This is a genomic window from Variovorax paradoxus B4 (assembly GCF_000463015.1).
Classification (GTDB): domain Bacteria; phylum Pseudomonadota; class Gammaproteobacteria; order Burkholderiales; family Burkholderiaceae_C; genus Variovorax; species Variovorax paradoxus_E.
Genome location: NC_022247.1, coordinates 3,136,710 through 3,191,466, shown reverse-complemented (window position 1 = coordinate 3,191,466; position 54,757 = coordinate 3,136,710). Strand labels below are relative to the sequence as shown.

55 protein-coding genes and 1 riboswitch (2 of these 56 only partly in view) are annotated in these 54,757 nt (G+C 68.2%); of the genes, 38 read left to right on the top strand and 17 right to left on the bottom strand.

Features of this window, described 5'->3' with window-relative positions; genetic code table 11:
• Both acs and VAPA_RS14900 read left to right on the top strand, forming a co-directional pair.
• Positions 1–142, top strand: the final stretch of a protein-coding gene (gene acs, locus VAPA_RS14905) for an acetate--CoA ligase (protein WP_021007603.1). It extends 1,856 nt beyond the left edge of the window; only the last 142 of its 1,998 coding nucleotides appear in the window; its start codon lies off the left edge, out of view; it ends in the stop codon at positions 140–142.
• A gap of 140 nt (positions 143–282) precedes the next feature.
• Complete coding sequence (locus VAPA_RS14900) at positions 283–783, top strand: hypothetical protein (protein ID WP_021007602.1); 501 nt, start codon at positions 283–285, stop codon at positions 781–783.
• Between the two features lie 11 nt (positions 784–794).
• Here VAPA_RS14900 and VAPA_RS14895 read toward each other — a convergent pair whose 3' ends face one another.
• A complete protein-coding gene (locus VAPA_RS14895; protein ID WP_021007601.1) occupies positions 795–1,100 on the bottom strand; it encodes a c-type cytochrome in 306 nt (101 codons plus the stop codon).
• Between the two features lie 107 nt (positions 1,101–1,207).
• Between VAPA_RS14895 and VAPA_RS14890 the strand changes: the two genes are divergently transcribed.
• Complete coding sequence (locus tag VAPA_RS14890; RefSeq protein ID WP_021007600.1) at positions 1,208–1,462, top strand: TIGR04438 family Trp-rich protein; 255 nt, start codon at positions 1,208–1,210, stop codon at positions 1,460–1,462.
• 36 nt (positions 1,463–1,498) lie between these two features.
• On the opposite strand, the gene ilvD is transcribed toward VAPA_RS14890, so the two are convergent.
• Positions 1,499–3,193: a dihydroxy-acid dehydratase gene (gene ilvD / locus VAPA_RS14885; RefSeq protein WP_021007599.1), complete on the bottom strand. Its 1,695-nt coding sequence runs from the start codon at positions 3,191–3,193 to the stop codon at positions 1,499–1,501.
• Positions 3,194–3,297: 104 nt separating this feature from the next.
• Between ilvD and VAPA_RS14880 the strand changes: the two genes are divergently transcribed.
• The gene (locus tag VAPA_RS14880) at positions 3,298–4,260 is read left to right on the top strand and encodes a LysR family transcriptional regulator (RefSeq protein ID WP_021007598.1); all 963 of its coding nucleotides are present in this window, start codon (positions 3,298–3,300) and stop codon (positions 4,258–4,260) included.
• A gap of 6 nt (positions 4,261–4,266) precedes the next feature.
• Here VAPA_RS14880 and VAPA_RS14875 read toward each other — a convergent pair whose 3' ends face one another.
• Entirely contained in the window at positions 4,267–5,211 is a 945-nt protein-coding gene (locus VAPA_RS14875; protein WP_021007597.1) for a LysR family transcriptional regulator, read from the bottom strand.
• Positions 5,212–5,341: 130 nt separating this feature from the next.
• Here VAPA_RS14875 and VAPA_RS14870 point away from each other — a divergent pair, with 130 nt between their 5' ends.
• The 7 genes from VAPA_RS14870 (at position 5,342) to VAPA_RS14840 (ending at position 12,287) form a co-directional block, all read left to right on the top strand.
• Positions 5,342–6,115: an SDR family oxidoreductase gene (locus tag VAPA_RS14870; RefSeq protein WP_021007596.1), complete on the top strand. Its 774-nt coding sequence runs from the start codon at positions 5,342–5,344 to the stop codon at positions 6,113–6,115.
• Between the two features lie 33 nt (positions 6,116–6,148).
• On the top strand, positions 6,149–6,418 hold the full coding sequence (locus tag VAPA_RS14865) for a hypothetical protein (protein WP_021007595.1): 270 nt from the start codon (positions 6,149–6,151) through the stop codon (positions 6,416–6,418).
• Between the two features lie 58 nt (positions 6,419–6,476).
• Positions 6,477–7,298, top strand: coding sequence for a prolipoprotein diacylglyceryl transferase (lgt, locus tag VAPA_RS14860; RefSeq protein ID WP_021007594.1), 822 nt, complete (start codon positions 6,477–6,479; stop codon positions 7,296–7,298).
• A gap of 125 nt (positions 7,299–7,423) precedes the next feature.
• Complete coding sequence (locus tag VAPA_RS14855; protein ID WP_021007593.1) at positions 7,424–8,092, top strand: GntR family transcriptional regulator; 669 nt, start codon at positions 7,424–7,426, stop codon at positions 8,090–8,092.
• Positions 8,093–8,141: 49 nt separating this feature from the next.
• On the top strand, positions 8,142–9,626 hold the full coding sequence (locus tag VAPA_RS14850) for a malonyl-CoA decarboxylase (RefSeq protein ID WP_021007592.1): 1,485 nt from the start codon (positions 8,142–8,144) through the stop codon (positions 9,624–9,626).
• A 78-nt stretch (positions 9,627–9,704) separates the two neighbouring features.
• Entirely contained in the window at positions 9,705–10,694 is a 990-nt protein-coding gene (locus VAPA_RS14845; protein WP_021007591.1) for a Bug family tripartite tricarboxylate transporter substrate binding protein, read from the top strand.
• A gap of 57 nt (positions 10,695–10,751) precedes the next feature.
• Entirely contained in the window at positions 10,752–12,287 is a 1,536-nt protein-coding gene (locus VAPA_RS14840) for a malonate--CoA ligase (RefSeq protein WP_021007590.1), read from the top strand.
• On the opposite strand, the gene VAPA_RS14835 is transcribed toward VAPA_RS14840, so the two are convergent.
• The 3 genes from VAPA_RS14835 to VAPA_RS14825 all read right to left on the bottom strand — a co-directional run bounded on the left by VAPA_RS14835 (position 12,284) and on the right by VAPA_RS14825 (position 16,178).
• Positions 12,284–13,987, bottom strand: a complete 1,704-nt coding sequence (locus VAPA_RS14835; protein WP_021007589.1) for a serine hydrolase — start codon at positions 13,985–13,987, stop codon at positions 12,284–12,286. The two genes, VAPA_RS14840 and VAPA_RS14835, sit on opposite strands and share 4 nt — an antisense overlap.
• A 65-nt stretch (positions 13,988–14,052) precedes the next feature.
• Entirely contained in the window at positions 14,053–15,114 is a 1,062-nt protein-coding gene (locus VAPA_RS14830) for a phenylacetaldoxime dehydratase family protein (protein ID WP_021007588.1), read from the bottom strand.
• A 17-nt stretch (positions 15,115–15,131) separates the two neighbouring features.
• Positions 15,132–16,178 (bottom strand): carbon-nitrogen hydrolase family protein, encoded by a 1,047-nt coding sequence (locus tag VAPA_RS14825; protein ID WP_021007587.1) that lies wholly within the window; start codon positions 16,176–16,178, stop codon positions 15,132–15,134.
• Between the two features lie 174 nt (positions 16,179–16,352).
• Between VAPA_RS14825 and VAPA_RS14820 the strand changes: the two genes are divergently transcribed.
• Positions 16,353–17,315: an AraC-like ligand-binding domain-containing protein gene (locus VAPA_RS14820; RefSeq protein ID WP_021007586.1), complete on the top strand. Its 963-nt coding sequence runs from the start codon at positions 16,353–16,355 to the stop codon at positions 17,313–17,315.
• Between the two features lie 25 nt (positions 17,316–17,340).
• On the opposite strand, the gene VAPA_RS14815 is transcribed toward VAPA_RS14820, so the two are convergent.
• From VAPA_RS14815 to VAPA_RS14800, 4 genes are all read right to left on the bottom strand, one after another.
• A complete protein-coding gene (locus VAPA_RS14815) occupies positions 17,341–17,766 on the bottom strand; it encodes a universal stress protein (RefSeq protein ID WP_021007585.1) in 426 nt (141 codons plus the stop codon).
• A gap of 74 nt (positions 17,767–17,840) precedes the next feature.
• On the bottom strand, positions 17,841–18,662 hold the full coding sequence (locus VAPA_RS14810; RefSeq protein WP_021007584.1) for a sulfite exporter TauE/SafE family protein: 822 nt from the start codon (positions 18,660–18,662) through the stop codon (positions 17,841–17,843).
• A 282-nt stretch (positions 18,663–18,944) separates the two neighbouring features.
• Entirely contained in the window at positions 18,945–19,277 is a 333-nt protein-coding gene (locus tag VAPA_RS14805) for a cell division protein ZapA (protein ID WP_021007583.1), read from the bottom strand.
• A complete protein-coding gene (locus VAPA_RS14800) occupies positions 19,274–19,498 on the bottom strand; it encodes a hypothetical protein (protein ID WP_012747655.1) in 225 nt (74 codons plus the stop codon). Before VAPA_RS14800 ends, VAPA_RS14805 begins: the two co-directional genes overlap by 4 nt.
• A 69-nt stretch (positions 19,499–19,567) precedes the next feature.
• Positions 19,568–19,815: riboswitch (cobalamin riboswitch) on the top strand.
• Between the two features lie 94 nt (positions 19,816–19,909).
• Here VAPA_RS14800 and VAPA_RS14795 point away from each other — a divergent pair.
• Genes VAPA_RS14795 through VAPA_RS14740 form a run of 12 tightly spaced genes read left to right on the top strand, consistent with a single transcriptional unit; the run spans position 19,910 to position 30,669 of the window.
• Positions 19,910–21,853 carry a TonB-dependent receptor domain-containing protein gene (locus VAPA_RS14795; protein WP_021007582.1) on the top strand — a complete coding sequence of 648 codons (1,944 nt, stop codon included), beginning with the start codon at positions 19,910–19,912 and terminating at the stop codon, positions 21,851–21,853.
• Positions 21,838–23,247, top strand: coding sequence for a cobyrinate a,c-diamide synthase (locus VAPA_RS14790; RefSeq protein WP_021007581.1), 1,410 nt, complete (start codon positions 21,838–21,840; stop codon positions 23,245–23,247). Before VAPA_RS14795 ends, VAPA_RS14790 begins: the two co-directional genes overlap by 16 nt.
• On the top strand, positions 23,237–23,815 hold the full coding sequence (locus VAPA_RS14785; RefSeq protein ID WP_021007580.1) for a bifunctional adenosylcobinamide kinase/adenosylcobinamide-phosphate guanylyltransferase: 579 nt from the start codon (positions 23,237–23,239) through the stop codon (positions 23,813–23,815). The genes VAPA_RS14790 and VAPA_RS14785 overlap by 11 nt, the downstream gene beginning before the upstream one ends.
• Entirely contained in the window at positions 23,812–24,681 is an 870-nt protein-coding gene (locus tag VAPA_RS14780) for an ABC transporter substrate-binding protein (RefSeq protein WP_021007579.1), read from the top strand. Before VAPA_RS14785 ends, VAPA_RS14780 begins: the two co-directional genes overlap by 4 nt.
• 14 nt (positions 24,682–24,695) lie before the next feature.
• Positions 24,696–25,706: a FecCD family ABC transporter permease gene (locus VAPA_RS14775; protein ID WP_021007578.1), complete on the top strand. Its 1,011-nt coding sequence runs from the start codon at positions 24,696–24,698 to the stop codon at positions 25,704–25,706.
• Positions 25,703–26,482: an ABC transporter ATP-binding protein gene (locus tag VAPA_RS14770; RefSeq protein ID WP_021007577.1), complete on the top strand. Its 780-nt coding sequence runs from the start codon at positions 25,703–25,705 to the stop codon at positions 26,480–26,482. Before VAPA_RS14775 ends, VAPA_RS14770 begins: the two co-directional genes overlap by 4 nt.
• Positions 26,483–26,507: 25 nt before the next feature.
• Positions 26,508–27,077, top strand: a complete 570-nt coding sequence (gene cobO, locus VAPA_RS14765; RefSeq protein WP_021007576.1) for a cob(I)yrinic acid a,c-diamide adenosyltransferase — start codon at positions 26,508–26,510, stop codon at positions 27,075–27,077.
• Between the two features lie 4 nt (positions 27,078–27,081).
• Complete coding sequence (gene cbiB / locus VAPA_RS14760) at positions 27,082–28,023, top strand: adenosylcobinamide-phosphate synthase CbiB (RefSeq protein WP_230558874.1); 942 nt, start codon at positions 27,082–27,084, stop codon at positions 28,021–28,023.
• Positions 28,020–29,045 carry an aminotransferase class I/II-fold pyridoxal phosphate-dependent enzyme gene (locus VAPA_RS14755; RefSeq protein WP_021007574.1) on the top strand — a complete coding sequence of 342 codons (1,026 nt, stop codon included), beginning with the start codon at positions 28,020–28,022 and terminating at the stop codon, positions 29,043–29,045. The genes cbiB and VAPA_RS14755 overlap by 4 nt, the downstream gene beginning before the upstream one ends.
• A gap of 24 nt (positions 29,046–29,069) precedes the next feature.
• A complete protein-coding gene (locus VAPA_RS14750) occupies positions 29,070–29,423 on the top strand; it encodes a CidA/LrgA family protein (protein WP_021007573.1) in 354 nt (117 codons plus the stop codon).
• A complete protein-coding gene (locus tag VAPA_RS14745; RefSeq protein WP_021007572.1) occupies positions 29,420–30,151 on the top strand; it encodes an LrgB family protein in 732 nt (243 codons plus the stop codon). The genes VAPA_RS14750 and VAPA_RS14745 overlap by 4 nt, the downstream gene beginning before the upstream one ends.
• A gap of 41 nt (positions 30,152–30,192) precedes the next feature.
• The gene (locus tag VAPA_RS14740) at positions 30,193–30,669 is read left to right on the top strand and encodes an OsmC family protein (RefSeq protein WP_021007571.1); all 477 of its coding nucleotides are present in this window, start codon (positions 30,193–30,195) and stop codon (positions 30,667–30,669) included.
• 17 nt (positions 30,670–30,686) lie between these two features.
• On the opposite strand, the gene VAPA_RS14735 is transcribed toward VAPA_RS14740, so the two are convergent.
• Complete coding sequence (locus VAPA_RS14735; RefSeq protein ID WP_021007570.1) at positions 30,687–31,601, bottom strand: LysR family transcriptional regulator; 915 nt, start codon at positions 31,599–31,601, stop codon at positions 30,687–30,689.
• Positions 31,602–31,784: 183 nt separating this feature from the next.
• Between VAPA_RS14735 and VAPA_RS14730 the strand changes: the two genes are divergently transcribed.
• The 10 genes from VAPA_RS14730 to VAPA_RS14685 all read left to right on the top strand — a co-directional run bounded on the left by VAPA_RS14730 (position 31,785) and on the right by VAPA_RS14685 (position 44,690).
• On the top strand, positions 31,785–32,666 hold the full coding sequence (locus VAPA_RS14730) for an alpha/beta hydrolase (protein WP_021007569.1): 882 nt from the start codon (positions 31,785–31,787) through the stop codon (positions 32,664–32,666).
• 150 nt (positions 32,667–32,816) lie between these two features.
• Positions 32,817–34,067 (top strand): efflux RND transporter periplasmic adaptor subunit, encoded by a 1,251-nt coding sequence (locus tag VAPA_RS14725; RefSeq protein WP_021007568.1) that lies wholly within the window; start codon positions 32,817–32,819, stop codon positions 34,065–34,067.
• A 40-nt stretch (positions 34,068–34,107) separates the two neighbouring features.
• Positions 34,108–37,386: an efflux RND transporter permease subunit gene (locus VAPA_RS14720; protein WP_021007567.1), complete on the top strand. Its 3,279-nt coding sequence runs from the start codon at positions 34,108–34,110 to the stop codon at positions 37,384–37,386.
• Between the two features lie 30 nt (positions 37,387–37,416).
• Positions 37,417–38,901, top strand: coding sequence for an efflux transporter outer membrane subunit (locus tag VAPA_RS14715; RefSeq protein WP_021007566.1), 1,485 nt, complete (start codon positions 37,417–37,419; stop codon positions 38,899–38,901).
• Between the two features lie 87 nt (positions 38,902–38,988).
• On the top strand, positions 38,989–40,428 hold the full coding sequence (locus VAPA_RS14710; protein WP_021007565.1) for a cobyric acid synthase: 1,440 nt from the start codon (positions 38,989–38,991) through the stop codon (positions 40,426–40,428).
• A complete protein-coding gene (cobT, locus tag VAPA_RS14705; RefSeq protein WP_021007564.1) occupies positions 40,425–41,474 on the top strand; it encodes a nicotinate-nucleotide--dimethylbenzimidazole phosphoribosyltransferase in 1,050 nt (349 codons plus the stop codon). The genes VAPA_RS14710 and cobT overlap by 4 nt, the downstream gene beginning before the upstream one ends.
• A gap of 4 nt (positions 41,475–41,478) precedes the next feature.
• Positions 41,479–42,273, top strand: a complete 795-nt coding sequence (locus tag VAPA_RS14700; RefSeq protein WP_021007563.1) for an adenosylcobinamide-GDP ribazoletransferase — start codon at positions 41,479–41,481, stop codon at positions 42,271–42,273.
• Positions 42,270–42,821 (top strand): histidine phosphatase family protein, encoded by a 552-nt coding sequence (locus VAPA_RS14695; protein WP_021007562.1) that lies wholly within the window; start codon positions 42,270–42,272, stop codon positions 42,819–42,821. The genes VAPA_RS14700 and VAPA_RS14695 overlap by 4 nt, the downstream gene beginning before the upstream one ends.
• 42 nt (positions 42,822–42,863) lie before the next feature.
• Positions 42,864–43,748 carry a helix-turn-helix domain-containing protein gene (locus tag VAPA_RS14690; RefSeq protein WP_051255327.1) on the top strand — a complete coding sequence of 295 codons (885 nt, stop codon included), beginning with the start codon at positions 42,864–42,866 and terminating at the stop codon, positions 43,746–43,748.
• 45 nt (positions 43,749–43,793) lie between these two features.
• Complete coding sequence (locus VAPA_RS14685) at positions 43,794–44,690, top strand: SDR family NAD(P)-dependent oxidoreductase (protein ID WP_021007560.1); 897 nt, start codon at positions 43,794–43,796, stop codon at positions 44,688–44,690.
• 10 nt (positions 44,691–44,700) lie between these two features.
• On the opposite strand, the gene nth is transcribed toward VAPA_RS14685, so the two are convergent.
• Positions 44,701–45,348, bottom strand: coding sequence for an endonuclease III (gene nth, locus VAPA_RS14680; protein WP_021007559.1), 648 nt, complete (start codon positions 45,346–45,348; stop codon positions 44,701–44,703).
• 141 nt (positions 45,349–45,489) lie between these two features.
• Here nth and VAPA_RS14675 point away from each other — a divergent pair, with 141 nt between their 5' ends.
• Positions 45,490–46,677, top strand: a complete 1,188-nt coding sequence (locus VAPA_RS14675; RefSeq protein ID WP_021007558.1) for an aminotransferase-like domain-containing protein — start codon at positions 45,490–45,492, stop codon at positions 46,675–46,677.
• 9 nt (positions 46,678–46,686) lie between these two features.
• Here the strand turns inward: VAPA_RS14675 and VAPA_RS14670 are convergent, their stop codons facing one another.
• Positions 46,687–46,914: a hypothetical protein gene (locus VAPA_RS14670; protein WP_012747682.1), complete on the bottom strand. Its 228-nt coding sequence runs from the start codon at positions 46,912–46,914 to the stop codon at positions 46,687–46,689.
• A 63-nt stretch (positions 46,915–46,977) separates the two neighbouring features.
• Here VAPA_RS14670 and VAPA_RS14665 point away from each other — a divergent pair, with 63 nt between their 5' ends.
• Positions 46,978–47,304, top strand: coding sequence for a DUF6172 family protein (locus tag VAPA_RS14665; RefSeq protein ID WP_021007557.1), 327 nt, complete (start codon positions 46,978–46,980; stop codon positions 47,302–47,304).
• Positions 47,305–47,311: 7 nt separating this feature from the next.
• Here the strand turns inward: VAPA_RS14665 and VAPA_RS14660 are convergent, their stop codons facing one another.
• The 3 genes from VAPA_RS14660 to mfd form a co-directional block, all read right to left on the bottom strand.
• Positions 47,312–48,379, bottom strand: coding sequence for an Ldh family oxidoreductase (locus VAPA_RS14660; protein WP_021007556.1), 1,068 nt, complete (start codon positions 48,377–48,379; stop codon positions 47,312–47,314).
• A 356-nt stretch (positions 48,380–48,735) separates the two neighbouring features.
• On the bottom strand, positions 48,736–49,446 hold the full coding sequence (gene serB, locus VAPA_RS14655; RefSeq protein ID WP_021007555.1) for a phosphoserine phosphatase SerB: 711 nt from the start codon (positions 49,444–49,446) through the stop codon (positions 48,736–48,738).
• On the bottom strand, positions 49,443–52,937 hold the full coding sequence (mfd, locus tag VAPA_RS14650) for a transcription-repair coupling factor (RefSeq protein WP_021007554.1): 3,495 nt from the start codon (positions 52,935–52,937) through the stop codon (positions 49,443–49,445). The genes serB and mfd overlap by 4 nt, the downstream gene beginning before the upstream one ends.
• A 119-nt stretch (positions 52,938–53,056) precedes the next feature.
• Here mfd and ispD point away from each other — a divergent pair, with 119 nt between their 5' ends.
• Positions 53,057–53,770, top strand: coding sequence for a 2-C-methyl-D-erythritol 4-phosphate cytidylyltransferase (gene ispD, locus VAPA_RS14645; protein WP_041946462.1), 714 nt, complete (start codon positions 53,057–53,059; stop codon positions 53,768–53,770).
• Positions 53,767–54,261, top strand: a complete 495-nt coding sequence (ispF, locus tag VAPA_RS14640) for a 2-C-methyl-D-erythritol 2,4-cyclodiphosphate synthase (protein ID WP_021007552.1) — start codon at positions 53,767–53,769, stop codon at positions 54,259–54,261. Before ispD ends, ispF begins: the two co-directional genes overlap by 4 nt.
• A gap of 1 nt (position 54,262) precedes the next feature.
• Here the strand turns inward: ispF and VAPA_RS14635 are convergent, their stop codons facing one another.
• Positions 54,263–54,757, bottom strand: the final stretch of a protein-coding gene (locus VAPA_RS14635) for a sensor histidine kinase (protein ID WP_021007551.1). 915 nt of this gene lie beyond the right edge of the window; 495 of the gene's 1,410 nt are visible here — the last part of the coding sequence; its start codon lies beyond the right edge, outside the window — the gene reads right to left on this strand; it ends in the stop codon at positions 54,263–54,265.

Sequence of the window (54,757 nt, the reverse complement as noted above, 5' to 3'; positions counted from 1 at the left end):
CGGCGACAACCTGCCCAAGACGCGCAGCGGCAAGATCATGCGGCGCCTGCTGCGCAGCATCGCCAAGGGCGAGGCCATCACGCAGGACATCTCCACGCTGGAAAATCCGGCCATTCTGGAGCAGTTGTCACAGACCAACTGATTCGATCTGTAGGACATGGCCGTTAGTGGGAAGCAGGGGCCATTGCGGCCCGCGGCCTGAGGTAAAACCGGCGCAGTTGCCATGCACCTCGACGTGCATGGCGCAGTCCACTGTGTTCGATCTTTACGAAGGAGGCCCCCATGGGCGTGAGATCTGCTTTCCTGTTCGTCATCTTGCTGCTGATCGCGGCGCTCGCCGCGCTCAACTGGGGCACGCTGTCGTCACCAGTGCCGGTGTCGCTGGGCTTCATGACCGTGTCCGCGCCGCTGGGCCTCATGATGCTGGGGCTGACGGTTGCCCTCGGCGTGTTCTTCCTGGTCTACGTTCTGTACCTGCACAGCTCGGTGCTGCTCGATGCCAAGCGCCACAACAGGGAAATGCAGGTGCAGCGCGACCTGGCCGACAAGGCCGAGGCCTCGCGTTTCACCGAACTGCGCAACTTCCTCGAAGCGCAGGAAAACAAGCACATGGCGCAGAACGCCGAGCGGCATGCCGCGCTGCTGACGCGGCTGGGGCAGGTCGAGAGCGTGGTCCGCCAGCGTTCGGAGCAGTCCGACAACACCGTGGCCGCGCACATCGGGCAGCTCGAAGACCGCATCGAGCGCCGGCCGCTGCCCACGGACATCGATCCGCGGGTTTGATGAGATGAGCCTCAGCGCGCCAACAGCACCCAGGCTGCGAGCTTCTTGGCGTCGGCTTCGCTGACCTGGGTGTTGGCCGGCATCGGCACCGGCCCCCAGACGCCCGAGCCGCCCTTGATGATCTTCGCCGCCAGCATGTCGGCGGCACCGGCGTTGCCCTTGTACTTGGCTGCCACATCCTTGAAGGCGGGACCGAGCACCTTGCGGTCCACCGCATGGCAGCTCATGCAGTTCTTCGACGTTGCCAGCGCCAGGTCGGCAAAGGCGGGGGCCGCCAGGCCGAGGCCGAGAACTGCAAATGACAGGAGTCTTTTCATGGGGGCTTATTCGTAATGGCTGGGTTACATTCGATGTAACGCGATTGTAGGTAGCGCCGTGCACCGGCGTCCGGAAGCGTTGCCAACAAAACCCGGAGGGATTCGCGATGCTTTTTCTGCTGTTGGGCCTGCTTGGCGTGGGCCTCAAGTACTTCGAGGTGGGCATGGTTGCCGGCTGGAGCTGGTGGATCGTGCTGTCGCCCTTTGCCATGGCCATGGCGTGGTGGGCATGGGCCGACTGGTCGGGCTACACCAAGCGCAAGGTCATCGAGCGCGAGGAAGCGCGCAAGCAGGCGCGCATCGACCGCCAGCGCAGCAACATGGGCTTGCCCGGCAGCAAGGGCCAGCGCCCGAAGCGCTGACACGCAGCGCCTCGAGCGGCCGTCCCTGACCCGGCTTCAGTACTTGTCGAGCACCGCGCCCGAGCTTGCGCTCGAGGCGTTGAACGCGAACTTGGCCTGCACGCCGCGCGTGTAGCGCGGCGCCGGCGGCTTCCAGCCTTCACGGCGCTTGGCGAGCTCGGCTTCGGGCACGTTGAGTTCGAGCACCAGCTTGTGGGCGTCGATGGTGATCGAGTCGCCCTCGTTCACGAAGGCGATGGTGCCGCCCGCCGCCGCTTCAGGTGCGACGTGGCCGACCACCATGCCCCAGGTGCCGCCCGAGAAGCGGCCGTCGGTGATCAGGCCCACGCTTTCGCCGAGGCCTGCGCCGATCAGCGCGCCCGTGGGCGCCAGCATCTCGGGCATGCCCGGGCCGCCCTTGGGGCCGAGGTAGCGCAGCACCATCACGTCTCCGGCCACGATCTTGCCGTCGAGGATGGCCTTGAGCGCCGACTGCTCGTCGTCGAACACGCGCGCCGGTCCGGTGATGACCGGGTTCTTCAGGCCGGTGATCTTGGCGACCGCACCTTCGGGCGACAGGTTGCCCTTGAGGATGGCCAGGTGGCCTTCGTCGTACATCGGCTTGTCGATCGGGCGGATCACGTCCTGGTCGGCACGCGGCACGTCAGGCACGTCCTTCAGCACTTCGGCAATCGTCTGGCCGGTGATGGTGATGCAGTCGCCGTGCAGCAGGCCCGCGTTCAGCAGCACCTTCATGACCTGCGGAATGCCGCCGGCCTGGTGCAGGTCGACCGCGAGGTACTTGCCCGAGGGCTTCAGGTCGCACAGCACCGGCACCTTCTTGCGCATGCGCTCGAAGTCGTCGATGGACCAGTCCACGCCGGCCGCGTGCGCAATCGCCAGGAAGTGCAGCACCGCGTTGGTGGAGCCGCCGGTGGCCATGATCACGGCCACGGCGTTTTCGATGGCCTTCTTGGTCACGATGTCGCGCGGCTTCAGGTCTTTCTTGATGGCCTCGATCAGCACCTTGGCCGATTCCTTGGCCGAGTTGGCCTTCTCATCGTGCGGGTTCGCCATGGTCGACGAGTAGGGCAGCGAGATGCCGAGCGCCTCGAACGCGCTGGACATGGTGTTGGCGGTGTACATGCCGCCGCACGAACCGGTGCCGGGAATGGCGCGCTTCTCGATCTCGTGCAGGTCTTCGTCGCTCATGTTGCCGGCGGCGTTCTGGCCCACGGCCTCGAACACGCTCACGATGTTGAGGTCTTGCCCCTTGTAGCGGCCCGGCAGGATGGTGCCGCCGTAGACGTAGATGGCCGGCACGTTGGCGCGCAGCATACCCATCAGGCCGCCGGGCATGTTCTTGTCGCAGCCGCCGACCACCAGCACGCCGTCCATCCACTGGCCGCCGACGCAGGTCTCGATGCAGTCCGAGATGACCTCGCGGCTCACCAGCGAGTACTTCATGCCTTCGGTGCCCATGGCCATGCCGTCGGAGATGGTGGGGGTGCCGAACACCTGCGCATTGCCGCCGGCTTCCTCGATGCCCGCGATGGCCGCATCGGCCAGCTTCTGCAGGCCCGAGTTGCAGGGCGTGATGGTACTGTGGCCATTGGCGACGCCGACCATCGGCTTCTTGAAGTCGCTCTCTTCGTAGCCCATGGCATAGAACATCGAGCGGTTGGGCGCGCGGCTCTTGCCTTCGACGATGTTGGCGCTGCGGCGGTTGATCTGGATTGGCTTGGTGTCCATGGTGTCTCTTGTGTCGTGGGGGAGATCGAGGGGAATTCCAAGTATCGGACTTCTCATTGATTCATTCCAATCCATTTTTGTGCGCCGATTGATATGCTTGGCATATGAAAGAAGCCTTGATCGACCTGCGCGCCTGGCGCCAGTTCGTGGCTGTGGCCGAGGAGCTGCACTTCGGCCGGGCCGCGCTGCGGCTGCACATGACCCAGCCGCCGGTGACGCAGGCCATCGCCCAGCTCGAGAAAACGCTGGGCGTCGTGCTGTTCGACCGCACGCGCCGGCGCGTCGCGCTCACGCCCGCCGGCGAGGCGCTGCTGCCCGACGTGCGCGAGCTGCTGGCGCGTGCCCAGGCGCTGCCGGCGCGGGCGCGCGCGGCGGCGGCGGGGCAGGTGGGGCGCGTGCGCATCGCCTTTGTCTCGACCGTCGGCTTCGAGCAGTTGCCGGCCTGGGTGCGCGAATTCCGCGTGCTCTGCCCCGAGGTGGCGCTCGAGCTGGTCGAAGCCACGGGCGACGTGCAGCTCGAGGCCTTTGCGCGCGGCGAGATCGATGCCGGCCTGATGCTGCATTCGCCGGGCGCCGCGCCGCCCGGGCTGGCGCGCCTGCTGGTGGAGGAAGAAGCGCTGGTGCTGGCGCTGCCGGCGCAGCACCGGCTCGCGCGTGCGCGGCCCGTGCCGCTGGCGGAGGCGCTGGCCGAACCGCTGGTGGTCTTTCCGCGCCGCATCCTGCCGTCGCTGCACGATGCGGTCTTCGCTCTCTATCACGCGGCGGGGCGCACGCCGCAGGTGGCGCAGGAGGCGATCCAGATGCAGACCATCGTCAACCTCGTCTCGGGCGGCATCGGCGTGGCCTGGGTGCCTCACAGCGTGATGCAGTTCCGGCGCGCGGGGGTGATCTATCGGCAGGCCGGCGAGTTCAAGGGCGTGGGCCGGCGTCGCGTGGCGCTTCCGGCATGCGAAACCAGCCTCGTGTGGCCTGCGCAGGCCGCGCATCCGGCGCTGGCGCGCTTCGTGGAATTCGTGCGGGAGCGCACGGGGCGGGCACGGGCGAAGCAGGGCCGCAGGGGAGCGTAGGCCCGCCTACTTGCGCGACGTTCGCGCGCCGGCCGGCCTGGGGGCTTCGGGCGGATCGAACGAGGCGGCGAGCAGCATCTCGAGCCAGCCTGCGAACGCCTGCATGCGCCGCGAGAGGTTGCGCCGATGCGGATAGACCAGGTGCACCGGCAGCGGTTGGGCGCGCGCCTCGGACAACACTTCGACCAGCTCGCCGGCCGCGAGGTGTTCGCGCACGTCGTAGGACGGAATCTGGATCAGCCCCAGCCCCGCCAGCGCGCAGGCGATGTAGGTTTCGGCGTTGTTCGCCGCCACCTGGCTGCGCATGCGCAGCGTCGCGGTCTGGCCGTCGCGCTGCCACTCCCAGGGCGCTGCGCGGCCGCTGGTCGGCGAGGCGTAGTTGACCACGATGTGTTCGGGCAGGTCTGCCGGCGTGCGCGGCGTGCCATGGCGCGCAAGGTAGGCGGGGCTCGCGCAGTTGATCAGCGTGAAATGCCCCAGCGGCCGTGCCACCAGGCTGCTGCTCGCCAACGGGCCCACGCGCAGCGCGCAATCGACGCCTTCGAGCACCAGGTCCACGGCACGGTCGCTGGAGCCGAGTTCGAGCTCGATCGCCGGGTAGCGCTCGAAAAAACCCGGCAGCGCCGGCGCGATGAGCCGCCGTGCGATGCGGCTCGGCACATCGACCTTGAGCCGTCCGCTGACGTGGCTGCGCGACGGCAGGAACTGCTGCTCCATGTCTTCCATGTCGGCCACGAGCGTGCGGGCTCGTTCCAGCAGCACTTCGCCATCTGGCGTGAGGCCGACGCGCCGCGTGGTCCGGTGCAGGAGGCGAGAGCCCAGCCTCGCTTCCAGCTGCTGCACCGCCGTGGAAATGGTGGCGCGCGGCAGTGCGAGCCGATCGGCCGCGCGCGTGAAGCTGCCGGTTTCGGCCACGCGCAGGAACACCTTGAGAAGATCGATGCGGTCCATGCGTGTCGACTGGATTGTTCGTAATTTCCTAAACAGTCTAGCGTCGAATTGTTGATTTATTCGGGAACTGGCGATCAATAGACTGAAGCTTCCCGACTCACATCAACGCTCTTCTGCAGGAGGTCATTCCATGTCCGCACGCACTCTCGACAACAAGGTCGCCGTCATCGCCGGCGGCGGCAAGAACCTCGGCGCGCTCATCGGCCATCAACTGGTCGACGGCGGCGCCCGCGGCATCGCCATCCACTACAACAGCGACGCCTCGCGCAGCGATGCCGAGAAGACGGCCGCCGAACTCGAGGCCAAGGGCGCCGACACGCTGCTGGTGCAGGGCGACCTTGCCGTGGTGGAGAACAACGTCAGGCTGTTCGACCAGGCCGTGGCGCATTTCGGCCAGGTCGACATCGCCATCAACACCGCGGGCGTGGTGATCAAGAAGCCGATCCTCGATGTCACCGAAGCCGACTACGACCGGAGCTTCGACGCCAACGCCAAGGCAGCGTTCTTCTTCATCCAGCAGGCCGGACGCACGCTGGCCGACGGCGGCAGCATCGTGTCGCTGGTGAGCTCGCTGCTCGCGGCCTACACGCCGTTCTACGCGATCTATCCGGCCTCGAAGGCGGCGGTGGAGCACTACACGCGCGCGGCCTCCAAGGAGTTCGGCGAGCGCGGCATCTCGGTCAACGCCATCGGCCCCGGACCGATGGACACGCCGTTCTTCTACGGCCAGGAAAGCAAGGAGGCCGTCGAGTACCACAGCAGCGCGGCGGCGCTCAGCAAGTTCTCCAAGAAGGGCCTCACCGACATCGAGGACATCGCTCCCATCGTGCGCTTCCTGGTCACCGAAGGCTGGTGGATCACCGGCCAGACGATCTTTGCCAACGGTGGCTACACCACCCGCTGATCCGGCAGGATCGCGCCTGGAGGACAACGCAAGATGCACACGATCATGGTGATGGGTGGCGGCTTCGTGCTGCTGGCGGTGTTTCTGTTGGCCAGCCGGTTCATCGGCGACGGCTCGTCGCTGGCGCTGGCCGCGGCAGCCAAGTGGTTCATCCCGGCATGGTTCATCGGAGCCGGCATCAACATGGCCGTGGGCGTGATCAAGGCCGGCTATTCGGTGGCCGAAGAACTGCCGATCTTCCTGCTGGTCTTTGCCGTGCCGGCGGTCGTGGCGGCACTGCTGTGGTGGAGGTTAGGGCGCTGACATTGCCCTGAATGTCCCCGTGCCGGCCGCGACATTTCGTCCGGGCACAATCTGCGCCATGCTCATGTATCCGCAGATCAATCCTGTCGCCCTGCAGCTCGGGCCCGTTGCCATTCACTGGTACGGCCTGACCTACCTGGCTGCGTTCGCGCTGTTCTATTTTCTCGGCACGCGCCGGCTGCGCCACGAGCCGTACCGCTCGCTGGTCGGCCAGGGCGCCTGGCAGCGCAAGGACATCGAGGACATCCTCTTCCTGGGCGTGATGGGCGTCATCGTGGGCGGGCGGCTCGGCTATTGCCTGTTCTACAAGCCCGAGTTCTATCTCTCGCATCCGCTCGAAATCCTCTACGTATGGCAGGGCGGCATGAGCTTCCATGGCGGCCTCCTGGGTGTGATCGGCGCCATGATCTGGTTTGCGCATTCGCGCGCCCGGCCGTTCTGGCAGGTGATGGATTTCGTGTCGCCCTGCGTGCCCACGGGCCTGGCGGCGGGCCGCGTCGGCAACTTCATCAACGGCGAGCTCTGGGGCCGCTTCAGCAGCCCCGACCTGCCGTGGGGCATGGTGTTTCCGCAGAGCGGTTCGATGCTGCCGCGCCATCCCTCGCAGGTCTACCAGTTCCTGCTCGAGGGACTTCTTCTGTTCGTCATCATGTGGCTCTACGCTCGCAAGGAACGCAAGGAAGGGCAGGTGGCCGCGGTGTTCCTGATCGGCTACGGCGCACTGCGCTTCATTGCCGAGTATTTCCGCGAGCCCGACGACTTTCTTGGCCTGCGCGCGCTGAACCTGAGCCAGGGGCAGTGGCTCAGCGTGCCGATGGTGGTCTTCGGCATCGGGCTGTGGATCTGGGCCGCGCAGCGCCGCCGGCCGGCGAGCGCCTGAGCACCCGGTTCTCCGGGTAAGCCCGGGCCGTGCAATTTGCGCGCGGCCCTTGCGCTGCATTGGATGCGGGCTCACAATTATGCGTAATTACAGGAAATTACGCGTAACGCACCCCTCCACTTGCCATGCGCCTGGTCCCCAACTCCCTGCACGACGAAGTAGCCGCCACGCTGCGCGAGCAGATCTTCGCGGGCGCGCTGGTGCCGGGGAGTTTCCTGGACGAGGCTGCGCTGTGCGAGCGACTGTCGATTTCGCGCACTCCCTTGCGCGAGGCGCTTAAGGTGCTGACCGCCGAAGGCCTGCTGCGGCACGAGCCGCGGCGCGGCTGCTTCGTGCGCGAGGTGACGGAGCGCGATCTCGACGAGATATTTCCGGTCATCGCGCTGCTCGAAGGCCGTTGCGCCTACGAGGCGGCCCGCAATGCGAGCGATGCGGAGCTGAGCGAACTCGACGTGCTGCACGAACGGCTGGTGCGCCATGCCAAGGCGCGGCGCATCAACGACTACTACGCCACCAACCACCTCATCCACGAGGCCATCATCCAGCTGGCCGATAACAAGTGGCTGGCGCAGGTGATTGGCGATTTGCGCAAAATTCTCAAGCTGGCGCGGCTTCAGCAATTGCATGCGCCGGGCCGGCTCGAGCAGAGCCTGTCGGAGCATCTGGCGGTGTTCGCCGCGCTCAAGGCGCGCGACAGCGAGGGCGCGGACGCGGCCATGCGCACGCACCTGACACGGCAGCGCGAGGCGCTGCGCGAGGTGGCGCGGCAACAGAAATCCAGGGTGATGTCGTGAACGGCGTGAAAGAAGGCATCCCCGCACCCCACAGCATTGGAGTTTGTCGATGAGTGCGACCGAGTGGTTCCAGGCGCGACTGCGCTCTGGCGAGAAGTCCGGCGAAAAGTCCGGCAACAAGGTGCCCGTGGCACCCGAGGGCGCGGCCCGCAGCGCGCCCAAGACCGCCGCGAAGCCGAGCATGCGCTCGACCGCCGAGCGCCTGCAGGCCACGCTGCGCAAGGCCGACGAAGCGTTGTCGCCGCGTGCCTTGCGCCGCGTGCTCACGGCCCTGCAGGCCGTGATCGATCCGCGCGTGAGCGAGGTCGAGGGCGGACGCCGGGCGCATGCCATTGCCCGCGAATACGCCGCCGCCACGCTCGAGGAGCGGCGCGACTACTGGGCGCTGATGAGCGAGCATTTCGCCGCCGATCCGCAAAAGCTCAAGTCCGCGCGCGACCAGCACCAGGCCGCCGTGGGAACGGCCGACGAAGGCCAGGCCGAGTTGCGGCTGCGGCGTGCGCTGGTGTCGCCGCGCATGCGCCTGCTGCAGCGTTTTGCGGTCGAGCCCGAGGGCATGCGCTTCCTGGTCGACCTGCGCGCCGAACTGCTGCCATTCCTGAAGTCGGACAAGCGGCTCATCGCGCTCGACGCCGAACTGGAGCATCTGTTCTCCACCTGGTTCGACGTCGCGTTTCTCGAGCTGCGCCGGATCGACTGGCATTCGCCGGCTTCATTGATCGAGAAGCTGATCCGCTACGAGGCCGTGCACGACATCAAGAGCTGGACCGACGTGAAGAACCGGCTCGACGACAGCGACCGCCGCTGCTACGGCTTCTTTCATCCGAGGCTGCCCAACGAGCCGCTGATTTTCGTCGAGGTGGCGCTGGTCGACCGCATCAGCGACGGCATCACGCCGCTGCTCGACGAGGCCGCCGTACCGATCCAGCCGGCCAAGGCCACCACCGCCATCTTCTATTCGATCAGCAACACCCAGAATGGGCTGCGCGGCGTGAGCTTTGGCGATTCGCTCATCAAGCGCGTGGTCGAGACGCTGCAGGACGAACTGCCGCGCCTGAAGATCTTTGCCACGCTGTCGCCGATCCCGGGCTTTCGCACCTGGCTTGCCAGGAATGCCGCCGAGCTGCTGCTGCGCCTGGACGAGAAGCGCGGGGCCGAGCTCGGCCGGCTCGTCGGCTCGCTGCCACCGACCGCCGAGCGGCTGCTCGCCGCGGTGGATACGCCTGCCACGCTCGATGCCAAGTCGCCGCTGCGCCAGTGGCTTTTGCAGGCCGCCGCCGAATACCTGGGCCACACGCTGATCGACGGCACGCCGGCCGATCCCGTGGCGCGCTTTCACCTGGGCAACGGCGCGCGCGTGGAGCGGCTCAACTGGGCCGGCGACCCGTCGCCCAAGGGCTTGAAGCAGTCGTATGGTCTGATGGTCAATTACCTCTACGATCTCAAGCGCCTGGACAAGCATCGCGCATGGATCGCCGAGGGCAAGGTGGCGGTATCGGGGGATGTTGAAAGCCTGTTCTTCAAAAAAGGCTGAGTTGGTTCTGGAAAGAAGTCCGGCGCGTGATGCACCGGCCCGCATGATGCGGCAATCTACAACGACAGGAGATGACAGATGACTCAGAGTTTTCAGCGACGCGACGTGCTGCGCCTGGCCGCGGCCGGTGCAGCCGTTCTGTGCGGCGGCGCAGGAGCGCAGGGGAGTAACTGGCCGACGCGGCCGGTCAACATGGTCGTGCCGTTCCCGGCCGGCGGCGGCACCGATGCCTTCGCGCGCCCGCTCTCGGCCCAGTTCTCCAAGGTGACGGGCCAGACGCTGGTCATCGACAACCGCGGCGGCGCCGGCGGCACCGTGGGCGCCAGCATCGCCGCCAAGGCCCCGGCCGACGGCTACACGCTCTTCATGGGCGCGGTGCACCACGCGATTGCGCCCTCGATCTACCCGAAGCTCGACTACGACCTCGAGAAAGACTTCGTGCCGCTGATGCTGTTGGCCAACGTGCCGCAGGTGGTGGTGGTCAATCCGCGCCGAGTCACCGCCAATACGTTGCAGGAATTCGTTGCCACCGCCAAGCGCAATCCCGGCAAGCTCAACTACGGCTCGGCCGGCGCGGGTACCTCGCACCACCTGGCGGGCGAGCTGTTCAAGCTGCAGACCGGCACTTTCATCACACACATTCCGTACCGCGGCGCGGGGCCGGCGCTGTCCGACCTGATTGCCGGCAACGTCGACCTGATGTTCGATGGCCTCGGCTCTTCCGCCCAGCACATCAAGGGCGGGCGCATCAAGGCGCTGATGGTTGCCGGCAGCAAGCGCAACCCGGCGTTCCCCGACGTGCCCTGCGCGGCCGAGGTCGGCCTGCCGGACTACACGGTCACCACCTGGTACGGGCTGTGGGCGCCCAAGGGCACGCCGGCCGACCTGCAGGCGCGCATCGTCGACGACATGAAGAAGGCCCTTGCCAGCGACGAGCTCAAGGCCATCTGGGCCCAGAACGGCTCCGAAATCCCGAGCCTCACCCTGGCGTCGTACGGCGGCTTCGTGAGCTCCGAGATCAAGCGCTGGGCCGCGGTGGTGAAAGCCTCGGGCGCCAAGCTGGAGTAACGAGCGACAGCAAGGTTTCACGCCAAGCGCACACCGAATTTCGAAGTACCTGCCCCGATGAAGACGAAAGCCAATTCCAACCTGTTTGCCGCCTTGCGCGCGGCCTTTCCCGCCGACCTCGGCCGCATTGCCGTGGAAACCGACAACGGCCTGTTCTATTCGTGGCAAGACCTCGATCGCGCCAGCGCAATGATGGCCAACCTGTTCGGCGCGCTGGGGCTGGAGGAGGGCGCCCGCATCGCGGTGCAGGTCGAGAAATCGGTCGAGGCGATGATTCTCTATCTCGCCACGCTGCGCGCCGGCTACGTGTTCCTGCCGCTGAACACTGCCTACCAGAGCGCGGAGATCGAATATTTCATCGGCAACGCCGAACCGGCCGTGGTGGTGTGCACCCGGCGCAATGCCGCGTGGGTCGAGCCCATCGCCAGTGCAGCAGGCACCCGGCACGTGTTCACGCTGGACGACGACCGCACCGGCACCCTGCTGGAGCTTGCCGCGCAATGCAGCGACCGGCACGAGGTGGCGCGGACGAAGTCCGGCGACCTGGCCGCCATCCTCTATACCAGCGGCACCACCGGCCGCAGCAAGGGCGCAATGCTCACGCACGGCAACCTGCTGTCGAACGCCGAGGTGCTCAAGAACTACTGGGGTTGGAAAAAAGGCGACGTGCTGATCCACGCGCTGCCGATCTTCCACGTGCATGGCCTTTTCGTTGCGCTCCACGGTGCGCTGCTCAATGGCAGCAAGATGATCTGGCTGACCAGGTTCGACCCGAAGCGCGTGATCGAGAAGCTGCCCGAGGCGACCGTGTTCATGGGCGTGCCCACGCTCTACGTGCGGCTGCTGGCGGAGCCCGGCCTCACGCGCGAAGCGGTGCGCAACATGCGGCTGTTCGTCGCCGGTTCCGCGCCGCTGCTCATCGAGACCTTCGACGAATGGCGCGAACGCACCGGCCACACCATTCTGGAGCGCTACGGCATGAGCGAGACCATCATGCTCACCTCCAACCCCTACAGTCCCGCGCAGGGCGAGCGCCGCGGCGGCACGGTGGGCTTTCCCTTGCCGGGCGTGCGGCTGCGCGTGCGCGACGACGCCGGCCGCGAGTGCACCGCGGACGAGATCGGCAGCATCGAGGTCAGCGGTCCGAACGTGTTCGCGGGCTACTGGCGCATGCCGGAGAAAACGAAGGAAGAATTCACCGCCGATGGTTTCTTCAAGACCGGCGACGTCGGCAAGATCGATGGCCGCGGCTACGTCACCATTGTCGGACGCAGCAAGGACCTGATCATCAGCGGCGGCTACAACGTCTACCCCGCCGAGATCGAGGGCTACATCAACGAGCTGCCCGGCGTGGCCGAAAGCGCGGTGGTCGGCGTGCCGCACCCCGACTTCGGCGAGGTGGGCGTGGCCATCGTGATCGCCAAGGCGGGTGGGGCGCTCGACGCCGATGCCATCGTGGCGGAACTCAAGTCGAAGCTCGCGAACTTCAAGATTCCCAAGCGCTGCTTCGTCGTGCCCGAGCTGCCACGCAACACCATGGGCAAGGTGCAGAAGGCGCTGCTGCGGGAGCAGCACAAGGGGCTGTTCGTCTAGGCCTTCGGCACCCTCGGTGCGAGGGCGGTGACGCGGGGTTCGTGGAAGATGAGCGCGTCCACCGCGTCGGGCGAAGGCCGGCGGAATTCCACGCCGAAGCTCTCGAGCGTGTCGACGCGGAAGCTGCGTCCATCGGCCGGCAGCAGGCGGTAGGTCGGCTGGCCCGGGATCGTCATGCCGAGCTCGCCCCTGGCGTCGAGCCTGATCTCGATCACGCGGCCGCTGTGCAGGTAGTCGCCGGCGCACAGCCGCCGGAACGCCGGGTCCAGCACGTCGCCGGCTGCGGCGCGATGGAACACGATGTCGTCCACCATCTCCTCGAACGGCATCTCGATGCGATCGATGCGGCCTTGCCGGTCGTAGCGGAAGGTGAGCGTCCGGTTGCTGGGGTGCAGCACCGTCGGGCGGTCAGGGGTGATGAACACGTCGTAATGGCGGTGCTCGAGCTTCTCCTCGATACCGCGCCAGCGCCATGCGAGCCCGTCTGCTTCCCTGTCGATGCGCAGGCGCCCATAGGCCGGGTGCTCGTAGTCGCCGACATAGTCGTCGAGCGGATGGCTTGGGTGGGTTCCGCTCCTGCGGACTTCGGCGCTCGCCTTCTTGTCGAGCGCCTGCTGTTCGAGGGCCTGCTTGCGCTTGGGTGCCAGGCGCCCGAACCAGTCGACCGGCTCGCGGCCGCAGATGCGGTCGAGCACCGCATAGGTGAGGATTGCCTGGACGCTTCCCGGCGTGCGGTTGGTCAGCACCACGACGCCCGCGCGGCGCTCGGGCTGCATCGTCATGAGCGTGCTCCAGCCGGTCCAAGAGCCCGAGTGAGCGACGGTGCGCTCGCCGCGGTACTGCTCGCAGAAGAGGCCGAGGCCGTAGTGGGAGTCGCCGACCTCGGCGTACTGGGAGCGCCCCATGTGCACGCGCGGGGTCGTCATTTCGCGCAGCGCCTGAGGCGAAAGCAGTTGCTGCCCATGCGCCTTGCCATCGATGAGAAAGCGCGCCCACTTCGCAAGGTCGGCCGCCGAGGCGTTGATGCCACCGGCCGGCATCGCGCGGATCGGCGACAGCGGTGTGCGATACCGCTCGTCGCCATCCATCGCATGCGGACGGGCGGCGTCGTCGGCGGCCGCGAGGGCCTCGATGGAGAAGCCGAAGCGGCTGAGGCCCAGCGGCTTCATCAGGCGCTCGGTGGTGAAGTCCTGGTAGCTCTGGCCGCTGATGCGCTCGGTGACCATGCCGGCGACCAGGTAGCCGAGGTTCGAATACTGGAAGGTGTCGCGCAGGTCCTTGTTCGGTGCAAGGTGCCTGAGTGCGGCCAGCATCTGTGCGTTGCTCAGGTCGCCGGGCATGTGGATCCAGTCATGCCGCGGCAGCCCGCTGTGATGGCACAGCAGATCGCGCACGGTCAGCCGCTCGGTCGCCACCGGATCGTGCAGGCGGAATTCGGGAATCACCTCGCGCACCGGCCGGTCCCAGTCGAGCTTGCGTTCGTCGACCAGCAGGCCGAGTCCGGCCGCGGTGAACGACTTGGTGATTGAGCACAGCAGAAATTGCGTGTCGATGGTCACGGGCAGGCCCGTGTCGGTGTCGCGCACGCCGTAACCCTTGAGCACGGCGATGTCGCCGTCCTGGATGACGGCCAGCGCGAGTCCCGGTACTTTCCATTCCTGCATCGAGGCTTCGACGAGGTTGTCGAGATCGCTCCACATGGTCGGGGTCCTTGCCGTTGCGTAGGGCCGCGCATCCTACGGCATCCCCCGGAATGAGAGGTCCGCTAAGCCGCGCCCAGCCCGTTCATGAGCCTGCTGCCCGCATGGCAGTTGATGTATTCGTAGCTCTGCTCGTCGGCCTTCAGCACCGACACCTCGTGGTACACGCGCAGCTGCAGCTGGAAGTTCAGCGCCTGCACGTAGCGCATGAAGCTGCCGAAGATCGCGACGTGCGTGGGGTGCGACTCGGCCCAGCGCTCCATGTCGGCGAGCGAGTGCCAGAAGCTCAGGCCGAACGATTTCTCCAGCGGCGCGCCCTTGGCATCGAGGTGGTGCATGTAGCGGTTGCTGTAGCAGCCGATGCCCAGCCCCTGGTCGCGCAGGAAGCCCATGCCTTCGCGCAGCACGGGTTCCATCTCGCCCAGGTAGAGCGTGCGTTCCTGTCCTGTGGTTTCGGCCCACTCCTGACCGGAGCGGATCATGGCGATGTTCTCGTGGCCCGCGATGCGCACACGCTGCCCCGGGGCCGGAGCGCCGGCAATGATGGCGCGCGTGCCCGAGGGCGCCATGGCGTCGGTCTGCGACAGCGGAATGCGGTCGCGCATCGAACCCCAGTAGCCGTGCTCCTGCAGTTCGCCGCTCACGCCGCCCATCACCACGCCCACGCCTTCGAGGCGGTCGGGCGTGTTGAACATGGTCTCGAAGTGCTCGGCGCGCGGCGAAACGATTTCGCGGAAGTAGCCGAGGCCATCCGCCAGCCGTTCCTCGGAGCGCCACCAGGCATCGACCTCGGGCGTTGCGCACCAGCGCGCATGGGCGGCAGGGTCGTCCCAGTAGGCGATGGCGATCATGTTGTCGTAGCCGGCGGCGTCGACATGGTGTGCGAAGTCGTGGTGGCCGGGACCATCGGGCAGGGCGAAGCCGCCGGCGATCTTCATCAGGGCCGCGCATGCGCGGCCCTGCATTCCGGCCCCGCGCGACTGCACGCCGAAATAGCCCATCACGACCTGCCTGACCGCGGCCGGCGCGCGCGCCGACCAGACGGGATAGGGCGGCGCGTAGTCGTCCTCCACGCGGCGATGGCGCGTGCGGGGGCACTTCAGGTGCTCGGCAATGGCGGATTCCATGGTGTGGCTCCGGTGCTTCAGGCAACCAGTGGCTGCTGGCGCGCCGCCGCCGGCTCGGTTGCGGCGACGATGGCCTCGAAGGCGTCGCCCTCGACTTCGGGCGCGCGCTGCAGCACCACGGGCTCGCGGCGCGCCTTGTTCAGCAGCAGCTGGGTGACGTCCGGCCGCGAGTAGTGGCCGCTCGGGTCGGCGGCCGCCTTGGAGAGCGCGATCATCCCCAGGTCGACGTCGGCGATCACCAGCCCTTCCTGGTCTTCGGCCAGGGGCGTACCCAGCGGCGAACCGTCGGGCGCATAGATGCGCGCAAAGCCACCGCCCACGCGCAGCATCTGCTGCTTGCCGGCGTCGGTGCACATCAGCTCGCTCATGGCCTGCGAGACAGTGGCGCACGGCGCAACCACGAAGCACTGGCCCTCGGCCGCATACACCTGGCTCGCGGCGTTGTTGAGCTCCGGGCCGAGCGCATAGGCCGCGCCGCGATAGAGCGAAAAGCTCGGCCAGGCGCCGCAGTGGATCTGCTCGTTCTGCGCATACATCGCGTACTTGCTGAGCGGCTGAAGATGTTCCCAGCACGAGAGCGATCCGATGTTGCCGATGGGTGTCTCGACCACGGCGAGGTCGGAGCCGTCGCCTTCGCCGAACACGGTGCGCTCCACATGCGTGGGCTTGAGCTTGCGGCGAGTCTGCACCGTGCGGCCCTGGTCGTCGATCAGCGCCTGCGCGATGTAGAGGCTGCCGGCAGCCTTTTCGCTGTAGCCGAGCGAAACCCAGATGTTGTGTTTGCGCGCGGCATTCCTGATGCGGTCGAACTCGCCCGAGCCCACGACCAGCGCGTTGTCGTGGTAGCGCTGCACGAACTGCATGCCCCAGGCCGGCGAGTCGAGCCAGATCCACCACGGGTAGCCGGGCACCCAGGTTTCGGGAAAGGCGATGAGCTTCACACCCTGGCCGGCCGCCTGGGCCATGAGGTCGATGGTCTTGTCGATGGTGCCGTCGAGATCGAGGAACACGGGCGCTGCCTGCACGGCGGCGACACGAAGCCTGGGATGAACGGTGGTGGGCATGGCGGGGTCTCCAGAAGCGGGGTGATGAACGAAACAACTTCGCACACCTCCCACCGGGTTTGCGTGGTGGCATGCGGGTTGCTTCAAGCGTAGATTCGCCGCCGCGAAACGCCTTGACCCGAACTTGCGGCGTTCTTGTTCCAGCGTTGCATGCCGACTTCCGAAGGAACCCCCATGACCCCGTTGCTCAGCACCGACGCCGTCCCGCGCAGCCAGCGGCTCGCCTACTGGACCGACATGATCTGCAACGTCTACGTGCAGCTCGGGTGCGACCCGGTGCGCGAAGGCGACACGGGCAATTTCGAAGGCAGCATCCGCCAGCACACGCTGCCGAGCCTGGACGTGTCGGTGGTCAAGTCGGGGCCGCAGAAGGTGATGCGCACGCCGGGTCACATCTCGCGTTCGAGCGACGACTGTTTTCTTGTCAGCATCCAGGCGCGCGGCCAGGGCGTGGTGCGGCAGGACGGACGGGACGCCGTACTGGCGGCGGGCGACTTTGCGCTATACGACAGCACGCGGCCCTACCAGCTGCTGTTCGACGACAGCTTCGAGCAGATCGTGCTCAAGCTGCCCGGCGAACGCCTGCGCAGCGAGCTGCACGACACCGAGACCCTGACGGCCAACACCGTTTCGGGGCGCGAGGGTGCGGGGCACCTGCTGCTGGGCATGATCCGCACGCTGCGCGAAGACATCGACACCTTGCAGCCCGCGTCGGCACTCGCGGTGGCCAACGGGGTGCAGAGCATTCTTGTCGCCGGGCTGCAGACGCTGCCCGCGGCGCGCTCACCGGGCCTGAGCAAGCTCACGGCCTACCATCTGGCCCGCGTGAAGCGGTGCATCGACGAACAGCTGGCGGACCCATCGCTTTCCGTGGGAAGCCTGGCGGCGCAGCTGGGTGTCTCGGCGAGCCACATCCACCGCGTCTTCAAGAGCGAGCCGCTCACGCCCTCGCAGTACATCTGGGAGCGCCGGCTCGAAGCCTGCAGCCGCGACCTGCTCGAGCCGCGCCTTGCCGGCCGGCCGGTGGCCGACATTGCCTACGGCCGCGGCTTCAACGATGCGGCGCATTTCAGCCGCGCATTCCGCGAACGCTTCGGTTGCTCGCCGCGCGAGTGGCGGCAGCAGCGCGTGCAATAGAAGGGGAAGAAGGCTTGCGGCCTGTCTACTGGACGAGCAGGACCGAGGTGTCGGTCTCGGAGATCACCTTGGTGGCCACCGATCCCATCAACGCGCGGCCCAGCAGGCCATGGCCATGGGTGCCGAGCACGATCAGTTCCGCGTGCGCCGCGGCCGCCGACTTGAGGATTTCCTCGGCTGCATGGCCGTGGCGCTTGTCGATCGTGTAGTTGCTCACGCCGTTCTCCACAAGCAATGCCGCCACGGGGTCGAGCACCTTGGCGTTTTCCTCGGCGTAGTAGTCGGTGATCACCTCCTTGCTGAGGTGGCGCGCCACGTGGCCCGAGATGCCGGTGCAGACATGCACGATGACCAGCTCATGGCCCTCCACGAACATGGCGCGGTTGGCCAGCAGGTAGTTGAGCGCCTTTTGCGTATAGACGCTGCCGTCGACGGCGATGAGGATTTTCATGAGCCCGTTATACGGCCGAGGCCCGGGCGTCGCAACGGGTCTCACCCCAGACCCGAGGGGCTTTCAATATCCTCTCAGCCCTGCAGGCCCTTCCAGAGCATGTAGGCCGCCAGCAGATACAGGATGCTCGCGAAGACGCGCTTGAGCTTCTTCACCGGCAGGTTGTGCGCTGCCTTCGCACCCAGCGGCGCGGTGAGCACGCTGGACACCGCAATGACCGCGAGCGCGGGCAGCCAGATGTAGCCGAACGAGCCGGCCGGAAGGCCCTGCACCGACTGCCCGCTCACCACGTAGCCCAGCACATTGGCCACCGCAATCGGAAAGCCGAGTGCGGCGCTGGTGGCCACGGCGTTGTGGATGGAGATGTTGCACCAGGTCATGAACGGCACGCTGATGAAGCCGCCGCCCGCGCCGACCAGGCCCGAGATGAAACCGATGGCACCGCCCGCCGACAGCTGCCCCGCGGTGCCCGGCATCTGGCGCGTGGGCTTGGGCTTGCGGTCGAGGAACATCTGCGTGGCGGAAAAGCCCACGAACAGCGCAAAGACGATGGCGAGCACCGTTCCCTTGAGCAGAGCGAACACGCCGAGGCTGCCCAGCAGGCTGCCGATGACGATGCCGGGCGCGAGGTGCCGCACGATGTCCCAGCGCACCGCGCCGCGCTTGTGATGCGCGCGCACGCTGGACACCGAGGTGAAGATGATCGTGGCCATCGAGGTGGCAATGGCCATCTTCACCGCAAGATCGGAGGCAACCCCTCGGTGTCCCATGATGATCGTGATGAACGGCACCATGAGCATCCCGCCGCCGATGCCCAGCAGGCCCGCCAGGAAACCAGTGCCCAGGCCAAGCGCGGCCAATTCGGCGATCAGGAGGGGGTCGAGCAGGGAAGTCACGCAGCGGAGCCTTGAAAAAAAGCAACGGCCCCGTGCAGCGCATGCAGGGGCCGTATGAACGGAAAAAGGTGTCTGCAAGTGGGCGCCGAACCCGCATCCTGAACCAGGGTTCAGGTGGGCGAGGGCAGCAAGACTTCGGGTTCATCTGACGCGAGATGATCACACCCGTCAAGCGATGTACCAAGCCCGGCTCCGGAGAGCATTGGAACAAGGAAATATTAAGCCCGACGCGCACCGCAGACAGTTCGGATTTTACGCCTCGGACGGGCCGGGCGCTTCCGGTCAGAGTAAATGGTCATCGCCCGCGAGGGCTTGATCGAGTTTCTGAATGAGTTGGGCGGCTCTGGCATCGGCGTCGCCGCCGTCTGTCGCGGGCGCCGCAGCCACGGGGGGCGGCGCGGCCGCAGCAGCGGCTTGCTGGGCGGCCAGGTCGAAGGCCAGGTTCAGCGAAGCGAGCACCGCGATGCGGTCGCGTGCCTTCACCTTGCCCGCATCGCGGATCTTGCACATGGCCGCGTCCACGCGTTCGACGGCTTCGCGCAGTTGCGCCTCGCCGCCGTCGGGGCAGCCGAGCAGATAGCTCTGGCCCATGATCTGAACTTCAATCTGCTTCATGCGGGGGAATCTTGGGAAGGTGGTTCGGCCGGCAACCGCTCGAGCAGTGCATCGAGGCGCGTGCGGGCCGCGGCAAGCCGCGACTTCAGCGCGTCGCGCTCGCGCGTGAGCGCTTCGACCTGCTCCTGCAGCAGCGCATTGGTGCGCTGCACCTCTTCATGACGCACGAGCAGGCGTTCCACACGCTCGGCGATCTGGTCGATGGGGCTGGAGGCGGGCATGGTTGGCGATTGTAGTTTCCCGGCGAACCGCAGGCTGCGCAACTTTTGGCTTACTGCACCGCCACAGGCCCTAGAATCCTGCGCGTTGGTGCCTGCGGCGTGGTTCACACGCCGCGGTTCAACGGGAAGCAGGAGTGAACGCCCCCCGGAAACGGGCAAGGCCGAAGCCGCCTGCGCTGCCCCCGCAACGGTCAAGCAGTCGACGCCGCAAGCGTCAACCTCATTCATCAAGCCACTGGGTGCCCTGAAACAGGCACCTGGGAAGGCGGTGGGGTCGCACTGCCAGCCCGGATACCGGCCAACGAGGCGGCTGCCGCATGCGCGATCGATTGTCGATGCACGAAGCAGCCATTGCGCCCAAGCGCTGGCGGGGAGGCCGGCGACGGGCATAGACGTTCGTTCGGTCCATTCATGACTTCCTGTGGTTCCCTTTCCCTCGGCCGCGTTCCTGCGCGCCGTCGCCGCCTTGCCTGCCTGCCGCTTGCGCTGGCCTCCGCCTTCGGCGGCATGGCATTGCTTCAGTTGCCTTCGATCGCGCATGCCCAGCAGGATGCGCCGGCGCTCGGCGAAACCGTGGTCACGGCCAACCGCACGCCGCAGCCCCTGTCGGACCTGGTGGGCGACGTGTCCGTCGTCGACCGCCAGACCATCGAGCGCAGCGGCGCGGTCGGCGTGGCCGACGTGCTGGCCCGCCTGCCGGGCATCGAGATCACGCGCAACGGCGGCGTGGGCAACACCACCAGCCTGTACATCCGCGGCGCCGAGACGCGCTTCACGGCCGTGTACATCGACGGCGTGCGCGTCGATTCGCAATCGACCGGCGGTGCCGGCTGGGAAAGCATTCCGCTCTCGCAGATCGACCGCATCGAAGTGCTGCGCGGCCCGGCTGCCGCGGTGTACGGCTCCGATGCCGTGGGGGGCGTGATCCAGCTCTTCACGAAGCGCGGCGAGGAGGGCGTGGCGCCCTACGCGGGCATCGGCTTCGGCAGCCACGGCCTGCGCAAGGCGGAGGCGGGCGTGAGCGGGAAGTCGGGCGCCTTCGACTACTCGCTGGGCGTGGCGCACGAGGAAAGCAGGGGCTTCAACGTGCTGCCGATGGACAAGCGCACGCCCTCGAAGGACGGCTTCACGAGCCCCGACCGCGACGGCTACCGCAGCAATGCCGGCAACCTGCGCCTGGGCTACCAGCTCACCCCGGACCAGCGGCTGGAAGCCACGCTGCTGTACAGCGACATGGAAGCCGGCTACGACCCGCCGGTCAGCTTCAGGACCCGGCCGCCGATCCAGTTCAAGAACGACATCTCGAGCAACACGCTGCGCACGGCCGGGCTTTCGTGGTCGGCCAAGTGGAACGACATCTACAGCACGCGCGTGCAGGTCACCGATTCGCAGTCGGTCTACAAGACGCAGCCTTCGTTCTATCGCACCGAGACGAATCTGCGCGGCTACCTGTTCCAGAACGAATTCCGTTTCGGCCCGCACCTGGTGACGGCCACGCTCGAGCGCCGCGAAGACGCGCTCGAGAATGCGCCCACCACCAGCAGCGGCCTGTTCTCGAGCAAGCGCTCGCAGGATGCGGTCTCGCTCGGCTACGGCTTCGTGCAGGGCGCGCATTCGCTCCAGCTGCATGTGCGCCATGACAACGACAGCGAATTCGGCGGCAAGACCACCGGCAGCGCCGCCTATGGCTACGCGATCACGCCGCGGCTGCGCGCCACCGTCTCGGCCGGCACCGCCTTCCGCGCACCCACGCTGTACCAGCGCTTCAGCGAATACGGCGTGGCAAGCCTCAAGCCCGAGTCGAGCCGCAACGTCGAGCTTGGCCTGCAGTACACCGACGGCGGCACGCATGCGGGCATCGTCGTCTACCAGAACCGCGTCAACAACCTGATCGTGTTCGACGGCTCGGCCACCAACTGCCGCTCCGGCTTCGGCTGCTATGCCAGCACGGCGCGCGCCCGCTACCAGGGCGTGACGCTGTCGGGCGGCCATCGCATCGGCGACGTGACGCTGCGCGCATCGCTCGACTTCCAGGACCCGCGCGACCTGGACACCGACCACCTGCTCGCACGCCGCGCGCGCCGCCACGGCACGCTCGGCGCCGACTGGCGCATTGCCGGCTGGACGCTGGGCGCCGAGCTGCAATCGTCGAGCAAGCGTTTCGACGACGCGGCCAACACGCGAACGCTGAGCGGCTATACCGTGCTGAACCTGGTGGCCAGCACGCAGATCACGCGCGACATCGGACTGGTGGCCCGCGTCGACAATGTGGGCGACAAGGACTACACGCTTGCACGCGGCTACGCCACCGGCGGCCGCAACGCTTACATCGGCCTGAAGTGGACACCGCAATAAGCCAACCCGACGCCAACAGCGAATTGAGCGCTGCGCACAGCTGCGCCGCCGTGCTGGTGGCGGCGCCGGCTTCGGGGCAGGGCAAGACCACGGTCACGGCCGCGCTGGCGCGGCTGCACGCGCGCCAGGGCCGGCGCGTGCGGGTCTTCAAGTGCGGGCCCGACTTTCTCGATCCGCACTGGCTGGCGCTTGCCAGCGGCGTGCCGGTGCACTCGCTCGACCTCTGGATGACCGGCGAGGCGGATTGCCGCCGGCGGCTGCATGCGGCCGCGGCCGAGGCCGACCTGCTTATCGTCGAAGGCGTGATGGGCCTCTTCGACGGCAGCCCCAGCGCGGCGGACCTGGCCGAGCGCTTCGGCCTGCCGGTGCTGGCCGTGATCGATGCGCAGGCCATGGCCGGCACCTTCGGTGCGCTGGCCTATGGGTTGCAGAATTTCCGCCCCACACTGCCCTGGGCCGGCGTGCTGGCCAACCGCGTGGCGGGCGAGCGTCATGCCGGCATGCTGAAAGAGGCATTGCGCGAGCCGGCGCAATGGCTCGGCGGCTTGCCGCGCGGCGCCGGTTTCGAGCTGTCCGAGCGGCACCTGGGCCTGGTCGCCGCGCATGAACTCGACGACGCGATGGCCCGGCTCGATGCGGCCGCCGACGCGATGGCTGCAACGCCCATCGGCAAGCGGCTGCTTCATGAATGGCCGCAGGTGCGTTTCGAGCCTGCTGCGGCCGAGCCGCAGGCGCACATCGCCCCCTTGCTGGAAGGCCGCACCATCGCCATCGCGCGCGATGCGGCCTTTGCCTTCATCTATCCGGCCAACCTCGATGTGCTTGCGGCGCTGGGTGCGCAGGTCGCGTTCTTCTCTCCGCTCGCCGGAGATGCGCTGCCCGCATGCGATGCGATCTGGCTGCCCGGCGGCTACCCCGAGCTGCATGCCAAGGCGCTGTCCACCTGCGGCTCGCTGCGTGCGGCGCTGGCCGCGCATGTCGCCGCGGGCAAGCCGGTATGGGCCGAATGCGGCGGCATGATGTCGCTGTTCGAGCAACTGGAAACGGCCGATGGCGCAGCGCACTCGCTCTGGGGGCTGCTGCCGGGCCGGGTGACGATGCACAAGCGGCTGGCTGGCCTCGGGCCGCAGCAGCTCAAGCTTGGCGCCCACACCCTGCGCGGGCACACCTTTCACTATTCGAGTTGCGAAACGCCCCTGATACCGGCGGCCTTCACCGGCAGGCCGGGTGCGGAAGCTCGTACGGGAGAGGCCTTCTATGTGCGCGGCCCGGTGCGGGCAAGCTATTTCCACGCGTGGTTTGCGTCCAGCCCCGTGGCCACGGCCAGGCTGTTCGGCGCGATGCCGATCGAGCTGGAACGCGAAACCCCGGAGGTAGACGCGCATGCCCGTTGAGCACGAATTCATCCTCGGTGGCCAGAAGAGCGGCAAGTCGCGCCGTGCCGAACTGCGCGCCGTCGACTGGCTGGCCGAAGCGCCCGCAACGCGGCGCGCCGTGCTGATTGCCACCGCCCAGGCCCATGACGACGAGATGCAGGAGCGCATCGTGCGCCACCAGGCCGACCGCGCCCTGCGCGTGCCCGCCATGCGAACTGTGGAAGAGCCGGTCGAGCTGGCGCGCGCCATCGTCACCCAGAGTTCGCCCGAGACGCTGGTGGTGGTCGACTGCCTCACGCTCTGGCTCACCAACCTGCTGATGCCGCTGCGCTCCGAGGCCGCGCGGCCGGTCACGCGCACGCCCGCGGCGCACGCCGCCATGCTGCTCGTTGCGCTGCGCGAAGCGCGCGGGCCCGTGGTGCTGGTCGGCAACGAGATCGGCCTGGGCGTGATTCCGCTCGGCCGCGAAACGCGGGCCTTCGTCGATGCGCTGGGCCGCATGAACCAGGACGTGGCGGCCGCTTGCGGCCGCGTCACGCTGATGGCGGCCGGGTTGCCGCTGACTCTGAAGGCACCCGCCGCATGACAAAGCACTGGATTCGATCTTTTTTCACGGCCCTTGCCCTCGGCCTCTGTGCGCTGGCCGCGCACGCCGTCGACGTGGTCGACGAGCGCGGCGTGACGGTGAGTCTGCCGCAGCCGCCGCAGCGCATCGTCACTCTGCTGCCGTCGCTGACCGAAGGGGTCTGCGCGCTCGGTGCGTGTTCCCGCCTCGTGGGCGTCGACAACTATTCCAACTCGCCGAGCGCGGTGCGCGCCTTGCCGCAGCTGGGCGGGGGCCTCGATCCCAATGTCGAAGCCATCGTGGCGCTGCGGCCCGATGCGGTGCTGCTCGCCAAGTCGTCGCGCGTGACGCAGCGGCTCGAGGCGCTGGGCCTCAAGGTGCTGGTGCTCGAACCCAAGAGCCATGCCGACGTGCGGCGCGTGCTCGACAAGCTCGACCAGGTGCTCGGCACCCACGAGGCTCCGAACATCTGGCGCGTGATCGATGCCAGCGTATCGGCCGCGGCACAGTCGCTGCCGGCCAGTGCGAAGGGGCAGCGCGTCTATTTCGAGGTCAACAGCGCGCCCTATGCGGCCGGCGAGTCGTCGTTCATCGGCGAAACGCTCACGCGGCTGGGCATGAAGAACATCGTGCCGGCTTCGCTCGGGCCTTTTCCCAAGCTCAACCCCGAATACGTGGTGCGCGCCAATCCCGATCTCATCATGGTCAGCGTGCGCAGCGCGCCGGGCATGGAGCAGCGGCCGGGCTGGAGCGGCATCCGCGCGGTGCGCGAGGGCCGGATCTGCCGCTTCGACGCCGCGCAGTCGGACGTGCTCGTGCGCCCCGGCCCGCGCATGGACGAGGCCGCACGGCTGATGGCGCGCTGCATCGCGGAGAAGGCCGGCTGAGCCGCGGCAACCTCATGCACACACGCCATCAGCGCCGCGTCTGGTTCTTCGGCATCGCCTTGCTGGTGCTGGGCGGCGCGCTGGCGGTGCTCGGCCTGGGCATCGGCAGCACCGGCTTCGAAAGCCTGCTGGCGGCATGGAGTGATCCGGTGGCGCTGCGGATCGTCTGGGACATCCGGCTGCCGCGCACGCTGGGCGCCTGGCTCGCGGGCGCCTTGCTCGGGCTCGCGGGTTCGGTGGCGCAGGGGCTGTTCCGCAATCCGCTGGCCGATCCCTATCTGCTCGGCAGCGCCTCGGGGGCTTCGCTCGGCGTGGCGGTGGCGCTGCTGCTGTTCGGCGGCTCGGCCGCCAGCACGCAATGGGCGATGCGCCTGGGGCTCACCGGCGCGGCCTTCGTGGGGGCGGTGCTCGCGGTGATGCTCACGCTGGTGCTCGCGCGCGGCGTGCAGCAGACGCTGCGGCTGTTGCTCGCGGGCGTGATCGTCGGCGTGGTGCTCGGCGCCGCCAAGGACCTGATCACCATCGCCTCGGCCGACATCCTGCAGGCCATCCAGGGCTTCATCCTGGGCAGCACCGGCCTGGTCGGCTGGAGCGCATGCGCGGTGATGGCCGCGGTCGGTGCGGCGTGCCTGCTGCTGGGGTGGGCGCTCGCGCCGGTGCTCGACGGTCTTGCGCTCGGGGAAGCGACGGCCCGCAGCCTGGGCCTGCCGCTGGGTGCCATGCGCGCCACGCTGGTGGTGGTGCTCGCACTGGCCACCGGCGCGGCCGTGGCGCAGACCGGCCTGATCGCCTTCGTGGGCCTGGCTGCGCCGCACCTCGTGCGTTCTGTGGTCAAGACCACGCACGCCGGGCTGATCGTGCTGTCGGCGGCCATGGGCGGCCTGCTGCTGATGGCCGCTGACCTGCTGGCGCGCTGGCTCATTGCGCCGCAGGAACTGCCCGTGGGCGTGCTCACGGCCGTGCTCGGCGGCAGCTACCTGCTGTGGCTGATGCACAGGCGCAGCGCGCGGGGTGGCGTGGCATGAGCCAGATCCCCGCACTCGAAGCACGCGGGCTGAGCGCCACGCTCGGCAACATCGAGGTGCTGCACGGCATCGACCTGAAACTCGGGGCCGCGCGCTGGACCAGCGTGGTCGGGCCGAATGGGGCGGGCAAGTCGACCCTGCTCAAGGCGCTTGCGGGCCTGCTCGCGCACCGCGGCGAAGTCTTTCTTTTTGGCGAAGCATCGGCCAAGGTGCCGGGCCGCATTCGCGCGCAGCGCCTTTCGTGGCTGGGCCAGAGCGGCGCGGCGGGCGAGGGCAGCGCCGACGACCTGATGGTCTACGACATCGCCATGCTCGGCCGCCTGCCGCACCAGCGCTGGCTCGCAGCGCCGAGCACCGCCGACCGCGAGGCGGTGGAGCGCGCGCTGCGCAGCACCCAGGCCTGGGATTGGCGCGAACGGCCGCTCGGCCAGCTCTCGGGCGGCGAACGCCAGCGCGTACTGCTGGCGCGCGCGCTCGCGGTCGAGGCCGAGCTGCTGCTGATGGACGAGCCGCTCGCCAACCTCGATCCTCCGCACCAGGCCGACTGGATGCAGACCACGCGCGCCCTGGTGGCCCAGGGTCGCACCGTGGTCAGCGTGCTGCACGAACTCCCGATGGCACTGGCCGCCGACGAGCTGGTGGTGATGAACCACGGCCGCGTGGTGCACCACGGCGGCAGCAGCGACCCGGCCACCCACGCCGCGCTCGAACAGGTGTTCGACCACCGCATCCGCGTGCACCGCGTGGCCGACCAGTGGATCGCACTGCCGAACTGACGAACATCAACACGGAGCCCGCATCATGCAAATCGAAACTCCCCCCAGCGAGAAGCCGTACGACAAGGCCGAAGGCGAACGCCGCGGCCTTGTCATCGTCAACACCGGCGACGGCAAGGGCAAGAGCACCGCGGCCTTCGGCCTGGCGCTGCGCGCGCACGGCCGCGGCAAGGCGGTGAAGATCTACCAGTTCATGAAGGTGCCTTCGGCGCGTTTCGGCGAGCACCGCATGTTCGAGCAGATCGGCATTCCGATCGAGGGCCTGGGCGACGGCTTCAGCTGGAAGAGCCAGGACCTCGAACGCTCGGCCCAACTGGCGCGCGACGGCTGGGAAAAAGCCAGGGCGGCCATTCTTTCCGGCGAGTTCTTCCTGGTGGTGCTGGACGAGATCACCTATCCGCTGATCTACGGCTGGCTGCCGCTCGAAGGCGTGCTCGAAACGCTGCGCGCACGGCCCAAGCACGTGCACGTGGTGCTCACCGGCCGGCGCTGCCCGCCCGAGATCGTCGAGCTGGCCGACACCGTGACCGAGATGGCCATGGTCAAGCACGCATTCAAGGCCGGCATTCCCGCGCAGCGCGGCATCGAGGACTGAGTTGGTGCCCGCCGTTGCGGCGCTGTGGCTTGCCTTGGCCATCGACCGCTGGCTGGGCGAACCTGCCGCGCGTTGGCATCCCGTGGTGTGGATGGGGCGCTATCTCGGCTGGATCGGCTCCCGCATGGCGCCGCTGGCAGCCGATGCGAAGCCCCGCGATCTGCCGCTGCTCCTGGCCGGGGCGCTGGCCTGGGGCGTGGGCGCGATGCTGGTTGGCGTACTGGCGTTGGCATTGGAGGGAAGCGCAACGCAATGGCTGCCCGGCTGGGCGACCGCTTTGGTGCTGGGCCTTGCGCTGAAGCCTCTCTTCGCATGGCGCATGCTACGCGTCGAGGTGCTCGCGGTCGAGGCGGCGCTGGCCGTGTCGCTGGAAGCGGGCCGCGCGCAGCTCGCCCGGCTGGTGAGCCGCGATGTCTGCGCGCTCGGCGAGCGCGAGGTGCGCGAAAGCGTGATCGAGTCGCTGGCCGAGAACCTCAACGATTCGCTCGTGGCACCGCTGTTCTGGTTCGTGCTGCTGGGCCTGCCGGGCGCGGCGGTCTATCGCTTCGCCAACACGGCCGATGCGATGTGGGGCTATCGCGGCGAGCGCAACGGCCGCGACTGGAGCTGGTTCGGCAAGTGGGCCGCGCGCGCCGACGACGTGCTCTCGTGGCTGCCGGCACGGCTCACGGCGGTGCTGCTTGCGCTCGCGGCATGGCGGTGGCCGTTGGGCGTGGCACGCGAGGCGCGGCGCACGCCGTCGCCCAACAGCGGCTGGCCGATGGCGGCGATGGCATTGCTGCTCGGCGTGCGGCTTGCCAAGCCCGGCGTCTATGCCTTGAATGCCGAAGGGCGGCCAGCCGAAGCGGCCGACACGCAGCGCGCGGCGGGGTGGGGCGACAGGGCCGCGGTGGCGCTGGCGGTCTGTGCATCATTGGCCATCTTCGCGGCAACGGTTTGGGCATGACACCGGAACACACGACAACCACCGCCGTGCTGCATGGCGGCCCCGACGAGGTCGGCACCGCCTGGCACGATTTCTCGACCAACGGCAACGCCACGGGCTCATGCCCGGTGGTTCTTGCCGCGCTGCGCACAGCCGATGCGGCCCACTATCCGGATCCGGGCTACACGGCGCTGCGCCGCGCATTGGCGGCCTTTCACGGTGTGGCTGCCGAACGCATCGTGATCGCGGCGAGTGCCAGCGAATTCATTCACCGCATCAGCGCCGCCGTTGCGCAGGGCGGCGGCCGGCAGGTCTTGCTGCCGGCGCACAGCTATGGCGACTACGAGCGTGCGGCGTTGGCCTGGGGTTTGCAGGTGCTGCGGCCGCCAGAGCCGCACGGCGAGGCGGCTCTGCACTGGTGCTGCGAGCCGTCGAGCCCGCTGGGCCGGGCTGAGGCCGACCTCGCGCTGCACGCCAAGTCCGCCGGCACCTGCGTGCTCGACCTGGCCTACGAACCGCTGCGTCTCGAAGGTGCGGCATCGCTCGACGCGGCGCAGCGCGATCGCGTCTGGCAGCTGTGGACGCCGAACAAGGCGATGGGACTCACCGGCATTCGCGCCGCCTATGCCATCGCACCCGAAGGCGATGCCGCCGCGCCGCTGAGGCAGCGCCTCGAGCGGCTGGCCCCCTCGTGGCCGGTGGGCGCACACGGCGTGGCGCTGCTCGAGACCTGGATCGGCAACGAAGCGCAAGCCTGGCTCGCTCGAAGCCTGCACACCTTGCGCACATGGAAAGCGCAGCAGCGCGCCCTTTGCGAATCGATGGGATGGCAGTGCCTGCCGAGCGATGCCAATTTTTTCTGCGCGCGCACCGATGCGCCCTACCCGCAGCGGGCCGCCCGGCTGCGCGCCGAAGGCATCAAACTGCGCGACTGTGCATCATTCGGCCTGCCGGGCCACGTGCGGCTCGGCGTGCTGCCGCCGCAAAGCCAGCAGGCGCTGAAAGAGGCCTGGACGCGCGCAGCGGCCTCGGCCGAACACTGAAAGTCAATACCGCAGGACATCCGCATGCTCTACGCCATCACCACGCTCTTTCTTTGCCAGCTGGCCGGTGAACTGCTCGTGCAGTGGCTGGGGCTACCGATTCCCGGCCCGCTGATCGGCATGCTGCTGCTGTTCATCGTGCTGCTCGTGCGCGGCGGCGTGCCCGATGCTTTGAGCGAGACCTCGGGCCATCTGCTGCGCAACCTCATGCTGCTGTTCATTCCCGCAGTGACCGGCGTCATGCTGCATTTCGAACGGGTAGGGCGCGAATGGCTTCCGTTCCTTGCGGCCGGCATCGTGGGTGCGGCCTTCACCATGGCCGTGACCGCGCTCACCTTGCACTGGATGATCCGCATCACCGGCAAGGATGCGGAATGACCCCGCCCGCGAAGCTGTCCGATATCTGGGTCTTCCTTGCGCAGTCGCCGCTGCTGTGGCTGTCGCTCACGCTGCTGGCCTATCTGGGCGCGCTGTGGCTGCACAGGCGCAGCGGTGCCAACCCGGCGGTCAATCCGGTGCTGGTCTCGGTGATCGCCATCGTGGGCGTGCTGCTCATCACGCGCACGCCCTACGACACGTATTTCGAAGGCGCCAAGTTCGTGCACTTCCTGATCGGGCCGGCCACCGTGGCGCTGGCCGTGCCGCTGTATGGCCAGCTCGGGCGGCTGCGGCGCCTGTGGCTGCCGATTGGCGTGGCGCTGCTGGTGGGCTCGGTGGCGGCCATCGTGTCGGCCATCGGCATTGCATGGGCGCTGGGCGGATCGCACGAGCTGCTGATGTCGCTCGCGCCCAAGTCGGCCACCATGCCGATCGCGATGGGCGTGGCCGAGAAGATCGGCGGGCTGCCGTCGCTGGCCGCGGTGGCCGCCGCCGTGGCGGGCATCTCCGGCGCCATCATGGCGACCGGCCTGCTGAATCTGCTGCGCATCAGGGAACCCGCGGTGCGCGGCTTTGCCGTCGGTATGGCGGCGCACGGCATCGGCACCGCGCGAGCCATCCAGGTGAACGAAACGGCGGGTGCTTTCTCTGCGCTGGCGCTGGGGCTGAACGGCATCGCGACGGCACTGCTGGTGCCGTTGCTGATCAAGCTGTCGAGCTTCTTCTGACGCAGAATGGCGCCTCCTCTTTTGGCTCTGGAGAGCAAGGCATGGCCCAGTACACCGCAGAAATCCTCTGGCAGCGAGGCGACCAGGACTTCCTCGGCAACACCTACAGCAGAAGGCATTCGCTGCGCTTCGATGGCGGCGCGGAAGTGCCCGGCTCTTCGTCGCCGCACGTGGTGCCGCTGCCGTTTTCCGATGCAGCGGCGGTCGATCCCGAGGAAGCCTTCGTCGCTTCGCTGTCGAGCTGCCACATGCTGTGGTTCCTCACCATGGCAATGAAGCGCAAGTTCAACGTCGATCGCTACTTCGATGCGGCGAGCGGCATCATGGAAAAGAACGCCGAAGGCAGGCTCGCGATGACGGTGGTCACGCTCCGGCCCGAGGTCGTGTTCTCGGGCGCGAACCTGCCCACGCGCGAGCAGGTCGAGCACATGCACCACCGGGCGCACGAAGAGTGCTTCATTGCCAACTCGGTGAAGACCGAGGTGCGTTGCGAGCCGGTGTTCGCTCCGGCCGGTTAAGGAGCGTCAGGCGGACTTCAGCGCCGCTGCAGCCGCGGATTCTTCGCAAACAGCTCCGCAGCCCAGTCCACGAACGCCCGCACCTTCGCGCTCAGGTGCCGGTTGGGCGGATAGACCACGTGGATCGGCAGCGGCTCGCGCTGCCAGTCGGGCAGCACCTCGACCAGTTCGCCGCTTTCCAGCAGCGGTTCGGCCATGAAAGTGATGCACTGCGAAATGCCGAAGCCGCCGAGCACCGCCGTGATGTGCGCGTTGCTCTCGTTGACCGACACGCGGTAGGGGCCGTTGAGCTCGATGTATTCGTCGCCTTTCCTGAACTCGTGCGGGTAGGTGCGCCGCGTGCTGCCCGAGAAGTAGCTCACCACGTGGTGCCGCTTCTCGATGTCGTTCGGATGCTGCGGAATGCCGTAGCGCTTGACGTAGGCGGGCGACGCCACGGTCACGAAGTGTAGGGTGCCGATGCGGCGGGCCACCAGCGACTGGTCGCTCAGTTCGCCGGCCCGGATCACGCAGTCGACGTTGTCGCTGATGAGGTCGACCGTGCGGTCGCTCACGCCCAGGTCGACCTGGATCTCGGGGTAGCGGTCGCAGAAGGTGGCCAGCGCGGGCAGGATGATCAGCCGCGCCACCGAGGTGCCTATATCGATGCGCAGGCGCCCCGTGGGATTGGCCTGCGCGTTGGTCATGCTCGCTTCGATGTCGTCGAAGTCGTTCAGCAGGCGCGCCGCGCGCTCGTAGTAGGCCGCGCCGTCCGGCGTCACGGTCACTCGCCGCGTGGTGCGGTTGAGCAGCTTCACCCGCAGGCGCGATTCCAGCGCCTGGATCTGCTTGGTGACCGTTCCCTTGGGCAGGGCGAGCGAGTCCGCGGCCCGGGTGAACGTGCCCGCTTCCACCACGCGAACAAAGATCCGCATTGCCTGGATTTGATCCATTGATGACTGTTCCTGGGAGCCCGGCCATTGCCGAGAGGACGCGGATTCTCACACAAGGCGGCAATCCCCGGCGTTTCCTGGATTGTTAGCTGTTTGGAAACAGAGTAGGGGCAGCTTGCCTGTTTAACGCCACACTGGCCGCCTTATATTTCGACTATCGCCAATCCTCCTGAGGTTGCCTCCATGTCACCCCGTCCATCGTCCCGCTCTGCCGAAGCCGCTGCTCTCGCCGCGGCGCAAGGCGTGGAAGCCGATCTTTCGATCGAGCTGCCCGGCCGGGAGCCCGTGGGCGCCCGGGTCTACGGGCTGCGCCCGCGGGGTGAAACGGTGCCGCTGGTGCTGCATTTCCACGGCGGCACCTTCATCTGCGGCAACCTGGACAACGGACGCAACGTGGCGCGGCTGCTGGCCGGCGCGGGCGCGGTGGTGGTGTCGGTGGACTATCCGCTGGCGCCCGAATCGCCTTTCCCAGAGCCTATCGAAGTGGGTTATGCCGCGCTCGAATGGCTCTACAAGCAGCGCGTGAAGCTCGGCGGCAAGGGCGCCCGGGTGTACCTGGCCGGCGAAGAGGCCGGCGGCAACCTGGCCGCCGGGGTGGCGCTGATCGCCCGCGACCGGGCGCATCCGCCGCTGGCCGGGCAGATCCTGCTGTCGCCCATGCTCGATCCGTGCGCGGGCACGGCATCGCTGCGCAAGGCCACCAACGACTCCGCCGAATGCCGCTGGGCCACGGGTTGGGAAAAGTACCTGAGCTGCCCGTCGAACGCGATGCACCCCTACGCGGTGCCGAGCGGATCGCTGCGGCTGTCGTCCCTGGCGCCGGCCCTGGTGCTGGTGGGTCCCGACGATGCCATGCGCGACGAGGCGATGACTTTTGCCGGGCGCCTGCGCGCGGCCGGCATCGACGTCACCAGCAGCGTCCTGCCCGGTGCCGCCAACTGGCCCAAGGCGCTGTACGACCCCGAGCCCTCGGGTTGCAAGACCTGCGAAGCCAGCGTGCAGCAGCATTTCCGCGAGTTTTTCAGTGCCACCACGCCGCCTCCGGTAGCACCCAAGCCCAGCTAGGCGGGCCGGTCGCGGCAGCCCTGCTGACGACGCGACGCCGCCCCTCGGCCCACCGGTAACCCCGGTCATTTTCGAGTTCCGCCTCCTGGCGCCAAAAGCGCCGGGATGGCCTGTTGCATCCCAAGAAGTCATCGAGAAGGACGAACCATCATGTCGAACAACAAGCAAAACCTTTCTTCCGCCGCCCGCAAGGGCCTGTGGCCCGCAGTGACCGGCCTCACCGCGCTGCTGGCGGTGGCCGCCGCGGTGCTCGGCATGCACAGCTTCAAGGCCGAGGCCACGGCACCGGCCGCGGCGCAGCAGGGCACGCCGGTCTCGGTGGCCACCGTGGCTTCGAGCGAGATCAATGCCTGGGACGAGTTCTCGGGCCGGCTCGAGGCGGTGCAACGTGTCGACGTGCGTTCCCGCGTGGCGGGCGCCGTGCAGTCGGTGCACTTCCGCGAAGGCGCACTGGTGAAGCAGGGCGACCTGCTGATCACCATCGACCCCGCGCCATACGCAGCCGAAGTGGAGCGCGCCGAAGCGCAGGTGGCCTCGGCCCAGGCCCGCCAGGCCTTCAGCCGCAGCGAGCAGGAGCGCGCCAAGCGCCTGTGGGACCAGCAGGCCATCGCCCAGCGCGAATACGACGAGCGCGTGAACGCCGCGCGTGAAGCCGAAGCCAACCTGCGCGCCGCGCAAGCGTCGCTGCAGTCGGCGCGGCTGAACCTGGGCTACACCCAGGTGCGGGCGCCGGTCGCGGGCCGCATCGGCAAGCTCGAAGTGACGATGGGCAACCTGGTGGCTGCCGGCCCCGGCGCGCCGGTGCTGACCACGCTGGTGTCGGTGAGCCCGATCTATGCGAGCTTCGACGCCGACGAGCAGGTGATCACGCGCGCCCTGAAGGATCTGCCGAGCGGCGCCAGCGCCCGCGGCCAGATCGAGAGCATTCCCGTGCAGATGGGCACCGCCGGCCTCGAGGGCACGCCCTTCACCGGCAAGCTGCAGCTGATCGACAACCAGGTCGACGCGCGCAGCGGCACCGTGCGTGTGCGGGCCTCCTTCGACAACAAGGACGGCAGCCTCATTCCCGGCCAGTTCGCCCGCATCCGCATGGGCCAGGCGCGCAGCGACACCGCGCTGCTGGTGAGCGAGCGCGCCATCGGCACCGACCAGAACAAGAAGTTCGTGATGGTCGTGGGCGACGACAACAAGGCCGTCTATCGCGAAGTGGCGCTCGGCGCATCGATCAACGGCCTGCGTGTCGTGAGCAAGGGCCTGAAGGTGGGCGACCGCGTCGTGGTCAACGGCCTGCAGCACATCCGCCCCGGTGCGCTGGTGGCGCCGCAGACGGTGACGATGGACGCCAAGGCCGACACGAAGCAACAACAACCGGAACGCGTCGCGGAAGCCGCGAAGTCCTGAACTCGGAGGGGAGCGCCTTGGCGCTCGCCGGAGAAACAACATGAATCTCTCTAAATTCTTCATCGACCGGCCGATCTTTGCCGGCGTGCTGTCGCTATTGATACTGATAGCCGGCCTGATCGCGCTGCGCGGGCTGCCGATCTCGGAGTACCCGGAAGTCGCGCCGCCCTCGGTGGTGGTGCGCGCCCAGTACCCGGGCGCCAACCCGAAGGTGATCGCCGAAACGGTGGCCACGCCGCTCGAAGAGCAGATCAACGGTGTCGAAGGCATGCTCTACATGGGCAGCCAGGCAACGACCGACGGCGTGCTCACGCTCACCGTCACCTTCCGCCTGGGCACCGATCCCGACAAGGCACAGCAGCTGGTGCAGAACCGCGTCTCGCAAGCCGAGCCGCGCCTGCCGGAAGAAGTGCGCCGCCTCGGCATCACGACCGTCAAGAGCGCCCCTGACCTGACGATGGTGGTCCACCTCGTCTCGCCGAACAACCGCTACGACATCAACTACCTGCGCAACTACGCGGTGCTGAACGTGAAGGACCCGCTCGCGCGCATCGAAGGCGTGGGCCAGGTGCAGATCTTCGGCGGCGGCGACTACTCGATGCGCGTCTGGCTCGATCCGCAAAAGGTCGCGCAGCGCGGCCTGTCGGCCAGCGACGTGGTGGCTGCGATCCGCGGCCAGAACGTGCAGGCCGCGGCCGGCGTGGTCGGCGCTTCGCCGGGCCTGTCGGGCGTGGACATGCAGCTCTCGATCAATGCGCAAGGGCGCCTGCAGAGCGAGGAAGAATTCGGCGACATCATCGTCAAGAGCGGCACCGACGGCGCCGTGACCCGGCTGCGCGACATCGGCCGCCTCGAGATGGGCGCTGCCGACTACTCGCTGCGTTCGCTCCTGAACAACGACCCGGCCGTCGGCATGGGCGTGTTCCAGGCACCGGGCTCCAACGCGCTCGACATCTCGTCCAACGTACGCAAGACGATGGCCGAGCTCAACAAGAACATGCCCGAAGGCCTGGAATACCGCATCGCCTACGACCCGACGCAGTTCGTGCGCGCGTCGATCGAATCGGTGATCCACACGCTGCTCGAAGCCATCATGCTGGTGGTGCTGGTCGTGATCCTGTTCCTGCAGACGTGGCGCGCTTCCATCATTCCGCTGCTGGCCGTGCCGGTGTCGGTGATCGGCACCTTCGCGGTGCTGCACATCCTGGGTTTCTCGATCAATGCGCTGAGCCTGTTCGGGCTGGTGCTGGCGATCGGCATCGTGGTGGATGACGCCATCGTGGTGGTGGAGAACGTCGAGCGGAACATCGAGGCGGGTTTGACGCCGCGTGAAGCCACTTATCGGGCAATGCGCGAAGTGTCCGGGCCCATCATCGCGATTGCGCTGGTGCTGGTGGCCGTGTTCGTGCCGCTGGCCTTCATCAGCGGCCTCACGGGCCAGTTCTATCGCCAGTTCGCGGTGACCATCGCGATCTCGACGGTGATCTCTGCCATCAACTCGCTCACGCTGTCGCCCGCGCTCGCCGCACTGCTGCTGCGCGGCCACGACCAGCCCAAGGACGCGCTGACCCGCGGCATGGACAAGGTCTTCGGCTGGCTGTTCCGCGGCTTCAACAGGCTCTTCAGCCGTGGTTCGGAAGCCTACAGCGGCGGCGTCAAGAGCGTGATCTCGCGCAAGACGCTGATGCTGGTGATCTACCTCGCGCTGATCGGCGTGACCTTCGGCCTCTTCAAGGCGGTGCCCAGCGGCTTCGTGCCGGCGCAGGACAAGCAATACCTGATCGGCTTTGCCCAGCTGCCCGACGGCGCCACGCTCGACCGCACCGACGAGGTGATCCAGCGCATGGGCGAGATCATGAAGAAGAACCCGAACGTGGAAGACGCCATCGCCTTTCCGGGCCTCTCGATCAACGGCTTCACCAACAGCTCGAATTCGGGCATCGTGTTCGCCACGCTCAAGCCCTTCGACCAGCGCAAGCGCGCCGACCAGAGTGGCGGTGCGGTGGCGGGGCAGCTCAACGGCGCGTTTGCCAGCATCCAGGACGCGTTCATCGTGATGTTCCCGCCGCCGCCGGTGGCGGGCCTGGGCACCACGGGCGGCTTCAAGCTGCAGATCGAAGACCGCGCCTCGGTCGGCTACGACCAGATGGACGCGGCGGTAAAGGCCTTCATGGCCAAGGCCTATGCCGCGCCCGAACTCACGGGCATGTTCACGAGCTGGCAGGTCAACGTGCCGCAGCTGTATGCCGACATCGACCGCACCAAGGCGCGCCAGCTCGGCGTGCCCGTGACGGACATCTTCGACACCATGCAGATCTATCTCGGCAGCCTGTATGCGAACGACTTCAACAAGTTCGGCCGCACCTACAGCGTGCGCGTGCAGGCCGATGCGCCTTACCGCGCCCGCGCCGAAGACGTGGGCATGCTGAAGGTGCGCTCGACCACGGGCGAGATGGTGCCGCTGTCCGCGCTGATGAAGGTGAATTCGACCTTCGGGCCGGAACGCGCCATGCGCTACAACGGCTACCTCGCGGCCGACATCAACGGCGGCCCCGCCCCCGGTTATTCGTCGGGCCAGGCGCAGGACGTGATCACCAAGATCGCGGCCGAGACGCTGCCCAAGGGCGTGAGCTTCGAGTGGACCGAGCTGACCTACCAGGAAATTCTGGCCGGCAACTCCGCCTTCCTGGTGTTCCCGCTGGCCATCCTGCTGGTGTTCCTGGTGCTGGCCGCGCAGTACGAGAGCCTGACGCTGCCGATCGCCATCATCCTGATCGTGCCCATGGGCATCCTGGCCGCAATGACGGGCGTATGGATATCGGGGGGTGACAACAACGTCTTCACGCAGATCGGACTGATCGTGCTGGTGGGGCTGAGTGCGAAGAACGCGATCCTGATCGTGGAGTTCGCCCGGGAGCTCGAGTTCGCCGGCAGAACGCCCATACAAGCCGCGATCGAAGCCAGCCGCCTGCGCCTGCGCCCGATCCTGATGACCTCGCTGGCCTTCGTGATGGGTGTGCTGCCGCTCGTGCTGTCGACCGGCGCGGGTTCGGAGATGCGCAAGGCCATGGGCGTGGCGGTGTTCGCCGGGATGATCGGCGTGACGGCCTTCGGCCTGTTCCTGACGCCGGTGTTCTATGTGCTGCTGCGCCGCCTGGCGGGCAACCGGCCGCTCAAGCTGCATGGCGAAGTGCCGCATGGCGAGGAGTTTGTCTCGGCGGGCCATCCGGTCGCCTCGGCACCCTCGTCGCACGGCGGCGGCTCCGGCGGTGGCGGGCTGCATCCTGTGCCGGCCTCGCCGCGTCCTTCGCACGACTGATTGCATGGTCGATCAAGAAGAAAGTTCATCATGAAATTCGCATTTCAACCTTGGGTCCGCAACGCTTTGTTGCCGCTGGTGGCGGGCCTGGCGCTGGCCGGCTGCGCGACCGTGCCCTCCGGCCTGCCGGAGATCCAGACCACCGCCCAGTTCAAGGAGCAGGGCGCCGCCCCGCCTGCGGGCTGGACGCGGGCCGTGCCCTCCGAAGCGCAGGCGCGCGGCGCCTGGTGGCTGGCGTTCAACGACCCGGTGCTCAATGCGCTGGTCGAGAAGGCCGACGTCAACAACAACAACATCCAGGCCGCGGCGGCGCGGCTGGCCGAGGCCCGCGCGCTGGCGCGCAGCGCCAACGCCGACCGCATGCCGCAGATCGGCCTGGGCGCGGGCGCCAACCGTGGCGCGGGCCTCGACAAGGCCACGGCCAGCACCAGGCCGGCCACCATGACCAACATCGGCGCCACGTTCTCGTACGAGGTCGACCTGTTCGGCCGCCTCTCGGGCGCAAGCAATGCGGCCAAGCTCGACGCGCAGAGCCGCGAGGCCCTGCTGCAAAGCACGCGCCTCGCGGTGCAGGCCGAGGTGGCCCAGACCTACCTGCAACTGCGCGCGCTCGACGCCGAGCGCGCGCTGGTGCGCGAACAGGTCGAGGCCTACCGCGACACGCTGCGGCTCTCGCAGCGCCGCCAGCAGGCCGGCGACATCGCCGAGCTCGACGTGGCGCGCGTGCAGACCGAGGTCTCGTCCACCGAGTCGGATGCGCTTGCGCTCGACCGGCAGCGCGCCCAAGTCGAGCATGCGCTCGCGGTGCTGGTGGGCGATTCGGCCTCGAGCTTCGGCCTGCGCACCGACGACTGGGCCACCGCGCTGCCGTCCGTGCCGCCCGGCGTGCCGGCCACGGTGCTGACGCGCCGCCCGGACGTCTCGGCCGCGCAGAACGCGGTGCTGTCGGCGCAGGCTCGTGTCGGCGTGGCGCAGGCGGCCTGGTTCCCGGACATCTCGCTGACCGGCGCGGCCGGCTACGCATCGCCCGAAATCGGCGACCTGTTCAAGTGGTCGGCCCGCTCGTGGGGCGTGGGTGCGCTGCTCTCGCTGCCGATCTTCGACGGCGGCCGCCGCGAAGCCGGCGTGCAGGGCGCCAACGCCCAGCTCGACGGCGCGCTCGCGAACTACCGCAACCAGGTGCTGGTGGCGTTCCAGGAGGTCGAAGACCAGCTCGCCGCCATCCGCATCCTGCAGGAGCAGTCGGTGGTGCAGGCACAGGCCGTCACCTCGGCCCAGCGCGCGACCAGCCTGTCGGACACGCGCTACCGCAACGGCTACATCAGCCAGCTCGACCTGCTCGACGCCCGCCGCAGCGAGCTGCGCAACCGGCGCCAGGCGCTGCAGGTGAAGTCGGCACAGTACCAGGCGGCCGTGGGGCTGATCCGCGCCATTGGCGGCGGCTGGGAAGCGCCGGCCGCCACGGCGCAGGTGCAGCCTGGCGGAACAGCGGCGGTAAAAACCGCGGCACGCTGAAAGAAACACCAAGGGGCGCAAGCCCCTTTTTCTTTGCCTCTTCGCGGCTGCCGGAAGAGGGCTGCGGCGACAACGGACAATAGCCGCATGACAACCCGATGCGTGATGATTCTCGGCACGACCAGTGGCGCCGGCAAGAGCTGGCTGACCGCCGCGCTGTGCCGCTGGTACGCGCGCCAGGGCCTCAAGGTGGCGCCCTTCAAGGCGCAGAACATGAGCAACAACGCCCGCGTGGTCGACGGCGGCGAAATCGGCAGCGCGCAGTATTTCCAGGCATTGGCCGCCCGTGCCGTGCCCGACGTGCGCATGAACCCGCTGCTGCTCAAGCCCGAGCGCGACACCCACAGCCAGGTGGTGCTGATGGGGCAGGTGAGCGCGGAGCTCACGGCCATGCCATGGCGCGGCCGCAGCGAGCGCGTCTGGCCGCAGATTGCAAAGGCGCTCGACGCGCTGCGCGCCGAGAACGACGTGGTGGTGATCGAAGGCGCCGGCTCGCCGGCCGAGATCAACCTGATGGCCAGCGACATCGTCAACCTGCGCGTGGCCCGCCATGCGGATGCGCGCTGCCTGCTGGTGACCGACATCGACCGCGGCGGCGCCTTCGCGCATCTGTACGGCACCTGGGCATTGATGCCCGAGAGCGACCGTGCGCTGCTGCGCGGCTTCGTGCTCAACAAGTTCCGCGGCGACGCCTCGCTGCTGGCGCCGGCGCCGCAGCAATTGCAGGCGCTGACCGGCATCGCGACCGTCGCCACGCTGCCGATGTGGCGGGAGCACGGCCTGCCCGAGGAAGACGGCGTGTTCGATGATCGAGGCCATGCCAGCGGGCCGGTCACGCGCACGGTGGCCGTTGTGGCCTATCCGCGCATCAGCAATCTCGACGAGTTCCAGCCACTCAAGAAAGTGCCGGGCGTCCGCCTGGTCTGGGCGCGCACGCCGGCGGATGTGGCCGGCGCCGACTGGATCGTGCTGCCCGGCTCCAAGCACACCAGCGGCGACCTCGCATGGCTGCGCGCGCAGGGCCTGGACCGCGCCATCGCCGCGCACGCGGCCGGCGGCGGCGCCGTACTGGGCGTCTGCGGCGGCCTGCAGATGCTGGGCGAGGCGCTGGTCGATCCGCACGGCATCGACGGCAATGCGCCGGGCCTGGGCCTGCTGCCGCTGGTGACGGTGTTCGAGCGCGAAAAGACGGTGCGCCACAGGGCGGCAGTCTTCGGCCAGCTGGGCGGCGCATGGGCTTCGCTCTCGAACGTGCCGGTGACCGGCTACGAAATCCATCACGGCCAGACCGCCATCCACCCGCAGATGGCGCAGGACGGCCGTGCCGTGATGCCCGAGGGCCTGGCCTGGCAGAACGCGCGCGGCAACGTGCTGGGCCTCTACCTGCACGGCCTGTTCGAGGACGCGGCCGCGCTCCACGCACTCTTCGGCGCCGCGGCACCCACGCTCGACGCCACCTTCGACGGCCTGGCCGATTTCATAGACACCCACTTCGAGGCCGGCGTACTGCAGGGCCTGATCGCATGACCGACGACAACCAGACCATTCCTTCCATTTCCGATATCCACGACGGCGCCCTTGCGGCGCGCCTGCAGGCGGCGCTCGACAACAAGACCAAGCCACTTGGCGCGCTGGGCCGGCTCGAGAGCCTGGCCTTGCGGATCGGCCTCGTCCTGGGCAGCGAAACGCCAGTGCTCGAAGCACCGCAAATGCTGGTGTGCGCGGCCGACCATGGCCTGGCGGCGCACGGCGTCTCGGCCTTTCCGAGCGACGTGACCTGGCAGATGGTCGAGAACTTCCTGGCCGGCGGCGCGGCCGTCAGCGTGCTGGCGCGCCAGCACGGGCTGGCGCTCACCGTGGTCGACTGCGGCGTGCGGCGCGACTTCCAGGCCCGGCCGGGGCTGGTGTCGCGACGGATCGCCGCTGGCACAGCCGATGCGTCGATTGGCCCCGCCATGACGCCAGCGCAGTGCGCACAAGCCATCGCCAACGGGCGCGAGGTGGTGCGCGCGCTGCCGGGCAATGCCTTGCTGCTCGGCGAAATGGGCATCGGCAACAGCTCGGCCGCGGCGCTGCTGCTTGCGCGGCTCGCGGGGCTGGACATCGACGGCTGCACCGGCTCCGGCACCGGCCTCGACGCCGCGGGACTCGCGCGCAAGCGGGGGGTGCTGCGCGAGGTGCTGGCGCTGCACGCATCGGCGGTGGCACCGCTCGACGCGCTGGCTGCGTTCGGCGGGTTCGAAATCGCCACCCTGGTTGGCGCGGTATTGCAGGCGGCGCAGGAGCGGCGCGTGATCGTGGTCGATGGCTTCATCGCCAGCGCCGCTGTGCTCGTTGCGCAGGCGCTGCAGCCGCACGTGGCGCAGCGCTGCGTGGCCGCGCACAGTTCGGCGGAGCCCGGGCATGCGCTGTTGCTGAAGCACCTCGGGCTCAAGCCCTTGCTGAACCTGGACCTGCGCCTTGGCGAAGGCTCGGGCGGCGCGCTGGCCTGGCCGCTGCTCGAATCGGCCTGCCGCATCCTGCGCGAGATGGCCAGCTTCGAAGCCGCCGGCGTGTCGCGCAAGGACAGTTGAACCCATGAACGGTGTCCGCCACTACCTGCTGGCGCTGCAGTTCTTCACGCGCGTGCCGGTGACCGGCCGGCTCGCCGAATGGATCGGCTTCAGCCCGCAGATGCTGCGCGCAAGCGCGGCGCATTTTCCCGGCGTGGGATGGCTCGTGGGTGGCGTGGGCGCGGCTGTTTTCGTGCTCGCGCTGCAAGGCTTGCCGGGCGTGGCCGGTGCGCTCGCCGCGGCGCTGCTGAGCATGGCCGCAACGGTCCTGCTCACCGGCGCTTTCCATGAAGACGGACTGGCCGACGTGGCCGACGGCCTGGGCGGTTCGGCCGACCGCAGCCGCGCGCTCGAGATCATGAAGGACTCGCGCATCGGTGCCTTCGGCGCCATTGCGCTGGTGCTGGCGCTCGGCCTCAAGGCCGCGCTGCTTGCGTCGATGGCGGGGCAGGGCGCGCAGGCGGTGGCTGGTGCCATCGTCGGCGCGCATGTGCTTTCGCGGCTGGCGCCGCTGTTCCTGATCCGCTGGCTGCCGTACGTGGGCGACAGCGGCGCAAGCAAGGCCAAGCCCTTGGCCGATGCGATCGGCGGTGGTGCCTTGCTGGTCGGCGGGCTCTGGTCGGTTCCCGCTGCCGGGCTGGTGCTGCTGACACAGGGCCCCGGAAGAACGATGGCCGTGGCGGTGGCATGCGCTCTTGCGGCGCTGGTCATGGCGCGCATGTTCCGGCGCCGGCTGCAGGGATTCACCGGCGACGGGCTCGGCGCGACGCAGCAGGTGTGCGAGCTCGCGATCTACCTCGCGCTGGCCTGGCAGGCATGAAGCTGTGGCTGGTGCGCCATGCGCAGACAGACGCCGCGCCGGGCCTTTGCTACGGCAGCGCGGATGTGGGCGTGCCGGCGGAGGCGACGCTGGCGGTGGCGCATGCGGTGGCTTCGCGCCTGCCCGCGGACCTTGCGCTGGCCCACTCGCCCCTGCGGCGCTGCGCCGAACTCGCGCAAGCCATCGGCAGGCTGCGTCCGGACCTTGCCACGCGCGCCGACCCGCGACTGGCCGAGATGGATTTCGGCGCCTGGGAAGGCCGGCCCTGGTCGTCGATCGCCCGCACCGAGTTCGACGCGTGGACCTGCAATTTCGCCGAAGGGATCCCGGGCGGGCATGGCGAAAGCACGGCCTGCTTCATGCAGCGCATCGGCACGGCCTTCGACGAATGGCGCGCATCGCAGCAGGATGCGGTGTGGGTCACGCACGCGGGCGTGATGCGGGCGGTGGCACTGCTGCATCGCGGCGTGCGGCGCGTCGACGACGCCGCGCAATGGCCGTCGGCGCCCATTGACTACGGGGCGTGCCAGCTGATCGAATGCGGCTGATGCGCGGCGGCACCCGCTGCCGCGCGCCCGTCCGCCACAGCGATGCCGACACTGTCCAAGAACGAACGCCTCTACGTCCGCCTCGACGACGACCCCTTGCATGGGCCGGAGGCCGACATGCCCGCGGGTACGCTGCGCGCCTTTCCGGTCGCCGGGCCGCTGCGGGCGCACGTTGCGCACATTCTTCTCTACAGGGAAACGCTGCCCGAAGGCCGCGAGGTGCTGGAGCGCGTGCTGCCCGATGGGGCGGTGCGGCTGGTCTTCAACCTGGGCGATGCACCCTCGGCGGGCGAGGGTGCCGGGCAAGCCGTCGAGGCCATCGGCGCGTCGGCGGCGCCGGCCCTCGTGCGCCTCTGCCGGAAGATGGAGGGGCTGTCGGTGACCTTGCGTCCCGGCGCGGCCGCGGCGCTGCTGGGAAGGCCGGCCAGCGAGATCGCTGGCACCGCCGTGCACCTGGACGAGCTGTGGCATGGCCGTGGTGCCGAACTGCTGGAGCGCATCGCCCTGCAGCCGGATGACGTGTCGCGTGTGACGGTGCTGTGTGCGGCCCTGCAGCACCGGCTGGCCGATGGCGATGCCACTGTCCACCCGGCGGCGATGCGCGCGGCACAGCTCATCGCCACGTCGGGCGGACGGCGTCCGCTGCGCGAGGTGGCGCAGGTCGTCGGCCTTGGCGAAAGGCGGCTGCAGCAGGTCTTTCGGCAGCAGGTGGGCCTGTCGCCCCGTGCCTGGAGCCGGCTCGCGCGGCTGCATGCCTGCGTGCGCGCATTGCGCCTGCAGCGCGAACCCGCCTGGGCGGACCTTGCGCTGGACGGGGGCTTCTATGACCAATCGCACCTCATCAACGAGTTCCAGGCCCTTTGCGGCCTCACGCCGACGGAGTTTCTGGGACGCGCGATTTCGGGTTCTTCCAAGACGGCGGATTGATGCGGCCTTACTGTTGCTTCGAACTCGCAACGAAAGGACAGGACGATGCAATCGGAAAGCAGGGAGCGGCCGCTGAAGGGCCGCGTGGCCGTGGTCACCGGCGCCAGCCGCGGCGCGGGCCGCGGCATTGCGCTGGAACTGGGCGCCGCGGGCGCCACCGTGTACGTCACCGGGCGAAGCACGCGCGGGCAGCCGGCAAGAGGCTATGGCCAGCTGCTCGCGCTCTCGGAACTCGAAGCCCTGCCGGGCAGCATCGACGAAACGGCCGACGAGGTCGCGCGCATGGGCGGACGCGGCATTGCGGTGCGCTGCGATCACACGCAGGAAGACGAGGTGAAGCAGCTCTTTGCGCAGGTGCAGCGCGAGCAGGGCCGTGTGGACCTGCTCGTCAACAACGCCTGGGGCGGCCACGAAACTTTCACCGGCGTGTTCGAGGCACCGTTCTGGGAGCATCCGCTTTCCAACTGGGACTCGATGTTCGACCGCGGCGTGCGCAACCACCTGCTCACCAGCCGATTCGCCGCGCCAGTGATGGTGGCGCAAAAGAGCGGGCTGATCGTGACCACCACCTTCTGGGACCGCGACAACTACCTGCGCGGGAACCTGTTCTACGACCTCGCCAAATCGGCCATGACCCGGCTGGCCTTTGGCATGGCGCAGGAACTTCGTCCCCACGGCGTCGCTTCGCTCGCCGTGTCGCCGGGCTGGATGCGCACCGAGTTCGTGCTGGCCGGCCACAAGACCGACGAGGCGCACTGGCGCGAGCGCCCGGCGCTGGCGCGGACCGAGTCGCCGCGCTATCTCGGCCGCGCGGTGGCGGCGCTGGCGGGCGATGCGCAGGTGCTGGAGAAGAGCGGCGGCGTGCACCGCGTGGCCGACCTGGCCCGGGAATACGGTTTCACCGACGTCGATGGCCGGCAGGTCCAAGCGTTCGAAATGTAGAGCGCCCGGCTCAGCCCGGCTTGGGCGCCGGCGTCTTCGGCTTGTAGTCGCACAGCGTGTGCGCCGCGCATTCCCAGCAGCGGGGCTTGCGCGCCACGCAGATGTAGCGCCCGTGCAGGATCAGCCAATGGTGCGCATGCAGCCGGAATTCGAACGGGACACGTTTCTCCAGCTTGAGTTCCACTTCGAGCGGCGTCTTGCCCGGCGCAAGCCCGGTGCGGTTGCCGACGCGGAAGATGTGCGTGTCGACCGCGATCGTCGCCTCGCCGAACGCCACGTTGAGCACCACGTTGGCGGTCTTGCGGCCGACGCCCGGCAGCGCCTCGAGCTCGGCGCGCGTGCGGGGCACCTCGCCGCCGTGCAGTTCCACCAGCATGCGGCAGGTCTCGATCAGGTGCCTGGCCTTGCTGCGGTAGAGCCCGATGGTCTTGATGTATTCCTCCAGGCCTTCCACGCCCAGCCCGAGGATCGCCTGCGGCGTGTTCGCCACTGGAAAAAGCTTGCGCGTGGCCTTGTTCACGCCCACGTCGGTCGCCTGCGCGGAGAGCAGCACGGCGGCCAGCAGTTCGAACGGCGTGGTGTATTCGAGCTCGGTTTCGGGGGTGGGATTGGCCGCCTGCAGGGTGGCGAAGAAGAGGGGAATGTTGTCTTTTTTCATGGGATCTGAAAGCGCGGCGCTCGTCTGCCGCGCGGAGCAGGGCGGCGATAGACGCAATATATCGTTGAAAGGCGATAGCCTTACGCAGCTTTATTGCCCGCGGCTTTCGCCACAATAGCGCCCCAGAAAGTGAGACTTCCCATGCAATTCGCTTCCCGCCTCGACAACGTCGAAACCTCCGCCATCCGCGAACTCTTCAAGCTGCTCGGCAAGCCCGGCATCATCAGCTTTGCGGGCGGCTTCCCCGACAGCGCCATGTTCGACGTGGAGGGCCTGAAGGAGGCGAGCCAGAAGGCGCTGACCGAGGAGCCCGGCGGCGCGCTGCAGTACGGCGCCACCGAAGGCTACGAGCCGCTGCGCACGCAGCTCAGCGCCTTCATGAAGACCAAGGGCGTCGACGTGGACACTAGCGGCCTGATCGTCACCACCGGCAGCCAGCAGGCGCTCGACCTGCTGGGCAAGACCATGATCTCGCCCGGCGACAAGGTGATCGTCGAAGGCCCGACCTTCCTGGCCACCATCCAGTGCTTCCGCCTCTACGGCGCGCAGCTCATCAGCGCGCCCATCGATGCCAACGGCGTGAAGACCGACGAGCTCGAGAAACTCATCGCCGAGCACAAGCCCAAGTTCGTCTACCTGATTCCCACCTTCGGCAACCCGAGCGGTGCCATGCTGAGCCTGGAGCGCCGCAAGAAGGTGCTCGAACTGGCGGTCAAGTACCAGACGCTGATCGTCGAGGACGATCCCTACGGCGACCTCTACTTCGGCGAAGCGCCGCCGCCTTCGATCCTGGCGCTGAGCAAGGACGTACCAGGCAGCCGCGAGCTGCTCGCGCACTGCGGCAGCCTGAGCAAGGTGCTGAGCCCGGGCCTGCGCATCGGCTGGATGATCGCGCCGGCCGAGCTGCTGGCCAAGGCCACGATGTGCAAGCAGTTCAGCGATGCGCACACCAGCACCTTCTCGCAGGCCACGGCCGCGCAATACCTCAAGAGCGGCCGCATGCCGGCCACGCTGGCGCACGTGCGCGAGGTGTACGGCCAGCGCGCGCAGGCCATGGGCGCGGCGCTCAAGCGCGAACTGGGCGATGCGGTGAGTTTCACGCAGCCGCAGGGCGGCCTGTTCTTCTGGGCCCGCCTCACAGGGGCCAATGGCAAGCTGGCCGATGCCAACGAACTGGCCAAGCGCGCCATCGAGAAGCTCGTGGCCTTCGTGCCCGGGGCGCCGTTCTATGCCGAGAAGCCCGACCTGGCGACGCTGCGGCTGAGCTTTGCGACGGCCGACGTGGCCAAGATCGAAGAGGGCGTGAAGCGCCTGGGCCAGGCCCTGTAGGCCGTCAGTTCAGGGCGAGCGGTGCAGGCGGGGCGCCGCCAGCAGCGCCAGGTTGTCCGCAATGGCCGCATCCACGTTCGGATAGCGGCCTTTCATTTTCGATAGCGTCATGATGGTCTGCAGCGCCTTCAGGTCCTTGACTGAGGGTGCGACCTTGATCTGCGCGATGGCCGCCGATGCGTTGCCGCCGTTGACCAATGCCATCACCTTGCTTGCCCAGTCGTTTGCGCGCGCCATGTCTTCACCTGCTTTCGTTAAAACCACCGCCGACTGTACACAGGCTGCGGGTTAGGATCGACCATGAGAAAAACCTTTCAGCTTCAGGTCGAGGGCAAGCACCCCGACCGCCTCCTCGAAGCCATCAAGCACGAGATCCGCAAGTACATCAAGCGCGAGCGGCGCCGCGAGTTGCCCGAGGGCAGCGACTTCTGGGACTTCGATTGCAGGTTCGGCGCCTCGGCAGAAGCCGCCGAAGTCGTACACCTGTCGGCCATCACAGGTCTGATCGACGGCATCGTCAAGGATGCCGGCAAGCAGTTCTACGTCGAGATCCTGGCCAAGCCCGGCAAGCGCAAGCCGCGCGCGGCCGGGGAGCCGGCAGCGGAAGAATCGCCCGAAGAAATCTAGCCGACCCTCAGAGCAGGCCCTGCGCGAGCCGCAGCCCGTGGCGCTGCTCCGCATCCTGCAGCGAACGTGCGATCGACGGGTGCAGCCGCACCCCGTTCTTCGACTGCGCATCGCGGCGCTTCAAGCCGCCTTCGCCCGGCAGCCGCACGGGCTTGGCCGGGTCAATGGGCACGTTGTTGCGGCACTGCGCCGCCACATGGTCCATCTGCCGCAGGAAAGCTTCCTTGCCGCCGAAGGCATGCAGATCGTGCAGCGTGACGTGCACCGTCGCGCCCCAGCCTTCGGGCGGGTCGGCCCGGCCATGGCCCGCGAGCCCGGCGGTCAGCGTCTCGACCAGCAATGCCATGCCATAGCCCTTGTGCCCATGGCTCAAGCCCCCCACGGGCAGCAGCGTGCCGGGCGGCTGGTCGAACAGCACCTGCGGGTCGTTCGACGGCTTGCCGGTGGCGTCGATCAGCCATTCCTCCGCAAAGGTTTCGCCCGCGGCGCGCTTGCGGTTGCTCATGCCGTTGGTGGTGATGGAGGCCGAGATGTCGACCATCACGCCGCCTTGCGAGAGCGGAAAGCCCATGGCCAGCGGATTCGGCGTGAACACCGCCTGCGTGCCGCCGAAGGGCGCGACGCTGGCCGTGTTGGGGTCGGAGCAGGCGAGCAGCATCAGCATGTCTTCCTCGAGCGCGCGCAGCATGTAGACGGCGAGGCAGGCGATGTGGTGGCTGCGGCGGATCACGAGCGAGGCGGTGCCGAGTTCGCGGGCGCGAGGAACCAGCAGGTCCATGCCCTGGTCCATGAGCCAGGGGCCGGGCAGGCGCTTGCCGTCCCAGAGCACGGCAGCGGGGCGGTCCGACAGCACTTCGGGCGCGCCGCCCGGCGTCATGCCGCCGGATTCGAGTTCCTTCACATAGCCGGCCAGCAGCGCGAGGCCGTGCGTGTCGTGCCCAAGCAGGTCGCCTTCGACCAGGGTACGGGCGACGCTGTCGGCCATCGGGGCGGCGAGCCCGGCCTTCTGCAGCAGGGCGCTGGCGTAGTCCTTGAGCGCGTCGGCGCGGTAGAGCGGGGCGGTTGTGTCGGTCATCTCAGGTCTCCATCAAGCTGTTTGTTGCGGGGCTGCTTGTGTTTGTGGGGTGTGTTCGTGCGGGCGCTGTTGTTCAGGGTGCGTGCACAGGCCACCGGGTACTCCCCTCCGCGAATGTCCCCCGGCCTTCGGCTTCCTCCTTTATTTCGCGTGCGGGAGTACCCGGTGCCCTGCGCACGAGGGCACGCCGCTGGTGCGTCTGAGATCAACAACTGTTCTGAACAACGATCACGCTGGCGGTGTGCTCTGCGCAGCGAAATAAAGGAGGAGGCCGCAGGCCGGGGGACATTCGCGGAGCAGAGCACACCGCCAGCGTGATCGCGCCCCGAACCCAATGCCTCACACACGGCAAGGTCTCATTTCAGGACTTCCAGCAGGCGGTCGAGGCCACCTTCATTGATCGCCACCATGGCCTGCTCGCGGACCTTCGGCTTCGCGTGGTAGGCCACCGAAAGGCCGGCTTCGCCCATCATCGGCAGGTCGTTCGCGCCGTCGCCCACGGCAATGGCTTCCTGCGGAGAGATGCCCAGGAGGGATGCGACCTCGAGCAGCGTGCGGCGCTTCTCGGCGCCGTCGCAGATGTCGCCCCAGCTCTGCGTCACCACCTGGCCGGTGAGCTTGCCGTCGGCCTCGTCGAGCAGGTTGGAGCGCGCGAAGTCGATGCCCAGCCGGTCCTTCACGCGGTTCGCGAAGAAGGTGAAGCCACCCGACACCAGCAGCACCTTGAGGCCGGCCACCTTGCAGGCCGCCACCAGTTCCGCCGCGCCCGGATTGAGCTTCAGCCGCTGGTCGTAGACCTGCTGCAGCGCCTCGACCGGCACGCCCTGCAGCAGCGCCACGCGCCGTCGCAGGCTTTCCTTGAAGTCCTTGATCTCGCCGCGCATCGTGGCTTCGGTGATCGCAGCCACCTCGGCCTTCTTGCCGACGGCATCGGCGATCTCGTCGATGCATTCGATGTTGATCAGCGTCGAGTCCATATCGAACGCGATCAGCTTGAAGTCGGCCAGCACCAGCGGCGGCTTCATGCGCTGGATGACGAGGCCGGGAGAAATTTCTGTAGCACTCATGCGGGGGCGGTTTCCTTGACGATCGGTTGGCCGAGGCTGCGCAGCACATCGCGCACCATCTGTGCACGCTCCTTCGGCTCCTTGAGTTCGCGCTCGATGCGCAGCTTCTCGTTGCCGGCGAGCTTGATGTGCTTGTTCTTCTGGATCAGCTGGATGATGGCCATCGAATCGACCGGCGGGTCTTTCTTGAAGGTGATGTGGATGATGCCCGGCGCGGCATCGACCTTGATCACGCCATAGGGCCGCGCCAGCACGCGCAGCCGGTGCGTGTCGATCAGCGTCTGCGCCTGCGGCGGCAGCTTGCCGAAGCGGTCGACGATTTCTTCGAGCAAGGTGTCGATCTGGTCGGGCGTCTTCGCCGTGGCGAGCTTCTTGTAGAACGACAGGCGCAGGTGCACGTCGCCGCAGTAGTCGTCGGGCAGCAGGGCGGGGGCGTGCAGGTTGATCTCGGTGGTGACCGACAGCGGCGCCAGCAGGTCGGGCTCCTGCCCGGCCTTGAGCGAGCGCACGGCCTCGCTGAGCATCTCGTTGTAGAGCTGGAAGCCGATCTCCATCATGTTGCCGCTCTGGTTCTCGCCGAGCACTTCGCCCGTGCCGCGGATTTCCAGGTCGTGCATCGCGAGGTAGAAGCCGGAACCGAGCTCTTCCATCTGCTGGATGGCGTCGAGCCGCTGCGCCGCCTGCTTGGTCAGGCCTTCGGTGTCCGGCACCATCAGGTAGGCATAGGCCTGGTGGTGCGAACGCCCGACGCGGCCGCGTAGCTGGTGCAGCTGCGCGAGGCCGAACTTGTCGGCGCGGCTCATCACGATGGTGTTGGCGGTCGGCACGTCGATGCCGGTCTCGATGATGGTCGAGCACAGCAGAAGGTTGTAGCGTTGCGCCACGAAGTCGCGCATCACGCGCTCCAGCTCGCGCTCGGGCATCTGGCCGTGGGCCACGGCGATGCGGGCCTCGGGCAATATCTCTTCGAGTTTCTGGCGCCGGTTCTCGATGGTCTCGACCTCGTTGTGCAGGAAGTAGACCTGCCCGCCGCGCTTCAATTCGCGCAGCACGGCTTCGCGGATCACGCCCGTGCCCTCGTTACGCACGAAGGTCTTGATGGCCAGGCGCCGCTGCGGCGCGGTCGCGATCACGCTCAGGTCGCGCAGGCCTTCGAGCGCCATGCCCAGCGTGCGCGGAATCGGCGTGGCCGTGAGCGTGAGCACGTCGACCTCGGCGCGCATCGCCTTCATCGCCTCCTTGTGGCGCACGCCGAAGCGGTGCTCCTCGTCGATGATGAGCAGGCCCAGGTTCTTGAACTTGACTGACTGCGAGAGCAGCTTGTGGGTGCCGACCACGATGTCGACCGTGCCCTCGGCCAGCCCCTTGGCGGCCGAGTTGATTTCCTTGGTCGAGCGGAAGCGGCTCATTTCCGCCACCTTGACCGGCCACTTGGCGAAGCGGTCGACCAGCGTCTGGTAATGCTGCTCGGCCAGCAGGGTGGTGGGCGCAAGGAACGCCACCTGCTTGCCGCCGGTGATCGCGATGAACGCGGCGCGCAGTGCCACTTCGGTTTTGCCGAAGCCCACGTCGCCGCAGACGAGGCGGTCCATCGGCTGGGGCGAGATCATGTCCTGCACCACGGCATGGATCGCGGCCTTCTGGTCGGCGGTTTCCTGGAAGCCGAAGTCGTTGGCGAACACCTCGTAGTCGGCGGCCGAGTAGCGGAAGGCATGGCCTTCGCGCGCGGCGCGGCGGGCGTAGATGTTGAGCAGCTCGGCGGCCGAGTCGCGCACCTGTTCGGCGGCCTTGCGCTTGGCCTTTTCCCACTGGCCGGAACCCAGCCTGTGCAGGGGGGCCTCGTCGGCGCTGACGCCGGTGTAGCGGCTGATCTGGTGCAGCTGCGAGACGGGCACGTAGAGCGTGGCCTTGTCGGCGTACTCCAGGTGCAGCATCTCCTGCAGCAGCGGCTTGCCCTGTTCATCGACGCCCTGGTCCAGGTCCATGTGGATCAGGCCACGATAGCGGCCGATGCCGTGCGCGGTGTGGACCACCGGGTCGCCGACGTTGAGCTCGGACAGGTCCTTGATCAGCGCCTCGACGTCGCTGACCTGCTCCTGCTTCTTGTTGCGGCGGCGCGTGGTGGGGGCGGTGGCGAACAGCTCGGTCTCGGTAACGAGGTCGATGCCTTGCTCGCGCCACGCGAAGCCCGAGGCCAGCGCGGCGGTGGCGATGCCGATCTTCTCGTCGGTGGAGGCTTCGAACTCGGCCAGCGAGTCGAAGGCCGGCGGGCTCACGCCGCTGGCGCGCAGGAAGTCGAGCAGGCTTTCGCGCCGGCCGTCGCTTTCGGCGATCAGCAGTACGCGGTGCGGCGTCGTGTCGATGTGGAGCTTGAGGCCGACCAGCGGGTCTTCGGCGCCGCGCACCACGGCGAAAGGCGGCAGCTTGTCGAACTCGGCGTAGGGCGTGTCCGTGGCGACGTCGCCGCCTGCACTTCCGCGGATGGCAAGCTGCGCATGCGGCTTGGCGCGCTGGTAGAACTGCTCGGCGCTCAGGAACAGCGCCTCGGGCGGCAGCGCCGGGCGTTCGGGGTCGCCGCGCACGAGGCGGTAGCGCTCGTTGGTGTCCTGCCAGAAATGCTGGAACGCGGGTTCGAGGTCGCCGTGCAGCACCACGGTGGCGTCCGCGCCCAGGTAGTCGAACACCGTGGCCGTCTCGTCGAAGAACAGCGGCAGGTAGTACTCGATGCCGGCGGTGGCCACGCCGTTGCCCATGTCCTTGTAGATGCGGCTCTTGGTCGGGTCGCCCTCGAGCAGTTCGCGCCAGCGGCTGCGAAAGCGCGCGCGGGCGTCGTCGTCCATCGGGAACTCGCGGCCCGGCAGCAGGCGCACCTCGGGCACGGGGTAGAGGCTGCGCTGGGTGTCGGGGTCGAAGGTGCGGATCGAGTCGATCTCGTCGTCGAACAGGTCGACGCGAAAGGGCACTGGCGAGCCCATGGGAAAGAGGTCGATCAGGCCGCCGCGCACCGCGTATTCGCCCGGGCTCACCACCTGCGTCACGTGGCTGTAGCCGGCCAGCGTGAGCTGGGCCTTGAGCTTGGATTCCTGGAGCTTTTGCTTGGCCTTGAAGTGGAAGGTGTAGCCGGCCAGGAAGGCGGGCGGCGCGAGGCGGTAGAGCGCGGTGGTGGCGGGCACCAGCACCACGTCGGCCTCTTTCTGGCTGATGCGCCAGAGCGTGGCGAGCCGCTCGCTGATCAGGTCCTGGTGCGGGGAAAAGCTGTCGTAGGGCAGCGTTTCCCAGTCGGGGAACAGGGCGCAGCGCAGCTCGGGCGCGAAGAAGGCGATTTCGTCGATCAGCCGCTGTGCGTCGTTGGCGTCGGCTGTGAACATCGCGGTGGCGCGGCCCGCGGCCTTCTCGCGCATGCCCAGCTGCGCCAGCAGCAGGGCATCGGCCGACAAAGGAGGACGCGGCAGCGTGAAACGCTTGCCCGCCGTGAGGTGGGGGAGGTCCATGGAACGCTTACTGAAAATGCACGACACCCCGCGCCGGCTGGCGAGGGGTGTGCGAAGCGGTCGATTCTAGAATGGCGGCCCCTTATCCGCTTGCCGGCCGTTGGCTCGTGCCGCACCCCATGTCTTCTTCCCGACTTTTCGTGCTGATTCCTTGCGCCGGTTTCGGCCACCGTGCAGGTGGCGTTCAGCCCAAGCAATACCAGCGGCTGGCGGGATCGTCGATGGTGGCTCACACGGTGGCCGCTTTCCGCTCGCTGGCGGGCCGCTTTGCCGGCCTGGCGGTGGTGGTGTCGCCCGACGACCGCGAGGTGCAGACCGCGCTGCCGCGCTTTCCGGCCGACAACGAATTCCTGCTGCGCGTGGGTGGCGTCACGCGTGCCGCCACGGTGCGCAATGGTCTCGCGGCACTGCGGCAGAAGGGCGCCGGGGCGCATGACTGGGTGCTGGTGCACGACGCGGCGCGCTGCCTGGTCACGTCGAGCCAGATCGAGGCGCTGATCGCGGCCTGCGAACACGACGCCGTCGGCGGGCTGCTGGCGCACCGGCTGGCCGATACGCTGAAGGTGTCCTCGGCCGACAGCCGCGTCTCCCAGACTCTTTCGCGGGCCGACAAGTGGCTGGCCCAGACACCGCAGATGTTTCGCATCGGCATGCTGCTCGATGCGCTGGAGCGAACGGGCGACGCGGTGACCGACGAGGCCGGCGCCATCGAAGCCATCGGCCTGTCCCCGTTGCTGGTGCCGGGCAGCGCGCAGAACTTCAAGGTGACCTTCCCCGAGGACTTCGCGCTGGCCGAAGCCGTTCTGCTCGGCCGCAGGAAGGCCATGCCATGACGGCCCCATTCAATATCCGCGTGGGCGAGGGCTGGGACGTTCACCAGCTGGTGGCGGGGCGCAAGCTGATCCTCGGCGGCGTGGAGGTGCCGCACACCACCGGCCTGCTGGGGCATTCGGACGCCGACGTGCTGCTGCACGCCATCACCGATGCCTTGCTCGGCGCGGCGGGCCTGGGCGACATCGGCCGGCACTTCCCCGACACCGACGCGCAGTTTCGCGGCGCGGATTCAGCGGTGCTGCTCGGCGAAGCGGCGCGCCGCGTGCGCGCCGCAGGCTGGGAGATCGGCAACGTCGACAGCACGGTGATCGCGCAGGCGCCCAAGCTGGCACCGCACATTCCGGCCATGTGCCGGCGCATCGCCGAGACCCTGGGCCTTGCGCCCGACCAGGTCAACGTGAAGGCCAAGACGGCCGAAAAGCTCGGCCCGGTCGGCGAAGGCCGCGCAATGGAAGCCCGCGCGGTGGTGGTGCTGCACCGCCAGGGCTGACTCAGGCCCGTCGGGCGGGGGCTTCCGCCGGGCTTGGATCAGGCATGGCGCGCGGCATGCGGATGTGCGCCGCAAGGCCGCGCCCCGGCGTACTGGTGAGCGCAAAGGTGCCGCCCATGCGCTCGATGTTCTTCGCCACGATCGACAGGCCGAGCCCGGCACCGGCCGCGGACGTGCGCGCCACGTCGCCGCGGAAGAAGGGCTTGGTCAATTGCGAGAGCAGGGCAGGCTCGACGCCCGCGCCGTGGTCGCGCACCTTGATCAGCACCGCGTCGTTGTTCGACTGCGCCTGGATCACCACGTCGGCGATGCCGGTGGAGGGTGTCTTGCCGTAGCGCCGCGCGTTCTCCACCAGGTTGGAAATCACGCGCGTGAGCTCGACCTCGTCGCCCAGCACGCGCAGGTCGGGCGGCACGTCGACCCGGATGTTCATCTCCTCGTAGTCCTGCACGGCGTAGGTGCAGGCGTCGACCACGTCGCGCAGCAGCACGGGCTT

Excerpts from the sequence above, each read along its gene's own strand:
- VAPA_RS14900 (WP_021007602.1), top strand. The coding sequence starts at position 283 with ATGGGCGTGAGATCTGCTTTCCTGTTCGTCATCTTGCTGCTGATCGCG.
- VAPA_RS14895 (WP_021007601.1), bottom strand. The coding sequence starts at position 1,100 with ATGAAAAGACTCCTGTCATTTGCAGTTCTCGGCCTCGGCCTGGCGGCC.
- VAPA_RS14890 (WP_021007600.1), top strand. The coding sequence starts at position 1,208 with ATGCTTTTTCTGCTGTTGGGCCTGCTTGGCGTGGGCCTCAAGTACTTC.
- ilvD (WP_021007599.1), bottom strand. The coding sequence starts at position 3,193 with ATGGACACCAAGCCAATCCAGATCAACCGCCGCAGCGCCAACATCGTC.
- VAPA_RS14880 (WP_021007598.1), top strand. The coding sequence starts at position 3,298 with ATGAAAGAAGCCTTGATCGACCTGCGCGCCTGGCGCCAGTTCGTGGCT.
- VAPA_RS14875 (WP_021007597.1), bottom strand. The coding sequence starts at position 5,211 with ATGGACCGCATCGATCTTCTCAAGGTGTTCCTGCGCGTGGCCGAAACC.
- VAPA_RS14870 (WP_021007596.1), top strand. The coding sequence starts at position 5,342 with ATGTCCGCACGCACTCTCGACAACAAGGTCGCCGTCATCGCCGGCGGC.
- VAPA_RS14865 (WP_021007595.1), top strand. The coding sequence starts at position 6,149 with ATGCACACGATCATGGTGATGGGTGGCGGCTTCGTGCTGCTGGCGGTG.
- lgt (WP_021007594.1), top strand. The coding sequence starts at position 6,477 with ATGCTCATGTATCCGCAGATCAATCCTGTCGCCCTGCAGCTCGGGCCC.
- VAPA_RS14855 (WP_021007593.1), top strand. The coding sequence starts at position 7,424 with ATGCGCCTGGTCCCCAACTCCCTGCACGACGAAGTAGCCGCCACGCTG.
- VAPA_RS14850 (WP_021007592.1), top strand. The coding sequence starts at position 8,142 with ATGAGTGCGACCGAGTGGTTCCAGGCGCGACTGCGCTCTGGCGAGAAG.
- VAPA_RS14845 (WP_021007591.1), top strand. The coding sequence starts at position 9,705 with ATGACTCAGAGTTTTCAGCGACGCGACGTGCTGCGCCTGGCCGCGGCC.
- VAPA_RS14840 (WP_021007590.1), top strand. The coding sequence starts at position 10,752 with ATGAAGACGAAAGCCAATTCCAACCTGTTTGCCGCCTTGCGCGCGGCC.
- VAPA_RS14835 (WP_021007589.1), bottom strand. The coding sequence starts at position 13,987 with ATGTGGAGCGATCTCGACAACCTCGTCGAAGCCTCGATGCAGGAATGG.
- VAPA_RS14830 (WP_021007588.1), bottom strand. The coding sequence starts at position 15,114 with ATGGAATCCGCCATTGCCGAGCACCTGAAGTGCCCCCGCACGCGCCAT.
- VAPA_RS14825 (WP_021007587.1), bottom strand. The coding sequence starts at position 16,178 with ATGCCCACCACCGTTCATCCCAGGCTTCGTGTCGCCGCCGTGCAGGCA.
- VAPA_RS14820 (WP_021007586.1), top strand. The coding sequence starts at position 16,353 with ATGACCCCGTTGCTCAGCACCGACGCCGTCCCGCGCAGCCAGCGGCTC.
- VAPA_RS14815 (WP_021007585.1), bottom strand. The coding sequence starts at position 17,766 with ATGAAAATCCTCATCGCCGTCGACGGCAGCGTCTATACGCAAAAGGCG.
- VAPA_RS14805 (WP_021007583.1), bottom strand. The coding sequence starts at position 19,277 with ATGAAGCAGATTGAAGTTCAGATCATGGGCCAGAGCTATCTGCTCGGC.
- VAPA_RS14800 (WP_012747655.1), bottom strand. The coding sequence starts at position 19,498 with ATGCCCGCCTCCAGCCCCATCGACCAGATCGCCGAGCGTGTGGAACGC.
- VAPA_RS14795 (WP_021007582.1), top strand. The coding sequence starts at position 19,910 with ATGACTTCCTGTGGTTCCCTTTCCCTCGGCCGCGTTCCTGCGCGCCGT.
- VAPA_RS14785 (WP_021007580.1), top strand. The coding sequence starts at position 23,237 with ATGCCCGTTGAGCACGAATTCATCCTCGGTGGCCAGAAGAGCGGCAAG.
- VAPA_RS14780 (WP_021007579.1), top strand. The coding sequence starts at position 23,812 with ATGACAAAGCACTGGATTCGATCTTTTTTCACGGCCCTTGCCCTCGGC.
- VAPA_RS14775 (WP_021007578.1), top strand. The coding sequence starts at position 24,696 with ATGCACACACGCCATCAGCGCCGCGTCTGGTTCTTCGGCATCGCCTTG.
- VAPA_RS14770 (WP_021007577.1), top strand. The coding sequence starts at position 25,703 with ATGAGCCAGATCCCCGCACTCGAAGCACGCGGGCTGAGCGCCACGCTC.
- cobO (WP_021007576.1), top strand. The coding sequence starts at position 26,508 with ATGCAAATCGAAACTCCCCCCAGCGAGAAGCCGTACGACAAGGCCGAA.
- VAPA_RS14755 (WP_021007574.1), top strand. The coding sequence starts at position 28,020 with ATGACACCGGAACACACGACAACCACCGCCGTGCTGCATGGCGGCCCC.
- VAPA_RS14750 (WP_021007573.1), top strand. The coding sequence starts at position 29,070 with ATGCTCTACGCCATCACCACGCTCTTTCTTTGCCAGCTGGCCGGTGAA.
- VAPA_RS14745 (WP_021007572.1), top strand. The coding sequence starts at position 29,420 with ATGACCCCGCCCGCGAAGCTGTCCGATATCTGGGTCTTCCTTGCGCAG.
- VAPA_RS14740 (WP_021007571.1), top strand. The coding sequence starts at position 30,193 with ATGGCCCAGTACACCGCAGAAATCCTCTGGCAGCGAGGCGACCAGGAC.
- VAPA_RS14735 (WP_021007570.1), bottom strand. The coding sequence starts at position 31,601 with ATGGATCAAATCCAGGCAATGCGGATCTTTGTTCGCGTGGTGGAAGCG.
- VAPA_RS14730 (WP_021007569.1), top strand. The coding sequence starts at position 31,785 with ATGTCACCCCGTCCATCGTCCCGCTCTGCCGAAGCCGCTGCTCTCGCC.
- VAPA_RS14725 (WP_021007568.1), top strand. The coding sequence starts at position 32,817 with ATGTCGAACAACAAGCAAAACCTTTCTTCCGCCGCCCGCAAGGGCCTG.
- VAPA_RS14720 (WP_021007567.1), top strand. The coding sequence starts at position 34,108 with ATGAATCTCTCTAAATTCTTCATCGACCGGCCGATCTTTGCCGGCGTG.
- VAPA_RS14715 (WP_021007566.1), top strand. The coding sequence starts at position 37,417 with ATGAAATTCGCATTTCAACCTTGGGTCCGCAACGCTTTGTTGCCGCTG.
- VAPA_RS14710 (WP_021007565.1), top strand. The coding sequence starts at position 38,989 with ATGACAACCCGATGCGTGATGATTCTCGGCACGACCAGTGGCGCCGGC.
- cobT (WP_021007564.1), top strand. The coding sequence starts at position 40,425 with ATGACCGACGACAACCAGACCATTCCTTCCATTTCCGATATCCACGAC.
- VAPA_RS14700 (WP_021007563.1), top strand. The coding sequence starts at position 41,479 with ATGAACGGTGTCCGCCACTACCTGCTGGCGCTGCAGTTCTTCACGCGC.
- VAPA_RS14695 (WP_021007562.1), top strand. The coding sequence starts at position 42,270 with ATGAAGCTGTGGCTGGTGCGCCATGCGCAGACAGACGCCGCGCCGGGC.
- VAPA_RS14690 (WP_051255327.1), top strand. The coding sequence starts at position 42,864 with ATGCCGACACTGTCCAAGAACGAACGCCTCTACGTCCGCCTCGACGAC.
- VAPA_RS14685 (WP_021007560.1), top strand. The coding sequence starts at position 43,794 with ATGCAATCGGAAAGCAGGGAGCGGCCGCTGAAGGGCCGCGTGGCCGTG.
- nth (WP_021007559.1), bottom strand. The coding sequence starts at position 45,348 with ATGAAAAAAGACAACATTCCCCTCTTCTTCGCCACCCTGCAGGCGGCC.
- VAPA_RS14675 (WP_021007558.1), top strand. The coding sequence starts at position 45,490 with ATGCAATTCGCTTCCCGCCTCGACAACGTCGAAACCTCCGCCATCCGC.
- VAPA_RS14670 (WP_012747682.1), bottom strand. The coding sequence starts at position 46,914 with ATGGCGCGCGCAAACGACTGGGCAAGCAAGGTGATGGCATTGGTCAAC.
- VAPA_RS14665 (WP_021007557.1), top strand. The coding sequence starts at position 46,978 with ATGAGAAAAACCTTTCAGCTTCAGGTCGAGGGCAAGCACCCCGACCGC.
- VAPA_RS14660 (WP_021007556.1), bottom strand. The coding sequence starts at position 48,379 with ATGACCGACACAACCGCCCCGCTCTACCGCGCCGACGCGCTCAAGGAC.
- serB (WP_021007555.1), bottom strand. The coding sequence starts at position 49,446 with ATGAGTGCTACAGAAATTTCTCCCGGCCTCGTCATCCAGCGCATGAAG.
- mfd (WP_021007554.1), bottom strand. The coding sequence starts at position 52,937 with ATGGACCTCCCCCACCTCACGGCGGGCAAGCGTTTCACGCTGCCGCGT.
- ispD (WP_041946462.1), top strand. The coding sequence starts at position 53,057 with ATGTCTTCTTCCCGACTTTTCGTGCTGATTCCTTGCGCCGGTTTCGGC.
- ispF (WP_021007552.1), top strand. The coding sequence starts at position 53,767 with ATGACGGCCCCATTCAATATCCGCGTGGGCGAGGGCTGGGACGTTCAC.